The organism is Xanthobacter sp. AM11 (genome assembly GCF_047444035.1).
Taxonomy (GTDB): domain Bacteria; phylum Pseudomonadota; class Alphaproteobacteria; order Rhizobiales; family Xanthobacteraceae; genus Xanthobacter.
Genome location: NZ_JBLAOA010000001.1, coordinates 1 through 56,336 on the forward strand (window position 1 = coordinate 1; position 56,336 = coordinate 56,336).

Annotated in this window: 46 protein-coding genes, 1 tRNA gene and 3 pseudogenes (1 of these 50 running past the window's edge); 25 read left to right on the forward strand and 25 right to left on the reverse strand. The window is 68.9% G+C overall.

Translation table 11 applies throughout. The annotated features are described in order from the left end of the window. The 4 genes and pseudogenes from ACI7BZ_RS00005 to ACI7BZ_RS00020 all read left to right on the forward strand — a co-directional run. Nucleotides 1-753, forward strand: a pseudogene (locus tag ACI7BZ_RS00005) (DUF932 domain-containing protein); the annotation flags it as partial. Nucleotides 754-926: 173 nt separating this feature from the next. Further along, nucleotides 927-3,023, forward strand: a complete 2,097-nt coding sequence (locus tag ACI7BZ_RS00010) for a ParB N-terminal domain-containing protein (RefSeq protein WP_414115171.1) — start codon at nucleotides 927-929, stop codon at nucleotides 3,021-3,023. A gap of 62 nt (nucleotides 3,024-3,085) precedes the next feature. Then, complete coding sequence (locus ACI7BZ_RS00015; RefSeq protein WP_414115172.1) at nucleotides 3,086-4,132, forward strand: DUF7146 domain-containing protein; 1,047 nt, start codon at nucleotides 3,086-3,088, stop codon at nucleotides 4,130-4,132. A 256-nt stretch (nucleotides 4,133-4,388) separates the two neighbouring features. After that, nucleotides 4,389-5,348, forward strand: a complete 960-nt coding sequence (locus tag ACI7BZ_RS00020) for a DUF2493 domain-containing protein (RefSeq protein ID WP_414115173.1) — start codon at nucleotides 4,389-4,391, stop codon at nucleotides 5,346-5,348. Between the two features lie 64 nt (nucleotides 5,349-5,412). On the opposite strand, the gene ACI7BZ_RS00025 is transcribed toward ACI7BZ_RS00020, so the two are convergent. Further along, nucleotides 5,413-5,775 carry an MmcQ/YjbR family DNA-binding protein gene (locus ACI7BZ_RS00025; protein WP_229644806.1) on the reverse strand — a complete coding sequence of 121 codons (363 nt, stop codon included), beginning with the start codon at nucleotides 5,773-5,775 and terminating at the stop codon, nucleotides 5,413-5,415. Nucleotides 5,776-6,090: 315 nt separating this feature from the next. On the opposite strand from ACI7BZ_RS00025, the gene ACI7BZ_RS00030 reads away from it, so the two are divergent. The 3 genes from ACI7BZ_RS00030 (at nucleotide 6,091) to ACI7BZ_RS00040 (ending at nucleotide 7,826) form a co-directional block, all read left to right on the forward strand. Next, complete coding sequence (locus ACI7BZ_RS00030) at nucleotides 6,091-6,258, forward strand: hypothetical protein (RefSeq protein ID WP_282642730.1); 168 nt, start codon at nucleotides 6,091-6,093, stop codon at nucleotides 6,256-6,258. A gap of 139 nt (nucleotides 6,259-6,397) precedes the next feature. After that, entirely contained in the window at nucleotides 6,398-6,838 is a 441-nt protein-coding gene (locus ACI7BZ_RS00035; protein ID WP_414115174.1) for a hypothetical protein, read from the forward strand. Between the two features lie 658 nt (nucleotides 6,839-7,496). Further along, the gene (locus ACI7BZ_RS00040) at nucleotides 7,497-7,826 is read left to right on the forward strand and encodes a DUF736 domain-containing protein (protein ID WP_414115175.1); all 330 of its coding nucleotides are present in this window, start codon (nucleotides 7,497-7,499) and stop codon (nucleotides 7,824-7,826) included. Here the strand turns inward: ACI7BZ_RS00040 and ACI7BZ_RS00045 are convergent. Both ACI7BZ_RS00045 and ACI7BZ_RS00050 read right to left on the reverse strand, forming a co-directional pair. Then, complete coding sequence (locus ACI7BZ_RS00045) at nucleotides 7,786-8,274, reverse strand: DUF5615 family PIN-like protein (RefSeq protein ID WP_414115176.1); 489 nt, start codon at nucleotides 8,272-8,274, stop codon at nucleotides 7,786-7,788. The two genes, ACI7BZ_RS00040 and ACI7BZ_RS00045, sit on opposite strands and share 41 nt — an antisense overlap. A 13-nt stretch (nucleotides 8,275-8,287) precedes the next feature. Then, nucleotides 8,288-8,479: pseudogene (locus ACI7BZ_RS00050) on the reverse strand (DUF433 domain-containing protein); the annotation flags it as partial. A 269-nt stretch (nucleotides 8,480-8,748) separates the two neighbouring features. On the opposite strand from ACI7BZ_RS00050, the gene ACI7BZ_RS00055 reads away from it, so the two are divergent. After that, entirely contained in the window at nucleotides 8,749-8,988 is a 240-nt protein-coding gene (locus tag ACI7BZ_RS00055; RefSeq protein ID WP_414115177.1) for a helix-turn-helix domain-containing protein, read from the forward strand. 114 nt (nucleotides 8,989-9,102) lie between these two features. Continuing rightward, entirely contained in the window at nucleotides 9,103-9,378 is a 276-nt protein-coding gene (locus ACI7BZ_RS00060; RefSeq protein WP_414115178.1) for a DNA -binding domain-containing protein, read from the forward strand. Between the two features lie 163 nt (nucleotides 9,379-9,541). Here ACI7BZ_RS00060 and ACI7BZ_RS00065 read toward each other — a convergent pair. The 4 genes and pseudogenes from ACI7BZ_RS00065 to ACI7BZ_RS00080 form a co-directional block, all read right to left on the reverse strand. After that, nucleotides 9,542-9,667: pseudogene (locus ACI7BZ_RS00065) on the reverse strand (IS630 family transposase); the annotation flags it as partial. A gap of 339 nt (nucleotides 9,668-10,006) precedes the next feature. Continuing rightward, nucleotides 10,007-10,083: transfer RNA gene (locus tag ACI7BZ_RS00070), tRNA-Arg, on the reverse strand. A 279-nt stretch (nucleotides 10,084-10,362) separates the two neighbouring features. Then, nucleotides 10,363-11,988 carry a GMC family oxidoreductase gene (locus ACI7BZ_RS00075; RefSeq protein WP_414115179.1) on the reverse strand — a complete coding sequence of 542 codons (1,626 nt, stop codon included), beginning with the start codon at nucleotides 11,986-11,988 and terminating at the stop codon, nucleotides 10,363-10,365. A 119-nt stretch (nucleotides 11,989-12,107) separates the two neighbouring features. Beyond that, on the reverse strand, nucleotides 12,108-12,782 hold the full coding sequence (locus tag ACI7BZ_RS00080) for a GntR family transcriptional regulator (protein ID WP_414115180.1): 675 nt from the start codon (nucleotides 12,780-12,782) through the stop codon (nucleotides 12,108-12,110). Between the two features lie 318 nt (nucleotides 12,783-13,100). On the opposite strand from ACI7BZ_RS00080, the gene ACI7BZ_RS00085 reads away from it, so the two are divergent. The 5 genes from ACI7BZ_RS00085 (at nucleotide 13,101) to ACI7BZ_RS00105 (ending at nucleotide 19,115) form a co-directional block, all read left to right on the forward strand. Continuing rightward, nucleotides 13,101-14,468, forward strand: coding sequence for a malonyl-CoA decarboxylase (locus ACI7BZ_RS00085; RefSeq protein ID WP_414115181.1), 1,368 nt, complete (start codon nucleotides 13,101-13,103; stop codon nucleotides 14,466-14,468). Nucleotides 14,469-14,538: 70 nt separating this feature from the next. After that, a complete protein-coding gene (locus ACI7BZ_RS00090) occupies nucleotides 14,539-16,074 on the forward strand; it encodes a malonate--CoA ligase (RefSeq protein WP_414115182.1) in 1,536 nt (511 codons plus the stop codon). 118 nt (nucleotides 16,075-16,192) lie between these two features. Then, the gene (locus ACI7BZ_RS00095) at nucleotides 16,193-17,209 is read left to right on the forward strand and encodes a TRAP transporter substrate-binding protein (protein ID WP_414115183.1); all 1,017 of its coding nucleotides are present in this window, start codon (nucleotides 16,193-16,195) and stop codon (nucleotides 17,207-17,209) included. Between the two features lie 77 nt (nucleotides 17,210-17,286). Then, nucleotides 17,287-17,793 (forward strand): TRAP transporter small permease subunit, encoded by a 507-nt coding sequence (locus ACI7BZ_RS00100; RefSeq protein WP_414115184.1) that lies wholly within the window; start codon nucleotides 17,287-17,289, stop codon nucleotides 17,791-17,793. After that, nucleotides 17,793-19,115, forward strand: a complete 1,323-nt coding sequence (locus ACI7BZ_RS00105) for a TRAP transporter large permease (protein ID WP_414119050.1) — start codon at nucleotides 17,793-17,795, stop codon at nucleotides 19,113-19,115. The genes ACI7BZ_RS00100 and ACI7BZ_RS00105 overlap by 1 nt, the downstream gene beginning before the upstream one ends. A 10-nt stretch (nucleotides 19,116-19,125) precedes the next feature. Here ACI7BZ_RS00105 and ACI7BZ_RS00110 read toward each other — a convergent pair whose 3' ends face one another. The 5 genes from ACI7BZ_RS00110 to ACI7BZ_RS00130 all read right to left on the reverse strand — a co-directional run bounded on the left by ACI7BZ_RS00110 (nucleotide 19,126) and on the right by ACI7BZ_RS00130 (nucleotide 30,931). Beyond that, nucleotides 19,126-20,010 carry a transglutaminase family protein gene (locus ACI7BZ_RS00110; RefSeq protein ID WP_414115185.1) on the reverse strand — a complete coding sequence of 295 codons (885 nt, stop codon included), beginning with the start codon at nucleotides 20,008-20,010 and terminating at the stop codon, nucleotides 19,126-19,128. 31 nt (nucleotides 20,011-20,041) lie between these two features. Further along, nucleotides 20,042-22,453: a circularly permuted type 2 ATP-grasp protein gene (locus ACI7BZ_RS00115; RefSeq protein ID WP_414119051.1), complete on the reverse strand. Its 2,412-nt coding sequence runs from the start codon at nucleotides 22,451-22,453 to the stop codon at nucleotides 20,042-20,044. Between the two features lie 344 nt (nucleotides 22,454-22,797). Beyond that, a complete protein-coding gene (locus ACI7BZ_RS00120) occupies nucleotides 22,798-26,196 on the reverse strand; it encodes a transglutaminase family protein (RefSeq protein WP_414115186.1) in 3,399 nt (1,132 codons plus the stop codon). 162 nt (nucleotides 26,197-26,358) lie between these two features. Then, a complete protein-coding gene (locus ACI7BZ_RS00125; RefSeq protein WP_414115187.1) occupies nucleotides 26,359-29,586 on the reverse strand; it encodes an efflux RND transporter permease subunit in 3,228 nt (1,075 codons plus the stop codon). Nucleotides 29,587-29,614: 28 nt separating this feature from the next. Next, nucleotides 29,615-30,931, reverse strand: a complete 1,317-nt coding sequence (locus ACI7BZ_RS00130) for an efflux RND transporter periplasmic adaptor subunit (RefSeq protein WP_414115188.1) — start codon at nucleotides 30,929-30,931, stop codon at nucleotides 29,615-29,617. 435 nt (nucleotides 30,932-31,366) lie between these two features. Here ACI7BZ_RS00130 and secA point away from each other — a divergent pair, with 435 nt between their 5' ends. Beyond that, a complete protein-coding gene (gene secA, locus ACI7BZ_RS00135; RefSeq protein ID WP_414115189.1) occupies nucleotides 31,367-34,144 on the forward strand; it encodes a preprotein translocase subunit SecA in 2,778 nt (925 codons plus the stop codon). Nucleotides 34,145-34,449: 305 nt separating this feature from the next. Here the strand turns inward: secA and ACI7BZ_RS00140 are convergent, their stop codons facing one another. After that, a complete protein-coding gene (locus ACI7BZ_RS00140) occupies nucleotides 34,450-35,739 on the reverse strand; it encodes a hypothetical protein (RefSeq protein WP_414115190.1) in 1,290 nt (429 codons plus the stop codon). 183 nt (nucleotides 35,740-35,922) lie between these two features. Continuing rightward, nucleotides 35,923-36,876: an acetyl-CoA carboxylase carboxyltransferase subunit alpha gene (locus ACI7BZ_RS00145; RefSeq protein WP_414115191.1), complete on the reverse strand. Its 954-nt coding sequence runs from the start codon at nucleotides 36,874-36,876 to the stop codon at nucleotides 35,923-35,925. A 237-nt stretch (nucleotides 36,877-37,113) separates the two neighbouring features. Here ACI7BZ_RS00145 and ACI7BZ_RS00150 point away from each other — a divergent pair, with 237 nt between their 5' ends. The 3 genes from ACI7BZ_RS00150 to ACI7BZ_RS00160 all read left to right on the forward strand — a co-directional run bounded on the left by ACI7BZ_RS00150 (nucleotide 37,114) and on the right by ACI7BZ_RS00160 (nucleotide 38,078). Then, complete coding sequence (locus ACI7BZ_RS00150; RefSeq protein ID WP_414115192.1) at nucleotides 37,114-37,335, forward strand: hypothetical protein; 222 nt, start codon at nucleotides 37,114-37,116, stop codon at nucleotides 37,333-37,335. 111 nt (nucleotides 37,336-37,446) lie between these two features. Then, nucleotides 37,447-37,737, forward strand: coding sequence for a YggT family protein (locus ACI7BZ_RS00155; RefSeq protein WP_414115193.1), 291 nt, complete (start codon nucleotides 37,447-37,449; stop codon nucleotides 37,735-37,737). Nucleotides 37,738-37,757: 20 nt separating this feature from the next. Beyond that, entirely contained in the window at nucleotides 37,758-38,078 is a 321-nt protein-coding gene (locus ACI7BZ_RS00160; RefSeq protein WP_414115194.1) for a DUF167 family protein, read from the forward strand. Nucleotides 38,079-38,141: 63 nt separating this feature from the next. On the opposite strand, the gene ACI7BZ_RS00165 is transcribed toward ACI7BZ_RS00160, so the two are convergent. The 6 genes from ACI7BZ_RS00165 to ACI7BZ_RS00190 form a co-directional block, all read right to left on the reverse strand. Beyond that, nucleotides 38,142-38,504, reverse strand: coding sequence for a cupin domain-containing protein (locus ACI7BZ_RS00165; RefSeq protein WP_414115195.1), 363 nt, complete (start codon nucleotides 38,502-38,504; stop codon nucleotides 38,142-38,144). Nucleotides 38,505-38,554: 50 nt separating this feature from the next. Next, nucleotides 38,555-39,319, reverse strand: coding sequence for a 2-dehydro-3-deoxy-D-gluconate 5-dehydrogenase KduD (gene kduD, locus ACI7BZ_RS00170; RefSeq protein WP_414115196.1), 765 nt, complete (start codon nucleotides 39,317-39,319; stop codon nucleotides 38,555-38,557). A gap of 8 nt (nucleotides 39,320-39,327) precedes the next feature. Further along, nucleotides 39,328-40,185: a 5-dehydro-4-deoxy-D-glucuronate isomerase gene (kduI, locus tag ACI7BZ_RS00175; RefSeq protein WP_414115197.1), complete on the reverse strand. Its 858-nt coding sequence runs from the start codon at nucleotides 40,183-40,185 to the stop codon at nucleotides 39,328-39,330. A 62-nt stretch (nucleotides 40,186-40,247) separates the two neighbouring features. Continuing rightward, nucleotides 40,248-41,528, reverse strand: coding sequence for a TRAP transporter large permease (locus tag ACI7BZ_RS00180; RefSeq protein ID WP_414115198.1), 1,281 nt, complete (start codon nucleotides 41,526-41,528; stop codon nucleotides 40,248-40,250). 17 nt (nucleotides 41,529-41,545) lie between these two features. Further along, nucleotides 41,546-42,103 carry a TRAP transporter small permease gene (locus ACI7BZ_RS00185; protein ID WP_414115199.1) on the reverse strand — a complete coding sequence of 186 codons (558 nt, stop codon included), beginning with the start codon at nucleotides 42,101-42,103 and terminating at the stop codon, nucleotides 41,546-41,548. A 130-nt stretch (nucleotides 42,104-42,233) separates the two neighbouring features. After that, entirely contained in the window at nucleotides 42,234-43,220 is a 987-nt protein-coding gene (locus ACI7BZ_RS00190; RefSeq protein ID WP_414115200.1) for a TRAP transporter substrate-binding protein, read from the reverse strand. A gap of 202 nt (nucleotides 43,221-43,422) precedes the next feature. Here ACI7BZ_RS00190 and ACI7BZ_RS00195 point away from each other — a divergent pair, with 202 nt between their 5' ends. Beyond that, the gene (locus ACI7BZ_RS00195; RefSeq protein WP_414115201.1) at nucleotides 43,423-44,100 is read left to right on the forward strand and encodes a GntR family transcriptional regulator; all 678 of its coding nucleotides are present in this window, start codon (nucleotides 43,423-43,425) and stop codon (nucleotides 44,098-44,100) included. Between the two features lie 26 nt (nucleotides 44,101-44,126). Here the strand turns inward: ACI7BZ_RS00195 and ACI7BZ_RS00200 are convergent, their stop codons facing one another. Beyond that, the gene (locus ACI7BZ_RS00200; protein ID WP_414115202.1) at nucleotides 44,127-45,659 is read right to left on the reverse strand and encodes a D-arabinonate dehydratase; all 1,533 of its coding nucleotides are present in this window, start codon (nucleotides 45,657-45,659) and stop codon (nucleotides 44,127-44,129) included. 123 nt (nucleotides 45,660-45,782) lie between these two features. Here ACI7BZ_RS00200 and ACI7BZ_RS00205 point away from each other — a divergent pair, with 123 nt between their 5' ends. The 4 genes from ACI7BZ_RS00205 to ACI7BZ_RS00220 all read left to right on the forward strand — a co-directional run bounded on the left by ACI7BZ_RS00205 (nucleotide 45,783) and on the right by ACI7BZ_RS00220 (nucleotide 50,942). Further along, a complete protein-coding gene (locus ACI7BZ_RS00205; protein ID WP_414115203.1) occupies nucleotides 45,783-46,562 on the forward strand; it encodes a GntR family transcriptional regulator in 780 nt (259 codons plus the stop codon). A 9-nt stretch (nucleotides 46,563-46,571) separates the two neighbouring features. Then, on the forward strand, nucleotides 46,572-47,984 hold the full coding sequence (gene uxaC, locus ACI7BZ_RS00210; protein ID WP_414115204.1) for a glucuronate isomerase: 1,413 nt from the start codon (nucleotides 46,572-46,574) through the stop codon (nucleotides 47,982-47,984). Beyond that, entirely contained in the window at nucleotides 47,981-49,471 is a 1,491-nt protein-coding gene (locus ACI7BZ_RS00215) for a mannitol dehydrogenase family protein (protein WP_414115205.1), read from the forward strand. The genes uxaC and ACI7BZ_RS00215 overlap by 4 nt, the downstream gene beginning before the upstream one ends. A gap of 679 nt (nucleotides 49,472-50,150) precedes the next feature. Further along, the gene (locus tag ACI7BZ_RS00220; RefSeq protein ID WP_414115206.1) at nucleotides 50,151-50,942 is read left to right on the forward strand and encodes an SDR family NAD(P)-dependent oxidoreductase; all 792 of its coding nucleotides are present in this window, start codon (nucleotides 50,151-50,153) and stop codon (nucleotides 50,940-50,942) included. Nucleotides 50,943-50,991: 49 nt separating this feature from the next. Here ACI7BZ_RS00220 and ACI7BZ_RS00225 read toward each other — a convergent pair whose 3' ends face one another. After that, a complete protein-coding gene (locus ACI7BZ_RS00225) occupies nucleotides 50,992-51,411 on the reverse strand; it encodes a hypothetical protein (protein ID WP_414115207.1) in 420 nt (139 codons plus the stop codon). 279 nt (nucleotides 51,412-51,690) lie between these two features. Between ACI7BZ_RS00225 and ACI7BZ_RS00230 the strand changes: the two genes are divergently transcribed. Together ACI7BZ_RS00230 and alr are read left to right on the forward strand one after the other, a co-directional pair. Continuing rightward, nucleotides 51,691-53,172 (forward strand): replicative DNA helicase, encoded by a 1,482-nt coding sequence (locus tag ACI7BZ_RS00230; RefSeq protein WP_414115208.1) that lies wholly within the window; start codon nucleotides 51,691-51,693, stop codon nucleotides 53,170-53,172. A 131-nt stretch (nucleotides 53,173-53,303) separates the two neighbouring features. Then, the gene (alr, locus tag ACI7BZ_RS00235) at nucleotides 53,304-54,377 is read left to right on the forward strand and encodes an alanine racemase (RefSeq protein WP_414119052.1); all 1,074 of its coding nucleotides are present in this window, start codon (nucleotides 53,304-53,306) and stop codon (nucleotides 54,375-54,377) included. 109 nt (nucleotides 54,378-54,486) lie between these two features. Here alr and ACI7BZ_RS00240 read toward each other — a convergent pair whose 3' ends face one another. From ACI7BZ_RS00240 to ACI7BZ_RS00250, 3 genes are all read right to left on the reverse strand, one after another. Beyond that, nucleotides 54,487-55,143 carry a TetR/AcrR family transcriptional regulator gene (locus ACI7BZ_RS00240; RefSeq protein ID WP_414115209.1) on the reverse strand — a complete coding sequence of 219 codons (657 nt, stop codon included), beginning with the start codon at nucleotides 55,141-55,143 and terminating at the stop codon, nucleotides 54,487-54,489. Between the two features lie 152 nt (nucleotides 55,144-55,295). Then, entirely contained in the window at nucleotides 55,296-56,132 is an 837-nt protein-coding gene (gene proC, locus ACI7BZ_RS00245) for a pyrroline-5-carboxylate reductase (RefSeq protein ID WP_414115210.1), read from the reverse strand. A 198-nt stretch (nucleotides 56,133-56,330) separates the two neighbouring features. Then, nucleotides 56,331-56,336, reverse strand: partial view of a type III secretion system chaperone family protein gene (locus ACI7BZ_RS00250; protein ID WP_414115211.1) — the final stretch only. It continues 495 nt past the right edge of the window; the window shows 6 of its 501 coding nt (coding positions 496-501); its start codon lies off the right edge, out of view; the stop codon is at nucleotides 56,331-56,333.

Below are 56,336 nucleotides of genomic sequence, written 5' to 3' on the forward strand. Positions count from 1 at the left end.
GAACTGCGCGCCGTCACCGGTCCCGACTATGGCCGCATCTTTGACCACGAGTTGGTCGCCGCCGTGCAGCGGATCGCCGGCAATGGCACCGGCGACACCCGCTGGAAGGTACCGGGAGTGCTCGACTGGTCCACCGGCATCTACAATCCCCGGGTCGACATCACCAAGGATACGACGACCCTCTACGCCTCGGATCGGGATGTGTTCCTGTTCCTGGTGGACGACCTCAATCCCATCGAGGCCGGCCGTCTGCCCGACGGTTCGCCCGACCTCTATTTCCGCGGCTTCTACTGCTGGAACTCGGAGGTCGGGGCGAAGACGCTCGGCATGGCGAGCTTCTATCTGCGTGCCGTATGCCAGAACCGCAATCTCTTGGGCGTCGAGGATTTCGAGGAGATCACCATCCGTCACTCCAAATACGCCGCCTCGCGCTTCGCCCATGAGGCGGCGCCTGCTCTCACCCGCTTCGCCAACTCCTCCCCACTCCCTTTCGTCAACGGCATCAGGGCGGCGCGGGAGAAGATCGTGGCCCGCTCGGATGAGGACCGCAGCGCGTTCCTGCGCAAGCGCGGCTTCTCCAAGGCCGAGACGGCCAGGATCATCGAGACGGTGCTGATGGAGGAGGGCCGTCCACCCGAGAGCGTCTTCGACTTCGTGCAGGGCATCACCGCCGTCGCGCGGGACAAGCCCCACCAGGACGCCCGGCTCGATCTGGAGGCGCGGGCGAAGAAGCTGCTCGACCGGGCTGCCTGAGTTCCGGAAAGCCGGAGATGCGGATTGCCGTGTCTCCGGCTCCGTGTGGTCCCGGCTTTCCGGATCGCCGGTTTTGCGGCGCCGTCCTCAGAGGCAGAGGGCGGCGCTGCGCTTCGTGACGGACGCGATGCTGAGAGAGAGGCTTTCGGCCGCCCGTCGCGGAGACCATCCCGATGGCTATCGTCGCCAAGATCACCCTGTCGCCCTCGCGCGACATCCCCTTCAACAAGCTGATGCTCAGCCAGGCGAACGTCCGGCACGTGAAGGCCGGCGTCTCGATCGAGGAACTGGCCGAAGACATCGCCCGGCGCGGCCTCCTGCAGGGCCTCAGCGTCCGCGCCGTCGTCGATGCCGACGGCGTCGAGACCGGCATGTTCGAGATCCCAGCCGGCGGCCGGCGCTACCGGGCGCTGGAACTGCTGGTGAAGCGCAAGCGCCTCGCCAAGACCGCGCCGGTGCCCTGCGTCATCCGGGAGGGCGGTATCGCCGAGGAGGATTCGCTCGCCGAGAACGTCCAGCGCGCGCCGCTGCACCCCCTCGACCAGTTCCGCGCCTTTCTGGCACTCCGCGAGAAGGGCCAGTCCGAGGAGGAGATTGCCGCCGCCTTCTTCGTCTCCGTCGGCGTGGTGAAGCAGCGGCTGAAGCTCGCCTCGGTCTCACAGAGGCTGCTCGACACCTATGCCGAGGACGGCATGTCGCTGGACCAGCTCATGGCCTTCACCGTGTCGGGCGATCATGAGCGCCAGGAGCAGGTGTTCGATCGGCTGCAGCAGGCCTACGACAAGCAGCCCTATGTCATCCGGCGGATGCTTACCGAGGGCGCCGTGCGCGCCTGTGACAAGCGGGCGCGGTTCATAGGCGTCGACGCCTATGTCGAGGCCGGCGGCACGGTGCTGCGCGACCTGTTCCAGGGGGATGACGGCGGCTGGCTGCAGGATGTCACCCTCGTGGACCGGATGGTGGCCGACAAGTTGAAGGTGGAAGCTGGAGCGGTCGCCGCCGAGGGCTGGAAGTGGATCGAGGCTGCTCCCGACTTCGCCTACGGCCACACCTTCGGCCTGCGCCAGCTGCGCGGCGATCCGGTGCCCATGACCGCCGAGGAGCAGGTGGAGCGCATTGCGGTACAGGCGGAAGTCAACCGCCTGTCCGAGGCGTATCAGGACGCCGACGAGCTGCCCGACGAGGTCGACGCGCGCCTGGGCGAGCTTGAGGCGGCTCTGGAGGCGATGGACGCGCGGCCGCTGGCCTTTGATCCTGCCGGGGTCGCCCGTGCCGGCGCGTTCGTGAGCATCGGTCCTGAGGGCCGCCTGCGGATCGAGCGCGGCTACGTCCGGCCGGAGGACGAACTGCCGGTCGAGGCGGACCCCGACGCGGAGGACATCGGCGAGGTCTCCGCGGCGGCGGCGGCCCACGACATCGACGAGACGGTCTCCGCCCATGCCCTGGCGCCGGAACCCGAGGAGGATGACGGCCTGTCGTCGATCTCGGACCGGCTGCTGGCGGAGCTCACCGCCCATCACACCCTCGGCCTGCGCCAGGCGCTCGGCGAGCAGCCGGACGTGGCCTTCCTCGCGGCGCTCCACGCTTTGACCCTCAAGGCCTTCTATCCCTACGGCCTGGACAGCTGCCTGGAGCTGGATCTCAAGAGCGTCAGCTTCGGCACGCAGGCGCCGGGCCTGAACGACAGTGCGGCCGCCGAGGCGATCCGGGTGCGGCATGAAAGCTGGGCCAAGGCCTTGCCGAAGGAGTCCGCAGAGCTGTGGGACATCCTGGAAGGCTGGGACGCCGATAGTCGGTCCGCCCTCTTCGCGCATGTCGTGAGCCTTTCGGTCAATGCCGTGCAAGAGGCCTGGAACCGCCGGCCGCGCGCGCTCGCCCATGCCGACCGGCTGGCCCAGGCTGTCGGCCTCGACATGGCGGCGGCCGGCTGGCGACCGACCGTGGACACGTTTCTCGGCCGCGTCACCAAGGCCCGCATTCTTCAGGCGGTCACGGAGGCGAAGGGCCAGCACGCCGCCGAGCGGATCGCCCACCTCAAGAAGGGCGACATGGCCACCGAGGCGGAGACCCTGCTCGCGGACACCGGGTGGCTGCCCGAGCCGCTGCGCACGGCCGGCATGAAAAGCCCCGAAACCGGGGAGACGACGGCGCTGGACTCCGTCGTCGAGAAAACGGCGGAAAACGACGGCGAAACGGCCGTGGTCGAAGGCGAGGACTTCGACGACACTGACGAAGCCTCGGACGCTCCCGTCCCCTCTGCCGCGGAATAGCGCCTGCGACCTGCACGACTGGCCCACCGGCGACGGTGGGCCTTTTCTTATGGAGGGCCATCATGGCGCAATCGCCCCATGATCTGGCGCGCCGTCTCGCCGAGCGCGCGGAAGCGGTGTGCCGCCACTATCTCTCCAATGGCCGACGACATGGGAGCTATTGGCAGGTGGGCGATGTCCGCAATACGCCCGGCCGCTCCATGTTCGTGCGGTTGCGGGAAACTCCGAAAGGCCCGGCCGGCAAATGGACCGACGGCGCCACCGCTGAGCATGGCGACCTGCTCGATGTCATCCGCGAGGCGCTCGGCTTCGTCGACTTCAAGGACGTCGCCGAGGAGGCCCGGCGCTTCCTCGCCTTGCCGCATCCGGACGCAACCACACTGACACGGGGCGTCGCTCCCATACCAAGCAGATCACCCGAGGCATCGCGGCGTCTCTTCGCCATGGCGCAGCCGATTTCGGGCACGCTCGTAGAGACGTATCTACACAACCGCGGCATTACGCTTCTGCACGGAACCGGTTCCCTGCGGTTTCACCCGCGCTGCTACTACCGGCCCGACGACTCTTCGCCCACCGAGACCTGGCCAGCGATGATCGCCGCCGTCACCGACCTCGACGGCACCCTCACCGGCGTGCATCGGACCTGGCTCGATCCCCGCGGCTTCAGCGAGGCTACCCTCGGCAAGGCGCCGATCGACACCCCCCGACGTGCCATGGGCGACCTGCTCGGCAATACCGTGCGCTTCGGTGCGCCGGGCGAGGTGATGGCGGCCGGCGAAGGCATCGAGACCGTGCTCTCGCTGCGAACCGTCCTGCCCGACATGGCGATGGCGGCAGCACTCTCCGCGGCCCATCTCGTCACCATCCGGTTCCCCGACACCCTGCGACGGCTTTACATCGTGCGCGACAACGATCCGGCCGGCGACGCGGCACGGGACAGTCTCATTGAACGAGCGAATGCGGCCGGGATCGAGGCGATCGTGCTGTCACCTCGGCTCGGGGACTTCAACGAGGATCTCCGTATGCTCGGCATGGATGCGCTGCGGGCAGAAACGCGGGTCCAGCTCGCCCCACAGGATGTCGGTCGCTTCCTGGCTCTCGCGGCATAGCCGGAACAGGAACGCGGGAGGCGGCCCGCCGTCACCGGCATCGCTCGGATGCGGCCACCGCCGGAGAGGACCGCGCCTCGGCCTTCCAGAGGGCGATCGAGCCCACAAACGGGCCGGCCCGGCAATGGCGGCGGCCAACGATTTTCCGTTGGCACTGCGTGCCGTTCCATCGCGAAACAAAATCGCCGGCCTTGGCCATCAAGGCCCTCGCTTCGCTCGGACTGCCAGTCCGTCCCGCCCGTGGGCTTCCGGCGCCATGAAGGCCGCGACGGGCGCGGTCCAACCGATGGAACCTCCCATGAGCGAGCACGACGAACCGCACCACGCCTCCTGCCCGACCGACCAAGTCCTGACCGAGCTCCAGCTCTACGGCTACCGGCCCTCTATGGACGAGCCCGACCCCCGGCCCCTGCCCGAAGACAACCATCTCGCCGGCGCCGTCGCCGACATCTTCGACGCCCTGATCGCCACGTTCAGTGACACCCGCCTCGAGCCCGACCTCGACGACCTCCTCTGGTCGACGGTCAACCTCTTCCACCGCGCCACCGGCCGGATCGAACGCGCCCTCGACGACAATGAGCAGGCCCAGCGCCGCTCGCAGCAGGAACAGGACGGCAGCGAGGTCCGATCCGTCGAGCTGGAACACCTCACCGCCGAAGGGCAGACGCTGATCGAGCGCCGCGACGCCTTCGAACTGATGCGCGATCAGGCCGCCGAGCATTACGAGCAGCACAGCGGCGCACCGTGGCGTCCGCGCACCGGGTCGATGGTCAATCACAAGGCCATGACGGCGGCGATGATCGACAGCCGCGACTTCATGATGGCGAGGAAGCGCGCCGAGCAAGAGGTGCTCCTGCCGCGGGGGCCGAAGGTTGCGTTCACCGGCGGGCTGGACTTCAACGACCATCAGCTGATCTGGGACGCCCTCGACAAGGTCCACTCCAAGCACCCGGACATGGTGCTGATGCACGGCAAGTCGCCGAAGGGCGCCGAGAAGATCGCCGCTCGCTGGGCCGACCATCGCAAGGTGCCGCAGATCGGCTTCGCGCCCGATTGGACCAGGCACGGCCGCGCCGCGCCCTTCAAGCGCAATGACCAGATGCTCGCGGTGCTGCCCATCGGCGTCATGGTGTTCCCAGGCACCGGCATCCAGCAGAACCTCGCCGACAAGGCAAAGACGCTCGGCATCCCGCTCTGGCGGTTCGGTGGCGCGTGAGCGCCACCGTTCTCCAACCTTCCGCCAATGTCTGCGCACGCCGCTGCGCGCTGCGACGTCACCTCTATGCCGATGGAAGCCCCAGCTCGGCGCGCATCTTCTTCGAGAGGCCCTGCGAGACGATGGCGTGCGACTGCCGGATGTAGTCGCATAGCTCCGCATCCGTCAGGCCTGGCTTCGCGTGGTGCTGGATCCACTTCAGGCCACGTGAGGCGAGATAGGGGGCCGGGCGCAGGCCCGGCTGCGCCTTGAGCACTTCATAGGAGATGTCGCTGACCTTGAAGGTGAAGCTCGCCTCGTCGTCCTGCCATCCGCCGATGGCGAAGACCTTGCCGCCGACCTTCCAGACGTGTGATCCGCCCCACTGCACCACATGGGTCGTGGCCGGCAACCTCGCGCAGAAGGCGTTGAACTCTTCGTAGGTCATGCCTCTCGTCACCATGTGGTCGGCCGAGGGCCCCTTCGCCGCATCGGCCCCGAGCCCCCTCTTGTAGCGAGCAAAGCCCAGGCTTTGAACCGCGTCGTCCGGATACGCCTCGCTGTCCGCGCAGGTCCACCCCGCATTTCGGGCGCTGATCCTTGGTCGGACCGATCGCCTCGGGCCATCAACCCACAAGGGGTCGGCAACGCGATGCGTGCCGCCGCATCGGCTGACGCCTTCGCGGTGACTGCGGCTCTCGGCCCGACACGTCGGGCGCCTGTCAGCGGGGGATGGCCCTCCGCTCGGAACAGGAGCCGGACCATGTCCCTCAAAGACGCTCACGCCTTCGCCTTCAGCCTCGCCACCACGCTCATGGTCGCCATCGTCATCTTCGAAGCCGGCGACGGCAGCCTCTCGGTCACGCCGGCCAACGAGTTCGATGGCGATGCCACCGCGATCCTGTGCGAGATCGATCCCTTCGCCCCTTGATCGGGGCGGCCACTTCGATGAGCGGGAATCGCGACGATCTCCGCTCCCGGAACGGTGCGATTTCGGCTATCATTCTGGCTGCGAGGCGGTGGTGGTGGAAGGCGCAACCGTCAGCTTTTTTGCACGGGAGACCACCACCATGATCGTCCTCTCCATCCTCGGGTCGCTCGCGGCCATCGGCGTTCTGTGCTGGCTGCTGTTCACGCTCGCCGTCTTTGCCCTGCCGTTCTTCTTAGGGCTGACCGCCGGCACCTTGGCCTACGGCTCCGGCGCAGGCTGGCTCGGCGCCGTCATCGTCGGCCTGGTCGCCGCCGGTGCGACATTCACTACCGGTCAGTTGCTGCTCGCCCTCGTGCGACCACTCTGGCTGAAGCTCGTCGTCTTGCTGGCGTTCGTCGCCCCTGCTGTCGTCGCCGGCTACGCCGCCACCCATGGCATCGTGAAGCACACCACGCCGTCGGAGACCTGGCAGTTGGTCTTCTCAGGTGTCGGCGCGGTCGCCGTGGGCATCGTGGCATTCGTGCGGTTGACGGCATTGATCCCGTCCGAACCGCCCGGGCGGGGCATCACCGGGGCCTGACCCTCTTTCTCGGCTGGATCGGCGGGCATAAGGCAGCTTCGACTCTGCGGTCATCGCCACGGTGTCAGGCAACGACGAGGTGTTCAAGCTCAGCTCGAAGCCGGCTCCGCCCCGAAACCGGCCCGTCGATGCGTTGCCCGGAAGCCGTTCCGTCCCACCGTCCGGTGACCTCGGGAGGGGTCGAACCCCCTGAGCAGCCGGGGACATCGAGGACGATGCAAACCGTGCCCGGACCTGGGTGAGCAGCCGATCCCATGAGCATCACGCCGATCTTGGGGCGGTGGAGTAAGCCTCGCCACGTCTCCTTGATTGGTCCCCGTCGGTCTGAGCGCACCGAAGTGGCCTCTGCGATGGGTGGATCTGGCGAGACGACGGCTGCGCCTCGATCGCCTGTGCCGCAATGGCGCCGATCGACTTTCTTCCCCTGGGCGACCACCCCACACGGCACGCCGTGCGGGGACCCCGGATCCCCCATTCCTCGCGCGAACCAAGAAAGTCGCCTGGCTGCCATCCTTCGCTGGCGCTGCGGCCCCAGAGCCACCCCGTTGCGCAAGCGCAGCGGGGACCCCGGCGGGGTGCGGCGTCGATCGCCTCCGGCCCTTTGATCCCCATCGAGGCCGCATGGTGCGGGCTCGGGACAGACATCAGGAGACGTAACATGGCGACCATCGGCACCTTCAAGAAGACCGGCGCGAACGAGTTCAGCGGCGAGATCGTCACCCTTTCGGTCCAGGCGCGGGGCGTGCGCATCGTCCCCGAGGTCCGCGGCACCGGCGAGAACGCCCCCAGCCACCGGGTCTTCGTCGGCCGCGCCGAGATCGGCGCGGCCTGGAGCAAGCGCTCCAACGAGGGCCGGGACTATCTGGGCCTCAAGCTCGACGACCCGAGCTTCAACGCCCCCATCTACGCCAACCTCTTCGAGGACGAGGATGCCGAGGGCTACAGCCTCATCTGGTCCCGCCCCAACGGCCGGCGCAGCGCGGACTGAGGCTCCCGCGACATGCCCCGCCCGGACGGTCCGGGCGGGGCTTCCACCACCCGGCGCCGTGGCACCTGGGGATGTCAGCCCGGAAGCGCAATCGTCTGAGGATCACCGCGCCAGCCTCCTCTAGGATCTCCAGGACCTCGTTGACGAGCTCCTCCTCGGCCGCGAACGCCTCCAGCAGCGCGTCGAACAGCTCGCGCTGGCGGGCCGGCACCGCCTGGGGGACGATGATAACGAGACCCGCATGCAGCTCCTGCTTCGCATAGAGCTTGCGGAAGTCGCGGGCATTGTTGGTCACGAAGGTAAAGTCCTCGGCGACGATCCGAGGCATGAGGTTCCAGTCGGTCTCGCCGCCAAGGCCCAGCCAGGTCACATGGGTGGCGTCATGTCCTCGCGTCTGCGCAACAGCCGCGAGGGACGTGTGCAGGTACTCGTCGATCAGAAACTTCACGCAGCCGTGCCGGACCGACGCCGTGCCAGAGCTTGAGGCGCAGCAGTCCCTCCTGGGTCAGCGTGCGTCGGGCCGCGCCGCTCGGCCGCGGATCGGCCTTCGTCTCGACGATCTTCTTGTCGATGGCATTGTGCACCGCCTTCACCGCGATGCCGCTCACGGCAGCGGCTTCAGTCGGAGTGTAGATGCGGTCGGTAGCCATAATCATTCTTCTCTAAGAGAATATATAAGTCTGCGCCGACGCGGTAAAGGATGCCCATCGCGAGTGCCGCTCGTGCGACTGACGGCGCTGATCCCGCCTGGAAAATCCGGCCGTGACTTCCTCCCCAAATGCAGTCGCCGACCGAATCAGTCTTACCCGGAGCGGGTCAAATCCCCACCAATCCAGCTCACTGGGCTGGCCCTGCACATCAAGAGCGAATAAAATAATCGTAATTCTGGCGCGCGCATCGGCCCGAATGGGAGGTGATCTTCATGATCACCGCCCGACAATCGCGGGCCGCGCGTGCGTTGCTAGGCTGGACACAGGAAACGCTCGCGGAGAAGGCCCGGGTCTCGCTGACTGCGTTGAAGCACCTCGAATCCGAGAGCGGACTCGACGTGTACGAGACGACGCGTGATCAGGTTCGGTGGGCGTTCGAGCGAGAAGGGATCGTTCTCCTGAACTCCGACCAGGGAGTGGGGGTGCTCCTGGTCCATGACGGGACAGGGTGACTGCTGATCCGAACCGGGATCGGCGCGTATCTTGCTTTTCAACTTGCTTGACCAAACCAGCACACTGCGGATGGCGGTCCCTCGCAAGGCTGGAGATAAGAATTGGGGGGCGAGATGAGCGACGCAACCTTCCTCGACGAGCCACCAGAGAGCTCGACGCTCACGGACTACGACCGCACGCACATGACGCTCTATCTGCGCCTCCTGGACGCCACGACAGACGGGGCGGACTGGCGCGAGGTGGTCCCGGTGTTATTCGGCCTAGACCCGGATCGTGAGCCCGAACGGGCACGGCATGTCCATGACAGCCATCTCGCCCGCGCCCGCTGGATGACCACGGACGGTTACCGCCTGCTCGTTCGCGAAGGCCATCGCGACCCGCCCTCGTGATGCGCTGACGGCAACACCTGTTGCATAATTTGGATCTTCCGCAGCGTCGCACACGCGAGAATTGCATTCGGCTGAGTCTGCCTAGACTGACGGTCGGAGAATGCCATGTTCCTGGACACGTCCCGCTGGCGATCACAGTCCACCTACGACTATGTCGACACGCTGACCGCCCCCGGCATCGGATGGCTGCGCTCACCGCGAACCGCTCGCCGGCCTGACGATGTGTCAGACCAGATGCAAGCGCCGCCAGCACCCGAACGCGAAGATCGACCGACAGAGCCTTCGACATGTCCGCCGGCCTCCGACCCGGCAGACAGTCTGAATGAGCTTTCAGCCGATTCGGGAATCCCCCGCCGATGCAATCAGATCGAAATTCGCTCTCGTGTTTGCAAATGACGATTTGAGCACGACGGGGGAGGCATCGGACGTCTGCCGACTTCCGTGCTCTAGATGCCCACCGTAGAAGCGGGTCCAGCTAACCGAGCGTCTCATACATTGTCGAATTTTGGAGAGACCTGGGTGCAGGCGCGAGCCGCGCCCGGTCACACCAGGTCGGCCAAATGAGCTTCCGCCGCCAGAATGGGAAGACGCGGCCTTCCTCGAAACGCGAAGCAACCTTTAGTTGCAATGGCGCACCCGACACGATTCGAACGTGTGGCCTCCGCCTTCGGAGGGCGGCGCTCTATCCAGCTGAGCTACGGGTGCCTGCTGCTTACGCAGTGCTTACTCGGATTTCCTGCGAAAGTTAAGCCCTGCGGCCAGGCTCTCACAAGCCATTGAACTCGAAACATTTTCCATTCCATCTACCGCACCGTCTGGTGCACAGCCGCCCATTTCAGGCAGCGCTCGTTCAGCCGGGCAACGGATGCAGGGCATGGCATGCCCGTTTGGTCTTCATAACGGATGCCGCAGCGGGCGGCAACAGGGTGGGCGGCGCTGCGCACAGGTGGCGCAGCGGACGCCCGCCGGCGCCGGCGCGGGGCCTCAGCGGGCGTCCTCGCGGATCATCCCCGCGCCCTTGTCGGCGATCATGATGGTGGGCGAGTTGGTGTTGCCCGAGACGATGGCGGGCATCACCGACGCATCCGCCACCCGCAGGCCCTTGATGCCCCGCACCCGCAGCCGCTCGTCCACCACCGCCATCGGATCGGAGGCAAGGCCCATCTTCGCCGTGCCCACCGGGTGGAAGATGGTGGTGCCCACGTCCCCCGCCGCGCGGCGCAGGCTCGCCTCGTCGGCATCGGCCAGCGCGGGGCCGGGCACCAGCTCTTCGGGGCGGAAGCCCGCCAGCGCCGGGCGCGCCACGATGCGCCGGGCGATGCGGATGGACTGGGCCGCCACCCTCAGGTCCTCCTCGGTGGAGAGGTAATTGGGCCGGATCTGCGGCGCCGCGTCCGGCTCCGGCCCCTTGAGGCGGATGGTGCCGCGCGAGGTGGGCCGCAGGTTGCACACGCTCATGGTGAAGGCAGGAAAGCGGTGCAGCGGCTCGCCGAACTTGTCCAGCGAAAGCGGCTGCACGTGGAATTCCAGGTCCGCCCGCTCCTTGTCGGGAAACGAGCGGGTGAAGAGGCCGAGCTGGGACGGGGCCATGGTGAGCGGGCCGCGCCGGCGCAGCAGGAAATCCAGCCCCATGCCCATCTTGCCGAAGAGGGAATGGTAGCGCTCGTTCAGGGTGCCGATGCCGCTCACCTTGAACACGGTGCGCAATTGCAGGTGATCCTGCAGGTTGGAGCCCACCCCCGGCAGGTCGCGCACCACCTCGATGCCCTGGCCGTGAAGATGCTCCGCCGGGCCGAGGCCGGAGAGCATGAGCAGCTGCGGCGTTCCCACCGCCCCGGCGCACAGCACCACCTCGCGCCGCGCCTTCAGCTGCACCTGCCCGGCCGCGGTGCGCACCAGCACGCCGGTGGCCCGGCCATCCTCCAGCGTCACCTTTTCCACATGGCCGGCGGTGACGAGATCGAGGTTGGGGCGCGACAAAGCGGGCTTGAGGAAGCCGCGGGCCGCGCTCCAGCGCAGGCCGGTCTTCTGGTTCACGTGGAAATAGCAGGAGCCTTCGTTGTTGCCGGCGTTGAAATCCTCGATGGGAGCGATGCCGTCCTGCGCGGCGGCGCGGCGCACCGCATCCAGAAGCGGCCAAGTGAGGCGGGGAAACTCCACGTGCCATTCCCCGCCGGCGCCGTGGGCGGCATTGGGGCCGAGGAAATGGTCCTCGTGGCCCTTGAACACCTCCAGCACATCCGCCCAGCCCCAGCCGGAAAGCCCCAGCTGGCGCCAGTGGTCATAGTCCCCCGCCTGTCCGCGCATGTAGATCATGGCGTTGATGGCGGAAGAGCCGCCGATGACCTTGCCGCGGGGATAGGAGAGCGCCCGGCCGTTGAGGCCCGGCTCCGGCTCGGTCTTGAAGCACCAGTCGGCGCGCGGATTGCCGATGGCGAAGAGATAGCCCACGGGGATGTGGAACCAGATCCAGTCGTCCTTGCCGCCCGCCTCGATCACGGCGACGCGCACGTTCGGGTCCTGCGAAAGCCGGTTGGCCAGCACGCATCCGGCCGAGCCCGCGCCCACGATTACATAGTCATAAGGCTGCGAGACATCGGCCCGGCCCATGGCGTCCTCCCATTTTTGCCGCGGAGAGTGGGCAGCGGCGCCCCGAAAGGCAAGCCGACCTTGGCAGGGGGACGCGCCCTGCCGTCGCCGCCTGTCGCCAGCCTGTGCACAAATGGCGCTTACCCCGCCGCCGCCACCGCGCCGGTCTCCGCCTGGAGGGCGGCCAGCAGCGTCATGAAGCGCTCGCCCTGCACCAGCACGTGCGCCCGCAGCCGGTCGGCGGCGCGCAGTCCCGCCCCCGCGAACAGGGCTTCGAGGATGGCCTCGTGCTCGGCGAAGGAAGCGTCCATGCGCCGCGGCACCTTCAGCTGCAGCCGGCGGTAGGGCTGCAGCGCGCGCTGCAGGCGCAGCGCTTCGGCCACCAGCACGCGATTGCCGGTGGCGGCGTAGATGGCCGCGTGGAAGCGGGCGTTGGCGGGATAATAGGCCGCCTCGTCCCCCTCCGCGGCGGCCGCGCGGCAGGCCTCGTGGGCATCGGCGATGGCGGCGCGGTCGGCCGGACCCATGCGCTGGGCGGCAAGGCGCGCGCAGGCGGCCTCGATCTCCGCCATCAGCTCGAAGGATTCGATGAGCTCCCGCGGCCCCAGCAGCATCACGAAGGCGCCGCGCCGCGGGCGGATCTCCACCAGGCCGGACGCGGACAGCTGGATGAGGGCCTCGCGGATGGGCGTGCGCGACACGCCGAACCGCTCGGCGAGGCCCACCTCGTCGAGCCGCTGGCCCGGGCGCAGCCGGCCGGAGACGATATCATCCTCCAGGGCTTCCCTCAGTCTCGGGGTCTGGTCGCCGCGCAATCGTTTCTCCCTTTCGCCCGAGGAAGCCGCGTCCCGCAGGAAGATGCAAGTGGGAAATTCTTGCATACATGATTGTTGACATAAAATGCAGCTTGTCGTTCACTCCATGCACGTTCACGGAGTTCCCCTGCCGATGCTCCGCCGCCTCATTCCGCCCCGCGCCCCCGCGCCCCGCCGCCGCGCCGGCCAGCCTGCGGGCGGGCCTTCGCCGAAAGACATGTGCCGGCGCGGCATCTGCGGCCTTGCCATCGCCCGCATCCCGCCGTCCCATGTGCGTTCCGGCAGCGTGCTTTGCGGACCAGCGGCGAGGGCGATGCGATGAGTTCCAACACTTCCTTTTTCGGCGACCTCCTGACCACCATTGCGGATCGCGGGCGCGCCCTGCTCGACCGCAACTCCCGCGTGAGCGGCGCCACCCGCGCCGCAACCCTCATCGAGCGGTGCGAGTCGCTGCTGTCCGGCCGTGGCGAGGCGTCCGGCGTCGCACTCGCCACCGACATCCTCGACCGCTATGCGCGGATGAAGACCGGCGAGCGGATCGCTTTGTTCGAGGCCCTGGCCGAGACCTTCGGACCGGACCGCGAGCGCCTGGAGCGTGCCATCGCCAGCTATGGCCGCACCGGGTCGGATGCGGCGGCGGCCGAGCTGCACCTCGCCAGCGAGCCGCGGCGGCAGGAGCTGTTCCGGCGCTTCAACCTCGCTCCCGGCGCCACCCTCTCCCTGGTGCGCATGCGCGAGCACCTGATGGATGCCATGGTGCACCGGCGCGACCTGGCCGCCGTGGACCGCGACTTCGGCCACCTGTTCTCGTCCTGGTTCAACCGGGGGTTCCTCGTGCTCCGCCGCATCGACTGGTCCACGCCCGCCAACGTGCTGGAGAAGATCATCCGCTACGAGGCGGTGCACGCCATCCGCGACTGGAACGACCTGCGCGCCCGCGTGGACAGCCCGGACCGGCGTTGCTACGCCTTCTTCCATCCCGCGCTGGTGGACGAGCCGCTGATCTTCGTGGAAGTGGCGCTCACCAAGGACATTCCCGGCGCCATCGCCCCCGTTCTCGACCAGACCCGCGCGCCGCTGGAGCCGGAGAAGGCCACCACGGCCGTGTTCTACTCCATCTCCAACTGCCAGCGCGGGCTGGGCGGCGTCTCCTTCGGCAACTTCCTGATCAAGCAGGTGGTGGAGGAGATTTCCCGCGAGATGCCGGCGCTTACCACCTTCGTCACCCTGTCCCCGGTGCCCGGCTTCCGGGCCTGGCTGGATGGCGAGCGCAAGGCGGAAGCCTCGCCGGCCATCACGGCGGCGGACCGGGAAGCCCTTGCGCTGCTCGACACGCCGGACTGGGCCGAGAAGGCCGAGGTGCGCGACGCCCTCGCCCCGGTGCTGGGGGCCGCCGCGGCCTATTATTTCCTGGTGGCCCGCACCAGCAAGGGCAAGCCGGTGGACCCGGTGGCGCGCTTCCACCTGGGCAACGGCGCCCGGCTGGAGCGCATCAACCCCATGGGCGACCTCTCGGCCAAGGGCATCGCCCAGGCGGCGGGCCTGATGGTGAACTACCGCTACGTGCTGGCGGACATCGAGAAGAACCACGAAGCCTTCGCCGGAAAGGGCGAGGTGGTGACAAGCCCGGCGGTGAAGAAGCTGCTCAAGGCCGACACCTCCCGCGCCCTCGTTCCCGTGCCCTGAGCCGGCCCGCAAGACTGATGAAACCCGAGCGGCACCGGCGCAGCGCCGGACCGCAGGCGTGAGAGACAAGATGAGCGAGAACCACCTTTTCGGCGCCATCCGCGCCGCCATCCCCGCCCCCGGCAAGGCCCTGGCCCTGCTGGCCGACGGGCGGACGCAGACCTATGGCGACGCCCTCGCCCTGTCCGCCCGCCTCGCCGGCCTGCTGGTGGCGCGGGGCGTGAAGCCGGGCGACCGGGTGGCGGTGCAGGTGGAGAAGTCCTGGCCGGCCCTCGCCCTCTATCTGGCCGCGGTGCGCGCGGGGGCGGTCTACCTGCCCCTCAACACCGCCTACACCCTCAACGAGGTGGAATATTTCCTCACCGACGCCGAACCCGCCGTGTTCGTCTGCCGCCCGCAGATCGCGCAGGAGGCGCGGGCGCTGGCCGCGCGGGTGGGGGTGGCCTGCGTGGAAACCCTGGGCGCGGACGGGGAAGGCTCCCTCGTGGATGCCGCCGCCGCCTTCCCCGCCGATTTCGCCGACGTGCCGCGCGGCCCGCAGGACCTGGGCGGCATCCTCTACACTTCCGGCACCACCGGCCGCGCCAAGGGCGCCATGCTCAGCCATGGCAACCTCTTGTCCAATGCCCTCACGCTCAAGGACGCCTGGCGCTTCACCGCCGACGACGTGCTGATCCACGCCCTGCCCCTGTTCCACACCCACGGCCTGTTCGTCGCCTCCAACATCATCCTCCTCTCCGGCGCCTCCATGATCTTCCGGGCCAAGTTCGATCCGCGCGAGGCGCTGGCGCTGATGGCGGATGCGGGCAGCGGCGCCACCTGCCTCATGGGCGTGCCCACCTTCTACACCCGCCTCCTCGACCAGCCGGAGCTGACGCGGGAGGCGACGGCGCGGATGCGCCTGTTCGTGTCCGGCTCGGCGCCGCTGCTGGCCGAGACCCACCGCGCCTTCTTCGAGCGCACCGGCCACGCCATCCTCGAACGCTACGGCATGACCGAGACCGGCATGAACACCTCCAACCCCTATGAGGGGGAGCGCATCGCCGGCACCGTGGGCTTTCCTTTGCCGGGGGTGGAGGTGCGCGTCACCGACCCGGAGACCGGCCACCCGCTCCCCGACGGGGAGATCGGCATGATCGAGGTGAAGGGTCCCAACGTGTTCCAGGGCTATTGGCGGATGCCGGAGAAGACCCGCTCCGAATTCCGCGACGGCTTCTTCATCACCGGCGACCTCGGCAAGATCGACGAGAAGGGCTATGTGCATATCGTCGGCCGCGGCAAGGACCTCGTGATCACCGGCGGCTTCAACGTCTACCCGAAGGAAGTGGAAGGCGAGATCGACGCCATCGCCGGCGTGGTGGAGAGCGCCGTCATCGGCGTGGCGCACCCCGATTTCGGCGAGGGCGTCACCGCCATCGTGGTGCCGGTGCCCGGCGCCGGGCTGACCGAGGAGCAGATACACCGCGCGCTGGAGAGCCGGCTCGCCAAGTTCAAGCAGCCGAAGCGCATCTTCTTCGTGCCGGAACTGCCCCGCAACACCATGGGCAAGGTGCAGAAGAATATCCTGCGCGACACCTACAAGGACATCTATCGTAACGTTGCGTAAGCGCATCGGCCGCCGCGCTGGCGGACGGACGGCCGATGGCGGATCAACCGCCGCGGCCGATGAAGACGGGAAACGCCAACGACCCGCCGCCTTGCGCGGGTTGAAAGGGAGGAAGGTCATGATCAAAAAGCGTTCCATCGCGCGCGCCTGCGCGCTTGCCGCCGGGCTCGCCTGTGCGGTCTCCGTCGCCGCCCCAGCCCTGGCGCAGGACATCACCCTGCGGGCCTCGCACCAGTTTCCCGGGGGCAAGGGCGACCCGCGGGACGAAATGGTGCAGATGATCGCCCGCGACGTGACGGCGGCCAATGTGGGAATCAAGATCCAGGTCTTCCCCGGCGCCTCGCTCTACAAGGCCAACGAGCAATGGGGCGCGCTGACCAAGGGCCAGCTCGACATCTCCTCCTTCCCCCTCGACTACGCCTCCGGCCGCGTGCCGCAATTCTCCGCCACGCTGATGCCCGGCCTGGTGCGCAATTTCGACCGCGCCGAGCGGTTGAACACCTCGCCCTTCATGCAGGAGATCAAGAAGATCGTGGAGGCCCAGGGCGCCATCGTCATCGCCGACGCCTGGCTCTCCGGCGCCTTCGCCTCCAAGAAGGGCTGCATCACCGGGCCGGACAGCATCAAGGGGCAGGTCACCCGCGCTGCCGGCCCGGCCTTCGAGCAGATGCTGGCCGCAGCCGGCGCCTCCATCGCCTCCATGCCGTCGTCGGAAATCTATTCCGGCATGCAGACGGGCGTGCTGGACGCCACCAACACCTCGTCCGAGAGCTTCGTGTCCTATCGCCTGTTCGAGCAGGTGAAGTGCCTCACCGCGCCGGGCGCCAACGCCCTGTGGTTCATGTATGAGCCCGTGCTCATGTCCAAGCAGGTGTTCGACCGGCTCAAGCCCGACCAGCAGAAGGCCATCCTCGACGCCGGCAAGAAGGCGGAGGCGTGGTTCGCGCAGGAGGTGCGCAAGGGCGACCAGAAGCTCATGGACACCTTCAGAAAAGCCGGCGTCGAGGTGGTGGAGATGTCCGCCGCCGATTACGACGCCTGGCTGAAGGTGGCCCAGGCCAGCGCCTACAAGAACTTCGCCGACAAGGTGAAGGGTGGCGACGAGCTGATCCGCAAGGCCCTTTCCGTGCAGTGACGGCGGGTTCCCGCCGACCGACACCGCCCGCGCGGGGCCACGGCCCCGTGCCTGGACGATCTTGCGAAAGCCCGAAGATGACCCGCCTCTTCCTGAAGTCCGTGGACACGCTCTCCAAAGCCAGCGCCATCCTTGCCGGCCTGCTGCTGCTGGCGGCCATGCTGGTGATCTGCGAGATGATCTTCCTGCGCTACGTGTTCCGCTCGCCCACCATCTGGCAGACCGACTTCGTGGTGTTCTCCGCCACCGCCGCGGTCTTCCTGGGGGCGCCCTATGTGCTGCTCACCCGCGGCCATGTGGGGGTGGACGTGATCGAGCTCATGTTCACCCCGCCGGTGCGGCGCATCCTCGGCATCGCCGGGGCGCTGCTGGGCCTCGCCTTTGCCCTCGCCATGACGGTGGCGAGCAGCATGTTCTTCCATGAAGCCTATGTGAACGATTGGCGGACCTCCACCGTGGCGGCGATCACCTTATGGATTCCGCTGCTGCCGCTGCCCGTCTCCTTCGCCCTCCTGACCCTCCAGTATGTCGCCGAGCTGGTGCGCCGCGTCACCGGCACCGACGGCTTCGGAGTCCACCCGTGATGGCCCTCTCCCCCACTTCAGCCGGCTTCCTCGTTGTCGGGCTTCTTCTCGTGCTGCTGGCCACGGGCATGCCCATTGCCTTTGCCCTCGGCCTCACCGCCATCACCGGGCTGGTGATGGCCAGCGGCTGGGGCGTCTTCGACGTGCTCGCGGAAACCATGTTCGCCGGCATCGCCAACCTCGCCTATGTCTCCATCCCCATGTTCGTGCTGATGGGCGCGGCGGTGGCGGCGACGCCGGCGGGCAAGGACCTCTACGAGGCGCTGGACCGCTGGCTGAACCGGGTGCCGGGCGGCCTCGTGCTCTCCAACATCGGCGCCTGCGCCATCTTCGCCGGCATGACGGGATCGAGCCCCGCCACCTGCGCCGCCATCGGCAAGATGGGCATCCCGGAGATGCTGAAGCGCGGCTACCCCGCCTCGGTGGCCACCGGCTCCATCTGCGCCGGGGGCACGCTGGGCATCCTCATTCCACCCTCCGTCACCATGATCGTCTATGGCATCGCCACCGAGACCTCCATCGGCCGGCTGTTCCTGGCCGGGGTGATGCCGGGGCTGATGCTGACTGCCCTGTTCATGGCCTGGTCGCTCTACGACTGCCGCCGCAAGGGCTTCCGCTTCGACGACCAGGGCCGCAGCTTCAGCTTCGGCGAGAAGCTGGCCGCCCTGCCGCGGGTCACGCCCTTCCTCATCATCATCCTGGGTACGCTCTACGTGCTCTACGGCGGGGTGGCGACGCCCTCGGAGGCGGCGGGCGCCGGGGCGTTCCTGACGCTGGGCGTGGTCATCATCATGTACCGGCTGTTCCGGCCCAAGCCCGTGCTGGACATCTTCTCCTCCACCATGCGCGAGAGCGTCATGATCATGATGATCATGGCCTCGGCGGAGCTGTTCGCCTTCGCCCTGTCCTCGCTGTTCATCACCCAGACCGTGGCGGCGGCCATCGCCGGGCTGGAGGTGAACCGCTGGGTGCTGATGGGGCTCATCAACCTGTTCCTGCTGGTGGCCGGCATGTTCCTGCCGCCGGTGGCCATCATCGTCATGTCGGCGCCGCTGCTCTACCCGATCATCGTCTCGTCCGGGTTCGACCCCTATTGGTTCGCGGTGATCCTCACCATCAACATGGAAATCGGGCTCATCACCCCGCCGGTGGGGCTCAACCTGTTCGTGGTGAACGCCATCGCCCCGCAGGTGCCCACCGCGCAGGTGCTGAAGGGCGCCCTGCCCTACGTGCTGCTGATGATGGCGGGCATCCTCATCATGTGCGTGTTCCCGGGCATCGCCACCTGGCTGCCGGACCAGGTGATGGGGCCGGTGAAGTGAGGCCGGCGGCTCAGCGCGTCACCGGCACCACGTCCACCCCCACCGCCAGCAGGTGGTCGCCCGAGGAGACGATGACGCCATCCACCGGCGACACGTCCGCATAGTCCCGCCCCACGGCGAGGATGATGTGATCGTCGCCGACGGGGATGGCGTTGGTGGGGTCGAGGCCGATCCAGCCCGCCTCGGGGCCGCACCAGATCTCCACCCAGGCATGGGTGGCGTCCGCCCCCTCCAGCCGCGGCTGGCCCTCGGGCGGGATGGTGCGCAGATAGCCCGAAACGTAGCGCGCCGGCAGGCCGAGGCCGCGCAGGCCGGCGATCATCACCTGGGCGAAGTCCTGGCACACGCCGGTGCGCGCCGCGAACGCCTCGTGCGGCGCCGTGGTGACGATGGTGGCGCCGGGCTGGTAGACGAACTCGTCCTTGATGCGGTGCATCAGCTCCAGCCCGGCCTCCAGCACCGGCCGGTCACCGCGGAAGCTGGTGGCGCTCCAGTCGGTGATATCGGAATCGATGGGCACCCCCCGGCTGGGGAACAGCCCGTGCACCGCCGCATCCGGCCCCAGGTCGGGCTGGTCCAGGCAGGCGGTGCGCACCTCGTCCACATTGGGGGTGGCGATCGGATCGGGCAGCGGCGTGGACGTGACCTCCACCCGGCTGCGGGTGGTGATCTGCAGGTGGTCGTGGGGATGGTCGATGGTGAGCCAGGTGATGCCGTTGCCGAAGAAATCGAGGCCGCGCTCCAGCTCCGCCGCCTCCGGCTCGATGTCGAGCATGTTGGCGATCACGTGCTGGTGGCCGGCGCGGTCCACCGGCGTCATCCGCAGCACCTGGCGGACCACCCGGACGGGCACCTGGTAGGAATAGCTGGTGGTCTGGCGGATATCGTAGAGCATTGCGGCCTTCCGGCTCCCGTTCGCGCTGGCGCTACATGGCGAGGGTCAGCGTCATCTCCGGGGAATGGCCCTGGAGGAAATAATGCGAGGCCACCTCGTCGGAGAGCTGCATGAGCATCTTCTCCATGGCGTCGAACCAGGCGGCATCGAAGCTCTCCGCGGTGGAGGCGGCCAGCTCCGCCTGCATGCGGGCCACGAGGCGCTCCCAGCGGGGCGGGGGCGCATCCTGGTCGCGCCCCGGCAGCACCTTGAGGTGCTGGGCCATGCGCTCCACCTGGAACGCCACCGAGCGCGGATTGTCCGGGTCCAGCAGCACGAGGTCCAGCACCGGGCCGCGCGCCTCCATCATCACATAGCGCGAGCGATAGGTGATGAGGCTGTCGGCCACCTGCAGCAGGGCATCGAGGGAGCCGAGGGGAGAGCCGGCCTCGCCGAAAGTGCGGGCGAAGCGCAGGGTGCCGATGGCCCGCTCGGTGCGCCGGCCCAGTTCCAGGAAGCGCCAGCCGGTGAGGCGGTTCATGTTCTCGCTGGCGAGGCCCGAGAAGGCGGCGATGATGCGCAGCGCCGCGTCCGCCCGCTCGGCGGCGTCGGCCTCGGAGGGGGCGGACGGCACCGGCAGGCCGACGCAGGCCTCAAGGTCCACCAGCGCGCGCCACGCATCGGGCGAGAAGCGATCGCGGATGACCGAGGCGGCGGCACGGGCCGCCTGCACCAGCTGGGGTAGCGCCCCCGGCACGTCGCGCCGGGTCAGCACCGCCACCGCATAGCGCGCCGGCGTGGCGCGGGCGAGATCGCGCGGCATGGCACCCCAGGCGCCCAGCAGGCCGAGCAGGCGCGAAACCAGGGGGCTGGTGCCGCTGTCGCCGCTCTCGGCAAGGCGCCCCACCAGCACCCGTGACAGCCGCAGCGTGGCTTCCGCCCGCTCCACATAGCGCCCGAGCCAGAACAGATTGTCCGCCGCCCGGCTCGGCAGGGTGCCGGAAGAGCGGCGGACCTTCACATTGGCCGGGCTCGGCAGCAGGGTGGCGTCGGAGACCTCGCCGTCGGCCAGCACCCAGACATCGGCCGAGCGGTCGCCTTTCTGCATGGAGACGGCGCGCGCATCGGGGGCGGAGGAGATGCGGCAGAAGCCGCCCGGCATCACCGCCCAGCCCTTGTCGGTGGCAGCGAGGAACACCCGCAGCATGAAGGGCCGTGGGGTCAGCTTCTCGCCGGTCCATACCGGGGTGGTGCTGAGGCGGGCGATATCCTGGCCCACCACATCCGCCCCGCGCCGGGCGAGCAGGGTGGACAGGCGCCGGCGCTCCGCGGGGGAAAGATCCGCGCCCAGCACCGATTCCCCCATGGGCAGGCCCGGCAGCGGGCGGCCGAAGGCGGAGGTGATGACCAATTCGTCCAGATGCTCCATCACCTGCGCGCGTTCCGCCGGCTGGCCGCACCACCAGGTGGCCACATGGGGCAGGCTGAGGGGCCGGCCGTTGATGCGCGCGGCGATGCGCGGCAGGAAGGCGAGCAGGGCCGGCGCCTCCACCAGGCCGGTGCCCAGCGCATTGGCCAGCGACACGCCGCCCATGCGCACCGCCTGCACCAGCCCGGGAATGCCGAGGCGCGAGGAGGCGTTCAGCTCCAGCGGATCGGCGAAGTCCGAATCGAGCCGCCGCAGCAGCACGTCCATGCGCCGCAGCCCGGCCACGGTGCGCACGTGCAGGGTGTCGCCGCGCACGGTGAGGTCCTCGCCCTCCACCAGCAGGAAGCCGAGATAGCGGGCGAGCAGGGCATGCTCGAAATAGGTTTCGTTGAGCGGGCCGGGGGTGAGCAGGCCGATGCGCCCTTCCGTGGTGCGGTCCTGCTTCAGAAGCGAGGTGCGCATCGCCTGGAAGAAGGCGGCCACCCGCTGCATGTGCAGCGCCCGGGAGACATCGGGCAGGGCCCGGGTGGAGGCAAGGCGGTTCTCCAGCGCGTAGCCGGCGCCGGAGGGGGCCTGGGTGCGATCGGCGATGACCCACCAGCGGCCGTCCGGGCCGCGCCCCACATCGGCGGCATAGACCTGCAGGTAGCGGCCGCCCACCGGCCGCACCCCCACCAGCGGGCGCAGGAATTCCGGGCTGCCGGCCACGGTGGCGGCGGGCAGGTCGCCATCGGACACCAGGTGGGCGGGGCCGTAGAGATCCTGGAGCACCTCCTCCAGCAGCTCGGCGCGCTCGATGAGGCCGTTGGCCAGCACCTCCCAGTCGGCATGCTCGATGAGCAGCGGCATGTGGCTGAGGGACCAGGGCCGCTCGCCGCCGCCCGCATCGTCATAGACCCGGTAGAACACGCCGGAATCGCGCAGGTAGCGGTCGGCGGCGGAAAAGCGGCGGCGCAGTTCCTCCGGGCCCAGCTCGGCCAAGGCGGCAAGGAAGCGCTGCCAGTGGGGGCGCGGCTGGCCGTCCGCATCCATCATCTCGTCGCGGACGCCGGGCAGTGTGCGGTAGCTGCCGATCAGGCTTTCCGCCGCGGCCTTCTCGAACGCCTCGCTCCGCTGTTCCGCCCCCGACACGATGTTCCTTTCCACGCCCGCTTTCCGGGCTGACCATTATGCCTGGCCGGGCGCGAGATGCATCTTTCTTGGAGGAGGTCCAATCCGCGCGGGCGGGCGCCTCCTCAGGCCTGCAGGTCCAGCGGTGCAGGCGGCGGCGTCCCGAACGGCCGGGACGCCCGCACTCATGATGCCCTCCCCCGCCCCGCCGCGGGCCGGGTGGCGCCGCCCCCCCCCCCGGGAGGGCTGGGGCGGCGCCCGACGGCGTGTCAGCCGGGCCGGCGCAGGTCGAGGGTGGTGGGGAACTCGCCCGGTGCGGTTTCCGCCGGAACCTCGATGAGGCCGGGGGTGTGCCCCAGGCCCTGGAAGCGGGCGAGGCGACGCGCCTCGGCCTCATAGGAGTTCACCGGGAAGGTGTCGTAGCTGCGCCCGCCGGGATGGGAGACGTAGTACATGCAGCCGCCGCGCGAACGCTCGCTCCAGGTGTCCACCACGTCGAAGGTGAGCGGCGAATGCACCGGGATGGTGGGGTGCAGGCCGGACCAGGGCTGCCACGCCTTGTAGCGCACCCCCGCCACGAAGGTGCCGTTACGGCCGGTGGGGGCCAGCGGCATCCGGCGGCCGTTGCAGGTGAGCACGTGGCGGGAGGGGTTGAAGCCTTCCACCAGCACCTGCAGCCGCTCCACGGAGGAGTCGACATAGCGGGCGGTGCCGCCGGTGACCCCCTCCTCGCCGAGTACATGCCAGCATTCCAGCGCCTGGCGGATCTCCACGTCCACCCCGCCCTTCTGCACCTTGCCGAAGGCCGGGAAGCGGAACTCGTACTGGGCGCGGAACCATTCCGGGTCGAAGCTGTAGCCGGCGTCGGAGAGGTCCTCCAGCACGTCGAGGAAGTCCGCCCACACATAATGCGGCAGCATGAAGCGGTCGGTGAGGATGGTGCCCCAGCGGGTGCAATTGCCGGTGACGGGCTTCTTCCACAGCCGGGCGATGAGCGCGCGCAGCAGCAGCTGCTGGGCCAGGCTCATGCGCCAGTCCGGCGGCATCTCGAAGCAGCGGAACTCCACCAGCCCGAGGCGGCCGGAGGAGCTGTCCGGCGAATAGAGCTTGTCGATGGAAATTTCGGTGCGGTGGGTGTTGCCGGTCACGTCCACCAGAAGGTTGCGCAGCAGGCGGTCCACCAGCCAGGGGGCCGGCGCCGGCTCGCTGCCCGGCAGGGGGATCTTGGAGAAGGCGATCTCCAGTTCGTACAGGCTGTCGTGGCGCGCCTCGTCCACCCGCGGATGCTGCGAGGTGGGGCCGATGAACAGGCCGGAGAACATGTAGGACAAGGAGGGGTGGCGCTGCCAGAAGAGCAGCAGGCTCTTCAAAAGATCCGGCCGGCGCAGGAACGGGCTGTCGGCCGGGGTGGCGCCGCCCACCACCACATGGTTGCCGCCGCCGGTGCCGGTGTGGCGCCCGTCCACCATGAACTTCTCGGTGCCGAGGCGGGCAAGCCGTGCTTCCTCATAGAGGATGCGGGTGATCTCGACGCAGCCGGCCCAGTCGTTGGAGGGGTGGACATTCACCTCCAGCACGCCGGGGTCGGGCGACAGGCGGATGAGGTTGAGCCGGTAGTCGAACGGCGGCGGGTAGCCCTCCAGGTGGATGGGCGTGTTCAGCTCGATGGCCACCTGCTCGACGGCGGCGATGAGGTCCACATAGTCTTCCAGGATCTCGACCGGCGGCAGGAACACGCACAGGCGCCCGTTGCGGGGCTCCACGCACAGCGCGGTGCGGGTGTCGGCGGTGAAGATCTGGGTGTCGTTCTTGGCGAGATACTGGCGCACCAGCTCCTGCGCGCGCTCGCCGGTGCCGTAGGCCTCGGTGCGCGGGGCGACGGAGTAGCGCGGGCGGCCCTCCGGGCTGGCGGCGGCGGCCGCCGCGTCACCCGCCGGGGCACCGGCACGGTAGCGCGCCGACAGGGCCTCGGCGTCGGGCAGCGGACCGCGCGGCTCGAAGGGGTCTTCCTCCACGATGTAGGGATAGCGCGTGGGCGCCAGATACATCATGGATTCCAGCGGGAGCCGGTAGCCGATGGGGCTTTCGCCGGGGATGAGGAACAGGAATTCGCGCCGGAAGGTCCAGGTTTCCGAGCGCCAGGCCGGGCCATCGGCGGTCCACACCCGGCGCAGCGGCAGCACCGAGCCGGTGGGGGTGCCAAGGCCCTGGTTGAAGGTGCGGGCCAGCATGCGGCGCTGCACCTCGTCGGCCATGCGCTCGTCGCCGGGGGCGATGTTCTCGGGAAGGCACTGCTCCTTCCACATGAAATAGATGTTGTCCTCGAATGCCGGCTTAACGAAGCCCGCGCCCACCGCGAGCTTCTCGGCCACCGCCTTGCAGAAGCGGTCCGCATCCTCGGCGGTGGCGCCGTAATTGACCTTCTCGTCCGCGATCAGGTCCTCGCGCCGCCACATGGGCTGGCCGTCCTTGCGCCAGAACAGGTCGAAGGACCAGCGCGGCAGCGTCTCGCCGGGATACCACTTGCCCTGGCCGTAATGCAGCACGCCCTCGGTGGAGAAGCGCCGGCGCAGGCGGCGGATCAGGTCGTCCGCGCGCACCCGCTTCTGCGGGCCGAGGGCCTCGGTGTTCCATTCGGGGGACTGGTAGTCGTCGATGGAGACGAAGGTGGGCTCGCCGCCCATGGTCAGGCGCACGTCGCCGGCGGTCAGGTCCTCGTCCACTTTGTGGCCGAGAGCGTCCAGCGCCGCCCAGGTCTCGTCGGAGAACGGCAGCGTCACCCGCGGCGCCTCGGCCACGCGGGCGACGCTCATCTCGAAGCCGAACTCGGTTTCCGCTTTCTCCAGCATGCCGGCGATGGGGGCGGCGGACTGGTAATGGGGCGTCGCCGCCAGCGGGATGTGGCCTTCGCCGCACAGCAGGCCGGAGGTGGGGTCAAGGCCGATCCAGCCGGCGCCGGGAACAAAGACCTCGCACCAGGCGTGCAGGTCGGTGAAGTCCACGTCGGTTCCCGAGGGGCCGTCGAGGGCCGCCACGTCGGGCTTCAGCTGGATCAGGTAGCCGGAGACGAAACGGGCGGCAAGGCCCAGGTGGCGCAGCACCTGCACCAGCAGCCAGCCGGTGTCGCGGCACGAGCCGAGCTTCTTTTCCAGCGTCTCGTCCGGCGTCTGGACGCCGGGCTCCATGCGGATGACATAGCCGATCTCGCCCTGGAGCCGCTGGTTGATCTCCACCAGGAAATCGACGATGCGCCGCGGCTCGCGGGAGACCGAGGCCACGAAGGCGTCGAACAGCGCGCCCTCGCTCTCCAGCTCCAGATAGGGGGCCAGCTCCGCCTTCAGCTCGGCGGCGTAGGTGAAGGGGAAGTTCTCGGCATAGTCCTCGACGAAGAAGTCGAACGGGTTGAGCACGTCGAGCTTGGCGAGGAGGTCCACCTCCACCTTGAATTCGCTGGTCTTCTCGGGGAAGACGATGCGGGCCAGCCAGTTGCCGAACGGGTCCTGCTGCCAGTTGATGAAATGCTCGGCTGGCGAAATCTTGAGCGCATAGGCCGGTATCTCGGTCCGGCTATGCGGCGCCGGCCGCAGCCGGATCGTCTGCGGCCCGAGCGTGATGGGGCGCTCGTAGCTGTAGCTCGTGACGTGATGCAGGCTCGCGAGGATCGACATGAATGGCACCTGGTCCTGCGGGCGGAGGCCCAAGGGTGGAAGAGGCAGCGGGTCAGCTCAGGTTAGACAAGGCGCTGGTGGGGCGGAAGCGCGACTTTGCGGCGGCATCCGCCTCGAAATCAGGCAGATGCCGCGCAACGTCGCAGAGCCGGAGCATCGCCTTCAGGCAGATGCGGGCGCCGGGGGCGCCGGGGGCACCGGGGCACCGGGCGCATCCGGCGACGGGGCCTCGGGCGGGTGAGGCGCGGGGCCGCCAGTCTTCTTCTTCTTGCCCTTCAGCTTCTCCTCGAAGCGCTGGAGCACCGTGTAGAAGGACGGCACGAACAGCACGGCAAGGCAGGTGGAAGCCAGCATGCCCGAAACCACGGCGATGCCGATGGACTTGCGGGAATTGGCGCCGGCGCCGGTGGCGAACACCAGGGGCAGCACGCCCAGGATGAAGGCGAAGGAGGTCATGAGGATGGGGCGGAACCTGAGGCGCGAGGCCTCCACCGCCGCATCCATGATGTCCATGCCCTCGGCCCGTTTCTCGCGGGCATATTCCACGATGAGAATCGCATTCTTCGAGGCGAGGGCGATGAGCAGCACGAGGCCGATCTGGGTGTAGAGGTTGTTGGAGACACCGAGCCCCATGAGCGCGCCCACCGTGCCCAAGAGCGCCAGCGGCACGGCGAGGATGACGGACATGGGCTGGATCCAGCTTTCATACTGGCCGGCCAGCACGAAATAGACCAGGAGGATGGCCAGGGCGAACACGTAGTAGATCTGATTGCCTACCGCCTTCTCCTGGTAGGACATGGCGGTCCACTCGAAGCCGGTGCCGGGCGGCAGGGTGGCGGCGGCGATCTGCTCCATCAGCGAGAGCGCCTGGCCGGACGAGAAGCCGGCGGCCTCCCCACCGACGATGGTGGAGCTGGGATACAGATTGTAGAGCGAGATCAGCGGCGGCCCCTGCACCATCTTCACGGTGACCAGGGTGCCAAGGGGCACCATGTCGCCGTTGGGCACGCGGATCTTCAGGTTCATGAGGTCCGAGGGCGTCACGCGGAAGCCCGCCTCCGCCTGCACATAGACCTGGAACACATTGCCGAAGCGGTTGATCTGGTTGACGTAGGTGGAGCCCAGATAGGACGAGATGGTGGTGAACACCTGCCCCACCGTCACCCCCAGGGTTTCCGCCTTGATGCGGTTGATCTCCACCTCGATCTGCGGCGCGCCGGCCCGGAACGAGGACGAGACGTGGGCGAGCGCCGACTGGGCGCGGGCCTTGTCCACCATGGAGGTGGTGATCTGCTCCAGCAGGCGGTAGTCGAAATTGCCGTTTCGCAACTGCGGCTGCATGGTGAAACCGGCGGCGTTGCCGATGCCCTGGATCGCCGGCGGCACGAGGATGAGGATCTCCGCCTCCTCCACGCTCCCCACCGCCGCGTTCAGGTTCTGGTACATGGAGAGCAGGTCCTGGCCGGTGGTGGCATAGCGCTCCGACCACGGCTTCAGGGGAATGTAGACGGCGCCCGCATTGGCGAGGGTGGACGAGTTGTCGAGCACCGAGATGCCGGAGATGGCGAGCGCGGTGGCCACCCCAGGCACCTTGAGGATCCGGTCGGTGACGTCCGACATCACCCGCTGGGTGCGGTTCATGTTCGCCCCGTCGGGCAGTTGCACATGCGCGAGGAAATAGCCCTGGTCCTCGATGGGCAGGAACGAGGTGGGCACCCGGGTCAGGCCCCAGCCGGCAAGGCCCATGAGCGACAGGGCGATCAGCACCATGATCTTGGAATGGTGCACCATGCGGCCGATGAGGCCGGCATAGGCGTGCTCGGCCCTGGCATAGATGGCGTTGAAGCCGCGATAGATGAAGTTGCGCTGCTCCGGCGGCACCGGCTGGCGCAGCCACAGTGCGCACTGGGTGGGCTTCAGGGTCGCCGCATTGATGGCCGAGATGAAGGCCGTGGCGGCGATGACCAGCGCGAATTGCTTGAACATCTGCCCTGTCAGGCCCGGAATGAACGAGGCCGGCAGGAACACGCTCATCAGCACCAGGGTGATGCCCACCACCGGCCCGAACAGTTCGTCCATGGCCTTTTCGGCCGCCGGCTGGCCCTCCATCCCCTCCTCGATATGCCGCGCCACGCCTTCCACGATCACGATGGCGTCGTCCACCACGATGCCGATGGCGAGGATGATGGCGAACAGGGTGGAGAGGTTGATGGTGAAGCCCATGGCGTCCATGGCGGCGAAGGCGCCGATGATGGTCACCGGAACGGTCGTCGCCGGCACAAGGGTGGCCCGCCAGTCCTGCAGGAACAGCAGGATCACCACCAGCACCAGCAGCGCCGCTTCGAACAGGGTCTTCCACACTTCGTCGATGGAGGCGGTGACGAACAAGGTGGTGTTGAAGGGAATGTTGTATTCGAGCCCTTCGGGGAAGGTCTTCTTCAGTTCCTCCATCTTGGCGGCGACGAGCTCGGACACGCTGAGGGCGTTGGCGGAGGGGAGCTGGAAGATGCCGATGCCGGCCGCAGGCTTGTTGTCCTGGGTGAAGTTCTTGGAATAGCTCTGCGCACCCAGCTCCACCCGGCCGATGTCGCGGATGCGGACGATCCGCCCGCCGTCCGTATTGTCCACCTTGACGATGATGTTCTCGTAGTCCGAGGCGTCGTCGAGCCGGCCCTTGATGTTGACCGTATATTGGAAGCCGGCGTTCGACGGCGCCGGCGGCATGCCGAGCTGGCCGGGCGTGACTTCCTGGCTCTGCTTCTGGATGGCATTGGAGATGTCGGTGGGGGTGAGCCCGAACGCCTGCATGCGGTCCGGGTCCATCCAGATGCGCAGGGCGTAGGTGCCGGCGCCGAACACCGCCACGTTGGCCACGCCATCCAGGCGCTCCAGCTCGTTCTGGATGTTGATGATGGCGTAATTGTTCAGGAACAGCCCGTCATAGCGCCCGTCCGGCGAGATCAGGGTCACGAACTCGAGGATCGAGGTGCCCTTCTGCAGAATGGTCACGCCCTGCGCCTGCACCGCCGTGGGCAGCGAGGCGAGGGCGATGTTGACGCGGTTCTGCACCAGCACCTGCGCCATGTTCGGATCGGTGCCGATGGCGAAGGTCACGATCAGCGTGTAGGTGCCGTCCGATGCCGACCACGACTGCATGTAGAGCATGCCCTCGACGCCGTTCACCTGCTGCTCGATGGGCAGGGCGACCGTGTCGATGAGGGTCTTGGCCGAGGCGCCGGGATAGGTGGTGGACACCGATACGGTGGGCGGCACGATGTTGGGATACTGCGACACCGGCAGGCGCATGAGCGAGACAAGCCCGATCAGCACGAAGACGAGCGCGAGCACGTTCGAAAGGACCGGCCGCTCGATGAAAAAGCGCGAGATCATGGGCGCTGCCTGACGTTCGAGGGCGGGGTCAGTTCTTCGGCGCCGCGGGCGCCGGGGCGCTGCTGGCGTTATTCGGCAGCGTGGGCGCCACCGACGGGGCCGCCACCGCCGGCGCATTGGCCGGGGCGATGCCCGCCGGCTTCGCCAGAGGCTGGCCCGCAACCGGCGTAGGCGGTGCCAGGCCGGCGATCTTGCCCACCTCCACGTCCACCTTCGAGCCCGGCACCGCGCGCTGAATGCCATTGATGATGATGCGGTCGGTGGCCTTGAGCCCGCCTTCGATGGCGCGCAGCCCGTCGGCCTGGAGCTGGCCGAGGGTGACGAGGGCCTGGGACACCACGTTCTCGGCGTTGACCGTCAGCACATAGGAGCCCTGCTGGCTGGTGCTGATGGCCGAATCAGGCACCAGAACCGTGGTGCTCGCCTGGCCCAGCGGCACGCGCACCCGGGTGAACAGGCCGGGCAGCAGGGCGAAGTCGTCGTTGGTGAAGATGCCGCGCACGGTGAGCGTGCCCAGGCTGGGGTCCACCTGCGGCGCCACATAGTCGATGCGGCCGCGGTGGGGATAGCCCGTCTCGGTCTGCAGGCCGATCTCGATCGGGATATCGTCGAGGTCGCGGGTGAGCGCCATCAGCGATTTGCCCTGCCTGGCCAGGTGCTCCTTGATGCGCAGAACCTGCTGCTCGCTCAGGGTGAACCAGACCCAGATGGGATTGAGCTGGACGATGCTCGCGAGCTTGGTGGGCCCGCTGTAACCCACCAGGGCGCCCACATCCTGAAGATGGGCGGTCACCGCCCCGTCGAACGGCGCGCTGACCTGTGTATAACCCAGATTGATCTGGGCGAGCACCAGGGAGGCCTGCGCATTGGCCACGTTGGCCACGGCCGAATCGCGCTTGGCGCGGGCCTGGTCGAGGGTGGCCTGCGAGGCGAAGTCCTGCTTGGCCAGCTGCGCCTGGCGGTTATACTCGGCTTCCGCCTGCACCTGCGACGCCTCGTTGGCGGCGAGGGTGGCCTTGGCCTGGTCCACCTGGGCCTTGTACTGGTCCTGCTCGATCACGAACAGCACGGAGCCCTTACGGGCAAACTGGCCGTCCTTGTAGTTGATGGCGGTCAGGAAGCCCTGCACGCGGGCATTCAGGTCCACCGAATTGATGGCCGCGGTATTGCCGGTGAGTTCCAGGAAGCGGGTAACCGGCTGCTCCAGCACCGGGGCGACCGTAACCTTGGGCGGCGGTGGTGCGACGTAGGTGTTTTTCTCCTCGCAGGCGGCGAGCAGAAAGGTCGCGCAAAGCGCCACGGTACCCCGGCGCAGCCCGCTCGACACCCCGTTACCCCCCACCATGCCACGATCCCCCATTGTGCAGTTGCGGCGGATACTAAGCACGGGGTCATGACGTGTCCATGAGAGGATTGGGGGCGACCACCATCTTGCGGCCCAGAATACCGCAGCCTGGCGGGAAAATTTGGGCCCTTTCATCCGCTCCGCGGGCGACCCACCGGCCCCATCGCCCCCCTCCGGCCGGTTCCTGCCCTAGCGCCAGCCGGCCCTCTCGCATTGACATTGCCCCGACCGGTTCATAAGTGTCCGCTCGGTGTGCTGCCTGCGAAAGGGATGTTCAGGTTCTGGCCGCGCGCCGTCCCGGCTGCGCCCGCGTCCTGCGCCCGTTCGACTTGCTGGTGCCGTATTGCGGTCGTCCATAGGCACACCATTCCCCGGAGGGTCCGGCGGCCCGTCTCCGCCCTCCTTGTGACCTGACGGATCGGAACAGAGAATACCATGTTAGGTGGACTTGCCCGCAAGCTCTTCGGCTCCGCGAATGATCGCAGGGTCAAGGGATACCGTCCCCGCGTCCAGGCCATCAATGCGCTCGAAAAAGAGCTGGAAGCCCTCTCGGATGAGGCGCTGCGCGCGCGCACGCAGGATTTTCGCCGGCAGATCGCCGAGGGCGCATCGCTGGACGACCTGCTGGTGCCCGCCTTCGCCACCGTGCGCGAGGGCGCCAGGCGCGCGCTGGGCATGCGGCCGTTCGACGTGCAGCTGATCGGCGGCATGGTGCTGCACGAGGGCGGCATCGCCGAGATGAAGACCGGCGAAGGCAAGACCCTGGTCGCCACCCTGCCGGTCTACCTCAATGCCCTGGCCGGCAAGGGCGTGCACGTGGTGACGGTGAACGACTACCTTGCCCGGCGCGACGCCGAATGGATGGGGCGGCTCTACCGCTTCCTTGGCCTTTCCACCGGCATCATCGTCCACGGCCTCGACGACGACGAGCGTCGCGCCGCCTATGAGGCGGACGTGACCTATGCCACCAACAACGAGCTGGGCTTCGACTATTTGCGCGACAACATGAAATACGAGCGCGCCCAGATGGTGCAGCGCCCGCATTTCTACGCCATCGTGGACGAGGTGGACTCCATCCTGGTGGACGAGGCACGCACGCCCCTCATCATTTCCGGCCCGCTCGACGACCGCTCCGACTTCTACAACACCATCGACACCTACATCCCCCGCCTCGGCAAGGAAGACTACGAGGTGGACGAGAAGCAGCGCGCGGTCACCATGACCGAGGCCGGCATGGAGAAGATGGAGCAGATGCTCCAGGCGGCCGGCCTCCTGAAGTCCGATTCGCTCTACGACATCGAGAACGTCTCGGTGGTGCACCACGTGAACCAGGGCCTGCGCGCCCATACCCTGTTCCAGCGGGACAAGGACTATATCGTCCGCAACGGCGAAGTGGTGATCATCGACGAGTTCACCGGCCGCATGATGCCCGGCCGGCGCTATTCGGAAGGCCTGCACCAGGCTCTGGAGGCCAAGGAGCACGTCCAGGTCCAGCCCGAGAACCAGACGCTCGCCTCCATCACCTTCCAGAATTACTTCCGCCTCTACCAGAAGCTCGCCGGCATGACCGGCACCGCCAACACCGAGGCGGCGGAATTTGCCGACATCTACAAGCTGGAAGTGGTGGAAGTGCCCACCAACGTCCAGATCTCGCGCATCGATGACGATGACGAGGTTTACCGTACAGCAGGCGAGAAGTACGCCGCCATCATCGAGCTCATCAAGGAGTGCTCGGAGCGCGGTCAGCCCGTGCTGGTGGGCACCACCTCCATCGAGAAGTCCGAGCTGCTCGCCGAGCTGCTGAAGCAGGCCGGCTTCCAGCAGAAGGACTATTCCGACCCCGACGCCTTCACCGGCAAGGGCGCCAACGGCAAGGCGTTCGCCGTGCTGAACGCGCGCTATCACGAGCAGGAGGCCTACATCGTCTCCCAGGCGGGCGTGCCGGGGGCGATCACCATCGCCACCAACATGGCCGGCCGCGGCACCGACATCAAGCTCGGCGGCTCGGCGGAGATGCGCATCGCCAACGAGCTCAAGGACATGCCCGAGGGCGAGGAACGCGCCGCCGCGGAAGCGCAGATCCGCGCCGAGGTGGAGGCCCTGAAGCAGAAGGCCCTGGCCGCCGGTGGCCTTTACGTGCTCGGCACCGAGCGCCACGAGAGCCGGCGCATCGACAACCAGCTGCGCGGCCGCTCCGGCCGCCAGGGCGACCCCGGCCATTCCAAGTTCTTCCTGTCGCTGGAAGACGACCTGATGCGCATCTTCGGGTCCGACCGGCTCGACGGCATGCTGCAGCGTCTCGGCCTGAAGGAAGGCGAGGCCATCATCCACCCCTGGATCAACAAGGCGCTGGAAAAGGCGCAGCAGAAGGTGGAGGCGCGGAACTACGACATCCGCAAGAACCTCCTGAAGTATGACGACGTGCTCAACGACCAGCGCAAGGTGGTGTTCGAACAGCGCCTGGAACTGATGAACGACGACGACGTGGCCGAGACCGTGGAGGACATGCGCCACGCCCTCATCACCGAGATCGTCGCCAAGCACATTCCTGAAAACGCCTATCCCGAGCAGTGGGACGTGGAGGGGCTCGACACCGCCCTCAAGGACATGCTGGCGCTCGACCTGCCGGTGAAGGCGTGGGCCCAGGAAGAGGGCATCGCCGGCCCCGAGGTGACCGAGCGCATCCTGCGCCGCGCCGACGAGATCATGGCCGCCAAGGCCGCCCAGTACGGGCCGGACATCATGCGCTATGTGGAGAAGTCCATCCTTCTCCAGACGCTGGACCACCTGTGGCGCGAGCATATCGGCATGCTGGACCACCTGCGCCAGGTGGTGGGCCTGCGCGGCTATGCCCAGCGCGACCCCCTGAACGAATACAAGTCCGAGGCCTTCAACCTCTTCTCCGCCCTGCTGAACCGCCTGCGCGAGATCGTCACCGCCCAGCTCATGCGGGTGGAGATCGTGGCCCAGCCGCCCATGGAGGAGCTCCCCCCCATGGAGGCCCACCACGCCGACCCCTTCACCGGCGAGGACGAATTGGCGGACGCCGCGGCCGCTCTCGGCAGCCGCCCCCTGCCGCTGCTTTCCGGCGACCTGGCAGTGGCCGAGCGCGACCCCAACGACCCCAGCACCTGGGGCAAGGTGGGCCGCAACGAGGTCTGCCCCTGCGGCTCCGGCAAGAAATACAAGCACTGCCACGGCCGCTTCGGCTGAGGCGCGGGGGACACGGACGGGAACAGAATCTGTTCCCGTCCCAGCACAGTGCCCTTCGAAATTCAAGGGAAGGCCCGGAGCCGCCATCAGCCCCGGCACCCGGCCATCCGCTGGGGCGCCGGGCCGGCTTGCGAGATTGAGCGTACCGCCACCGCGGCTGGCGATGTTTGCGCATCATTTCCCCTGCGCGGGCCAGACAGGGCCACGCGCATGGGCGCCGGGAGCCGCAAGGCAGCTCCAACGGCATGGTCCATCGCCCACGGCTTACTGAAAACTCTCGGATCAACGCCGAAGCGGCGCCGGCCCTATTGCGGCAGGCTGCCGGTGGTGGTCACCGCGCCGGGCGGCGTAAGGGTGCCGGCGCTGGCCACCGTCGCGGGCCGGGCAGCCGAAGAGACGGGCTTTCCGGGTGCGGCGGTTCCCGCCGCCGCCGTGGCAGGCCTGGCCGGCGGCACCGGCGCGGTGCCTGCAGTCGCCGCCGTCGTGGCGGCAGGCGCAGCCGGGGCCACGGGAGCCACCGCCTCGCCGGTCGGCACCGGCGACCCGTTCACCGCCGCCGTCGCGGCCGCGGCGGCGAGGGCTTCCGCGGTGAGCTTGGGCGGCCGCACATCCTCGGGAATGGTGCCCGGCGCCTCGGCGAAGGACAGCTGGCCGCTCTCGCGCTCCTTGATCTTGGCGAGGAACACCGGGTGCATGCCGCCGTCGCTGCCGGTCTTCACGGGAGCCGTGGGGGCAACCGGCACCAGCGAGGCGATCTGCGCCTCGTCGCTCCGCTGCTTCTGGGCCACGGCGGATGCCACCTGCGGCGCCACCTGATAGGGCGGGCAGAATTGGGCGGCGTCGAAGCTGCGCCCGGGCGCCGGCTCGGCGTCGAACACATAGCCGCGGTTGCACACATTCACCTTCGGCTCCTGCCGGGTGACCTCGAAATGGTCGTAGCCCTGCTTCAGGTTGCGCCAGAAAGCCATGTTGGGGTTGTTGCGGTGCTTGGCCAGGTTCTTCGGCGTCATGCGGAAGGGATAGGCCTGCACCTGGAACGAGCGCTGCCCGCCGGCGAAGCTCTCGCGCGCCAGGGAGAAGATCTCCGAAATCTGCTCGTCGGTCATGGCGTAGCAGCCGGCGGAGGAACAATCGCCGTGCACCATGAGGAATTCGCCGGTGCGCCCGTATGCCTTGTCGTAGGCATTGGGGAAGCCGAGGTTGAAGGAGAGATAATAAGACGAGTTGGGGTTCATCTGTCCCGGCGTGATGGCATAGAAGCCCTCGGGCGCCTGCCGGTCGCCCATGCGCACCTTGGGGCCGAGCTCGCCGGACCAGCGGCAGATGGGATAGGTCTTCAGAAGCGCGAACGAGCCGTCGGACGCGACCTTCCACACCTCAAGCTCGGATTCTTCCTTGAAGATGCGCACCAGCATCGGGCTCGACGGCGCCATCTCCTTCTGGCCGAGCAGGGAAACCATCTGCGGCGACAACGGCTTGTTGGCCTTGCGCGCCACCTCGTCGGTCTGGTTGCAGGCCGCAAGCGCAAGCGCGGTGGTGGCGGCAAGGGCCACCATGCGGGCGCGGGTCGCGAATGTCGTCGCCGGACGGTTCAACGCAGAACTCCTCGGTCCGTACAGGGTGCGGTGCGCCCCAAGGTCGGCACCCCGCCCCTCATGGCCCGGTGCGGAGCGACCTGCGCCGCTCCGGCCTCCCGGCCGACCCCATGGAGACAATAAGGCAAATGCGGCCAAGATGAGGAGCAGGCCCGCGAGCGCCCCCCTGCCCCGCGCACATGGTTAAAGATTGCGGCCGATGGCCAGAAACTTGTCGCGCCGCGCCTTGCGCACCGCGGCGCCGTCCAGGCCGGACAGCGAGGAGAGCGCATCGGCGATGGCCTCCCCCGCCGCCGCGATGGCCGCCTCGGGGTCGCGATGGGCGCCGCCGGCAGGCTCCTTGACGATGGTGTCGATGACGCCGAAGCGCAGCAGGTCCTGGGCGGTGATCTTCATGTTGGTGGCCGCATCCTGCGCCTTGGCGGTATCGCGCCACAGGATGGAGGCCGCCCCTTCCGGTGAGATGACGCTGTAGATGGCATGCTCCATCATCAGCACCCGGTTGGCGGTGGCGAGCGCGATGGCGCCGCCCGAGCCGCCCTCGCCCATGACGAGCGCGACATTGGGAACGCACAGGGCCAGGCACGCATCGGTGGAGCGGGCGATGGCCTCCGCCTGCCCGCGCTCCTCGGCGCCGATGCCGGGATAGGCGCCCGCCGTGTCCACCAGCGCGATCACCGGCACCGCGAAGCGGTCTGCCAGCTCCATGATGCGCGCGGCCTTGCGGTAGCCCTCCGGGCGGGCCATGCCGAAATTGTGCCGGATGCGGGTTTCGGTGGTGGAGCCCTTCTCGTGGCCCAGCACGCACACGCTCTCCCCGCGGAAGCGGGCGAAGCCGCCGATGATGGCTTCATCCTCGCCATATTTGCGGTCGCCGGCCAGCGGCGTGAAATCCTCGAACAGGGTCCGGGCGAAATCGGCGAAATGGGGCCGCTGCGGATGGCGGGCCACCAGGGTCTTCTGCCAGGGGGTGAGGTTGGCGTAGAGGGCGAGGAGCGCCTCGCGCGCCTTCGCCTCCAGCCGCTGCACCTCATCGGTGATGGCCACGCCTTCACCCGAGGAAGCGAGCGTGCGCAACTCCTCAACCTTGGCCTCGAGTTCGGCGACCGGCTTCTCGAAGTCCAGATAGCTGCGCATGAGGGTCCATGGGGTTGGAGGGGGTCGAATGCGGCGCCCCCCCGACGCGGGCGGAAGCTGCCTCTGCGGGCGCGCCAAGTCAAGCGGGCAAGTCAAGCAGCCAAGTCAAGCGGCCAAGTCAAGCGGGCGGATCAACCGGCATGTCCCCCCGGCGGGTGCGGCAGAGTGCGCCGGAGCGCCGCAGCCTGCAACCCGGGCGGGCCGCGCGGCGTTGTTCACGCAGGACAGGAGGCTTCCATGCCCGCACACAAGCATAAGCACAAGACTGAGCACAAACAGGGGCGTGATTGCGCCCCGGCAAAGGCACGGCCGGCGGTGCCCGACCCGCACGGCGGCGTTGCGGACTACCCCGCCGCCGGCCCCCATGCCCGCCCGGAGTTGATGGACCCGGACCGCACCCCCGGCGCTGGCGCCCTTGCCGATCCGCGCCGGCCGCAGGATGCGGACTCCACCGGCTGAGGGCGACGCTTCGGCGCGGCCCTGCGCCCGTCGCGACGCACGGGCGGCCTTGTTCAATGCCCCCCCGGAGGGCTATTGCTGTGCAGCAACTCCCCGGGGACCCTTTCTGCGATGCGCGCGCTGCTCGACGTCATCCTTGTCGTTCTGCAACTTTATGTGTGGCTGCTGATTGCGGCCGCGGTGCTGTCCTGGCTGGTCGCCTTCAATGTGGTGAACCGCTACAACTCGTTCGTGCGGAGCGTGGGCGAGTTCCTCTTCCGCGTGACCGAGCCGGCCCTGGCCCCCATCCGCCGGGTCATGCCCGATCTCGGCGGCATCGACCTGTCGCCGATGATCCTCATCCTGCTGATCTTCTTCCTCCAGCAGGTGATCGCCTACTACATCTACCCCAACGTGTTCTGAGCACCGCCGGGGCGCTGGTGGTGTCATTCCTGAAGCTGCTGCCGGACGGGCTGGAAGTGACCGTCCGCGCCACGCCCCGCGGCGGGCGCGACGGGCTGGACGGGCGCGCCAGCCTGTCCGACGGGCGGGAGATCCTGAAGGTGCGGGTGCGCGCCGTGCCGGAGGACGGCGCCGCCACGGCGGCGGTGGCCCGTGTGCTGGCGGACGCGGCCGGCGTGGCGCCGTCGCAGGTGAAGCTCACCTCGGGCGCCACGGCGCGGGTGAAGACCTTCCGCATTTCCGGCGACGGGCCGGCCCTGGCCATGGCGCTCACCGCAAAGGCGGATGCCGGCGGGCGCTGAATGTCCCGCCCCCCGGGGTGGGGGACGGCCGGAATCCGGCCCTTCGCCGTAACGGGGCGGGCCTCAGGCCGGCGTCACGAAATCCGCGCGCATGGGCGTGAACACGTCCACCAGCACGCCGGGTTCGATGCAGACCGCGCCATGGTGGACGCCGGAGGGCACATAGAAGCTGTCCCCCGCCTTCAGCCGCTCGGTGCGCCCGTCGATGGTGAGGTCGAACACGCCGCTCTCCACGCTGGTGATCTGCACATGGGGGTGGCTGTGTGGCACGCCGCCCGGGCCGGGCTGCTTGAAGATCACCCGCACCATCATGATTTCGTCGTTGAAGGTGAGGATCTGCCGGCTCACCACCTCGTCCAGCACCTCCACCGGCGCGGTGGCGGCGAAGGCGAAGACATCGCCCTTGGTGCTGTGCGTGCTGCTCATGGGTCTCTCCTGAATTGATGTGGCCCTGCGCCTGTCCAGATGCGTCCGGCTCAGCGGGCCAGCCAGCCGCCATCCACCGGCAGCACGATGCCATGCACATAATCGGCCGCGCGCGATGCCAGGAACACCGCCGCTCCGCCGAGATCGGAGGGATCGCCCCATTTCCCCGCCGGGATGCGGGCGAGAATGGCGGCGGTGCGCGCCTCGTCCTCGCGCAGCGCCTGGGTGTTGTTGGTGACGAAATAGCCGGGGGCAATGGCATTCACATTGATGCCGCGCCCGGCCCATTCGCAGGCCAGAAGGCGCGTGAGGCCGGCGAGCCCGCTCTTGCTGGCGGTGTAGGAGGGAATGCGGATGCCGCCCTGGAAGGAGAGCAGCGAGGCGATGTTGATCACCTTGCCCCCCTGCCCGTCCGCCAGCATCCCGCGCGCCACCGCCTGGGTGAGGAAGAAAGCGGACTTGAGGTTGACGTTCATCACGTCGTCCCAGTCCGCTTCGGAAAAGTCGATGGCGTCGGCGCGGCGGATGATGCCGGCATTGTTGACGAGGATGTCGATGCGCCCGCCGGCCCCCGCCTCTTCGACAATGCGGCCGATGGGCTCCAGCGTGGCAAGGTCGGCGGCGATGGGGGTGAAGCCGGCGCCGGCGGCACGCACGAGGTCCGCCGTCTCGTCCATGGCGGAGCGGCCGACGCCCACCACCTGCGCCCCGGCGGCGCCGAGCGCCACCGCGACGGCCTGGCCGAGGCCGGTATTGGCGCCGGTAACCACGGCGCGCTTGCCGGAAAGGTCGAAGGAGGCGGCCGGGCGGGTCATGCCGGCGCTCACTTCAGCTGGTCCATGGCCACCATGTCCATGTCCGTATAGTCGATATTGTCGCCGCCCATGCCCCAGATGAAGGTGTAGGCGCGGGTGCCGCAGCCCGAATGGATGGACCAGGGCGGGGAGATCACCGCCTGCCCGTCCGCCACCACCAGATGGCGGGTCTCGTCCGGCTCGCCCATCAGGTGGATGATGCGGGCATCGGGCGCCACGTCGAAATAGAGATAGACCTCGGAGCGCCGGTCATGGACGTGGCAGGGCATGGTGTTCCACACGCTGCCCTCCTCCAGCCGGGTCATGCCCATGACCAGCTGGCAGGATTTCACCACATCCGGGTGGATCATCTGGAAGATGGTGCGCTTGTTGGCGGTGGCGGTGTCGCCCAGCGGCATCTGCCTGGCCTCGGCCACCTTCACCACCTTGGTTTCGTAGCGGGCATGGGCCGGGGTGGAGAGCAGGTAGAAGCGGGCGGGGGCCGCCGGATCGTCGGAGGCGAAGGTCACGTCCTTCGTTCCCATGGCCACATAGAGCGCATCGCGATGGCCCAGCGGGTAGGCCACCCCGTCCGCCGTCACGGTGCCGGCGCCGCCGATGTTGAACACGCCCAGTTCCCGCCGGTCGAGGAAGCCCGGCGAGCCGATGGTGGCCTTGTCGCTCTCCAGCGTCAGCGGCGTGGCGGCGGGCGTGGCCCCGCCGATGATGAAGCGCTCCACGTGGCTGTAGGTGAGCAGCACCTCGCCCGGCGCGAACAGGCGCTCCACCAGGAAGGCACCGCGCAGGGCGGCGGTGTCGAAGTTCTTCACCGCGCTCTGGTGGTGCACGTGGCGCACGTCGATGATCTGGCGCACGGGGGTCGTCATGTCTCAACCTCACATGGAAAGGCCGGCGCGCGAGGCGCCCGCAATGGCGCAGAAGAAAGCGGTCAGCGGAACAGGGAAGGCAGCCAGAGGGAAACCGCCGGCACGTAGGTCACCACCAGCAGCACCGCCACCGAGGCGCCGAAGAAGGGCCAGATGGTCTTCATGGCGTCGCCGATGGAGATCTTGCCCACCGCGCAGCCCACGAACAGCACCGAGCCCACCGGCGGCGTGTTCAGCCCGATGCCGGCGTTCAGGATGAGGATGACGCCGAAATGCACCGGGTCGATGCCGAAGGCCTTCACCAGCGGCAGGAAGATGGGGGTGCAGATGATGATCATCGGCGCCATGTCCATGAAGGTACCGAGGACCAGGAGCACGATGTTGATGAGCAGGAGGATCACATAGGGATTGGAGGAGATGGCCTGCATCGCCTCGGTGGCGGCCTTCGGCACCTGCAGGAAGGCCATGAGCCAGCCGAAGGATGCGGCCGTGCCGATCACCAGCAGCACCATGGCGGTGGTGCGCACCGCCCCCAGCGTCGCCTCCAGGAAGGCGTTCCAGTCCATCTCCCGGTAGACCAGCGTCGTCACCAGGAGGGCATAGATGACGGCGATGCAGGAGCTTTCCGTGGCCGTGAAGATGCCCGAGCGCACCCCGCCGAAGATGATGCCGATGAGCAGGATGCCCGGCACCGCCGCCACCACCGCCCGCAGCACCGCGTGCCAGCCGGGAAAGACCCCGGCCGGATAGCCGCGCTGGCGCGCCACCACATAGGCCGTGACCATCAGCGCCGCCGCCAGCAGGATGCCCGGCAGGATGCCGGCGGTGAACAGATCGGCGATGGAGATGGTGCCCCCCGCCGCCAGGGAATAGGTGATCATGTTGTGGGACGGCGGGATCATCAGGGCGATGATGGCGGCGCTCACCGTCACGTTCACCGCATAGTCGCGGCCATAGCCGTGGCGCGCCATCTGCGGAATCATGATGCCGCCGATGGCCGAAGCGTCGGCCACCGCCGAGCCGGAGATGCCGCCGAACAGGGTGGAGGCCACCACATTCACCTGGCCGAGGCCGCCGCGCAGGTGCCCCACCAGGGACGCCGCCATGCCGATGAGCCGGTCGGCGATGCCGCCGCGCATCATCAGGTCGCCGGCGAAGATGAAGAAGGGGATCGCCAGCATGGAGAAGGCGTTCATGCCCGAATTCACCTGCTGGAACACCACCACCGGCGGCAAATCCAGGTAGATCACGGTCGCCAGCGAGGCGAGGCCGAGGCAGAACGCCACCGGCGTGCCGATGAGCAGCAGCACGGCGAACACGCCGAACAGGATCGTCATGGCCATGGGGTGTCCCTCCGGTCCTATTCGGTGGTGTGCAGCGTGCCGAGCGGCACTTCGGCGACCCGCCTGCTGGTGAGGTCGTTCAGCAGCCGCTCGAACGAGAACAGGCAGATGAGGGCGCCGCCGCCCACCAGCGGCAGGTAGTCCACCCCCTGCGGCAGGTCGATGCCGGCCATCTTGGCGCTCCAGGTGCCCATGGCGAGGTCCCAGCCGTACCAAGCCATGGCCCCGCCGAAGAACATCACCAGCAGGTGGGTCGCGATCTCCATGGCGCGGCGGATCGGCGGCGGCGCGAAATGCAGGCCGATCTCGAAGCCCAGGTGCATGCCCTCGCGCACGCCCACCGCAGCGCCCAGCAGGATGAACCAGCTCATGAGCAGCAGCGACAGCGGCTCGGTCCAGCTGGGGGAGGCATTGAGGACATAGCGGCCAATCACCTGCCAGAACACCGCCAGCGTCATGGCCAGCAGGCCGGCGCCGGAGATCATGAGGGCGACCTGCGAGAGCAGGCGCACGGCGTGCCGCAGCGCCAGGAGCGGGGAGGCGGAGGCCGGGTCGCGCGCGGCTTTGCGCTCCATGCCCTTGCTCCCTTTCAGGCTGTGCTCGATCATGATGACGATGGTCCGGCTGGGGTCAGGGTGGCGGCGGCCCATGGCGGGTCCGCCGTGCCGTCCCCGCCCTTGCGGCCGGGGACGGCACGGGCAAGGTTCACTCCACCGCGCGGATGCGGTTGACGAGATCCTTCATCTTCTCGGAGGTGACGAACTTGTCGTAGACCGGCTTCATCGCCTCGATGAAGGGCTTCTTGTCCACCGCATTGATGACGGCGCCACCCTTCACCACATGCTCCTTGGCCTCGGCGTCACGCTTGGCCCAGAGCTCGCGCATCTTCTTCGTGGCTTCGAGGCCTGCCTCGCGGAACACCTGCTGGTCCGCAGGGCTGAGCTTGTCCCAGGAGCGCTTGGACATCACGAACACTTCCGGCGCCAGGGAATGCTCGGTGAGCGAATAATATTTCGCCACCTCGTAATGCTTCACCGAATCGTAGGACGGATAGTTGTTCTCCGCACCATCCACGAGGCCGGTCTGCAACGCGGAATATAGCTCGCCGAAGGGCATGGGCGTGGCGTTGGCGCCCAGCGCATTGATCATGCCGATGAAAAGATCCGACTGCTGGACGCGGATCTTCATCCCCTTCATGTCGGCGAGGGTGTTGATGGGCTTCTTGGAATTGTACATGGAGCGGGCGCCGGAATCGAAGAAGCCGAGCACCACCAGGCCATGAGGCTCGAAGGCCTTGGCGATCTCCGCCCCGATGGGCCCGTCAACCACCTTGTACATGTGGTCCACCGAGCGGAACAGGAACGGCATGCCGAGAACCGCCGTCTCGGGGATCAGATTGTTGAACGGCGCTGTATTGATGCGGTTCATGTCGATGACGCCGAACCGCGTCTGCTCGATGGTGTCCTTCTCGCCGCCGAGCTGGCCGGAGGAAAACACCTGAACCTTGTACTTGCCGTTGGTCTTCTTCTCGATCAGCTCACCGAAATACTTCACCGAATCGACGGTGGGGTAGCCATCGGGGTGGATATCGGCCGAGCGCAGGGTGGTCTGGGCGCCGGCGGGCGCCGCCGACATGGCGCAGAGCGCTGCGGCAACAAGGGCATAGCGGGACAGACGGCGACGTGACAGCATGGCGTTCTCCCTGGAATTCAAACGCTTGGCTTGGCCTTCATGGCCAGGTCGTGTTGGGATCGAAGGACGATCCGATGGCGGTTGCGGCGGATGGCCCGCCACAGCCGGCCATCCGGCCCGGAGGGCGGAACAGAGCATCGCAGCTTTCCACCGCCATCTTGTATGGTAGTATTTTTGACGACGCAACCGGGGACGTTAGGGCATGGATGCCATTACAGTCGGGCCCACGGGCTCTGCCGCGCACCGCCTGGAGGCGGCGCTGAGGCAGGCCATCATCTCGCTGCAGCTGGCGCCCGGCACACGCCTGTCGGAGCAGGAGATTGCGGCCCGCTACGGGGTGTCGCGCCAGCCGGTGCGCGAGGCGCTCATCGGCCTTGCGCGCACCCGCCTGGTGGAGATCCAGCCGCAGCGCGGCACGGTGGTGGTGAAGATTTCCGTGCGCAAGATGATGCAGGCGCGCTTCGTGCGCGAAGCCATCGAATGCGCCGTGGCGCGCCGCGCCGCCGCCAGCTTCGATCCCGCCGCGCGACTGCGCATCGCCGACCTGCTCGATCTGCAGGAGAAGGTCGCCCTGCGCGGCGACCATGCCGCCTTCCAGCACTATGACGAACTGTTCCATGTGGCCCTGTGCGAGGGCGCCGGCTGCCCCATGGCGTGGGAGGCCATCAGCGACATCAAGGCCCACATGGACCGCGCCTGCCATCTCACCCTGTTCGGCGCCGACACCATGGCCGCCCTCGTGGACCAGCACCGCGCCATCATCGCCGCCGTGGACGCCGCCGACGGGGAGGTCGCCGCCGAAGCCATGCGCCGGCACCTGAGCGAGATCCTGCGGGCCCTGCCCACGGTGGAGGCCGAGCACCCCGACCTGTTCGAATAGGCGCGCGGGAGCAGCGGCGGCATCCATCACATCACCGCGCCGATCTGCCAAGGCACGAACTCGGCATCGCCATAGCCGAGGGCTTCGGACTTGGTGCGGGTACCGGAGGCCACGTCCAGCACCGCCGCGAAGATCTGGCGGCCCTTTTCCTCCAGCGGCACGCCGTCGAGCACGTCGCCGCAATTGATGTCCATGTCCTCCTCCATCCGGCGATAGATGTCGGAGTTGGTGGCGAGCTTGAGGGACGGTGCCGGCTTGCAGCCGAAGGCCGAGCCGCGGCCGGTGGTGAAGCAGATGACATTGGCCCCGCCCGCCACCTGCCCGGTGGCCGCCACCGGGTCGTAGCCGGGCGTATCCATGAACACGAAGCCGCGCTCGGTGACCGGCTCGGCATATTCATAGACGGCGCGAAGGGTGGAGGTGCCGCCCTTGGCCGCCGCGCCCAGGGACTTCTCCAAAATGGTGGTGAGGCCGCCCGCCTTGTTGCCCGGCGAGGGATTGTTGTTCATCTCGCCGGCATTGCGCGCGGTGTAGTCCTCCCACCACTTGATGCGCGAGACCAGCTTCTCGCCCACCGCACGGGTGGCGGCACGGCGGGTGAGCAGATGCTCCGCGCCATAGATCTCCGGCGTTTCGGACAGGATGGAGGTGCCGCCATGGGCCACCAGTAGGTCCGAGGCGACCCCCAGCGCCGGATTGGCGGTGAGCGCCGAATAGCCGTCCGATCCGCCGCACTGCAGCGCCAGCACCAGCTCGGCGGCCGGGCGCGTCTCCCGCCGGGCGGCCGCCGCGGCCGGGATCATCTCCCGCAGGGCGCCGAGAATATGCTCCACCGTGCGGCGCGTGCCGCCCTCGTCCTGGATGGTCAGGGTGCGGAAGCCCGCCGCCTCCTCCACCCCGTACTCGCTCTTGAAGCGGGCGATCTGGAACATCTCGCAGCCGAGGCCCACCATCACCACCCCGGCGAAATTGGGATGGGTGGCATAGCCCCACAAGGTGCGGGAGAGAACGTCGTACCCCTCCCCTTTGGCGGCCATGCCGCAGCCGGTGCCGTGGATGATGGGCACGATGCCGTCGATGCCGGGAAAATCCGCCAGCAGACCCGCGTGCTCGGCCGCCTGGGCGGCGAAGCGGGCCACCGAGGCGGAGCAGTTCACGCTGGTAAGGATGCCGAGATAGTTGCGCGTGCCGGTGCGCCCGTTGGAACGCCGGAAGCCCTGGAAGGTGGCGCGCTCCGCCGCCGGCACCAGCACGTCGGCCGTGGCATCGGCGGCAAAGGCATAATCACGGGCGAAATCGTGCAGCACCACATTATGGGTGTGGATGTGGGCGCCGGGCGCGATGGGCTGCGCCGCAAAGCCGATGACCTGGCCGAACTTGAGCACCGGAGCGCCTTCGGCGATCGCCTCGAAGGCGAACTTGTGCCCCTTGGGGATGCGCGCGCCGGCAACGACCCCTGCCACCGGAGCACCCCGCGGCACCTCGTCGAGCGCGACGGCCACATTGTCCTTCGCCGACAGCTTCAGGACACGCGGCGCGGTGCCGGCTTCCATCTCCATGGCAGGGCTCCTCCCCTCGCAAGCAGCGCCTTCGTTGACGCGTTTGATATGCTAATATATTAGTATTCCGGTCACCGCAAGAGTGACGCCGCATCGGCGGTTGCAGACGGGGAGGCAGTGGGCGTGGCGGATCACATGCGCAAGGGTGCGACCCGCAGCGAGACCGTACGCGCCGTTCCGGCCTCCGCCCGCATCCATGCCGACCTGCGCGACGCGATCATCACCATGGCCCTCGCCCCCGGCATGGCGTTGCAGGAAAAGCAGATTGCCCTCGCCTACGGGGTCAGCCGCACGCCGGTGCGCGAGGCCATCCTGAAGCTGGCGGATGAGCGGCTGGTGGACATCTTCCCCCAGTACGGCACCTTCGTGTCGCGCATCAGCGTGCCCGAGGTGCGCGATGCCATGGTCATCCGCAACGCGCTGGAACGCACCGCCGTGCGCGAGGCCGCCGCGCGGGTTGCCGCAACGGCAGACAAGGACCGCCGGGGCCTGGTGGAGCCACTCAACGCCTTGATCCGCCAGCAGCGCGCCGCCCACCGCGCCAGCGCCCTCGCCGATTTCCACGCCGCCGACGAAGCCTTCCACCAGACCATTTCCGACCTTGCCGGCCACCCCAACATCTGGCGCGTCATCCGCCAGGAGAAGGCGCATGTGGACCGCTGCCGCCTCCTCACCCTGCCCTCCCACGCCCGCCGCACCAGCGTCATCGCCGAGCATGCGGCGGTGGCGGAAGCCATTGCGGCGGGGGATGCGGACCGGGCGGAGGCGGCCATGGCGGCGCATCTGGGCCGGGTCATCCCCGGGGTGGCGGAGCTGGTGGCGTCCCATCCCGACTATTTCGAAGGGGCGCCCGCCGCCCTGCCCGCCGGGGCCACAGCGCACCACGGCACTGCCCGAGAATGAGGTAACCCCTTGTCACCCCTCATCCATCCCGACCGCCTCCTCCCCGCCGACCCGTCCGTGCGCGCCGTGGCGCGGCGGCTTTACGAGACGGTGGCGGGCCTGCCCATCATCTCCCCCCACGGCCATACGGACCCGCGCTGGTATGCCGGGAACGCGCATTTTCCCGACCCCGCCCAATTGTTCGTGGTGCCGGACCATTATGTGTTCCGAATGCTCTACAGCCAGGGCATCCCCTTGGAAAAGCTAGGTGTTCCGCGCCGGGACGGGGGCGAGACGCAGACCGACGGGCGCAAGATCTGGCGCCTGTTCGCCGCCCATTACCACCTGTTCCGTGGCACCCCCACCCGGATGTGGCTGGACCATGCCTTCGCCACGCTTTTCGGCCTGGATCAACGGCTTGGCCCTGACAATGCCGATGCCGTCTACGACCTCATCGCCGACCGGCTGGCCACCGACGCCTTCCGCCCCCGCGCCCTGTTCGAGCGTTTCAATATCGAGACCATCGCCACCACCGAGAGTCCGCTGGACGATCTTGCCGCCCATGGCGAAATCCGCAGCAGCGGCTGGGGCGGACGGGTGATCACCGCCTACCGGCCCGACCCGGTGGTGGACCCGGAGTTCGAGAACTTCCACGCCAACCTCCACAGGTTCGGCGAACTCACCGGCGAGGACACCTTCTCCTGGTCCGGCTACCTTGAGGCCCACCGCAAGCGGCGCGCCTTCTTCAAGACCTTCGGCGCCACCTCCACCGATCACGGCCACCCCACCGCCGCCACCCTGGACCTGCCCCCGGCCCAGGCGCAGGGCCTGTTCCATCGCGTCACCGGCAACAGCCCCCCCAGCGCGCAGGATGCGGAGGCGTTCCGCGCGCTCATGCTCACGCAGATGGCGGGCATGAGTCTGGAGGACGGGCTGGTGATGCAGATCCACCCCGGCGCGGTGCGCAACCACAACGGCCAGGTGTTCGAGCGCTACGGCCGGGACAAGGGGGCGGACATTCCCTCCGCCACCGAATATGTGCGCGCCCTGAAGCCGCTTCTGGACCGCTACGGCAATGCGCCCGGCCTCTCCATCATCCTCTTCACCCTGGACGAGACCACCTATGCCCGGGAGCTGGCGCCGCTGGCGGGGCATTATCCCGCCCTGCGGCTGGGCCCGGCCTGGTGGTTCCACGACAGCCCGGAGGGCATGAAGCGGTTCCGCGCCATGACCACGGAGACGGCCGGCTTCTACAATACGGTGGGCTTCAACGACGACACCCGCGCCTTCCCCTCCATTCCCGCCCGGCATGACGTGGCGCGGCGCATCGATTGCGGCTTCCTGGCCGAGCTGGTGTGCGAGCACCGGCTGGACGAGGACGAGGCGGTGGAGGTGGCGCACGACCTTGCCTACGGGCTGGCCCGAAAGGCCTACCGCCTGTGACCGGCCGCCTCAGCCTCTCCGCCCTTGCCGGGCTGCCCGCCGCCGTGCGCCGCCCGGCCTATGACGTTGCCGCCGCGCAGGTGGGGGTGGTGCACCTGGGGGTCGGCGCCTTCCACCGGGCCCATCAGGCGGTCTATCTCGACGACATCCTGGGCCGCGGCCATGCGGGCTGGGCGGTGGCGGGGGCAAGCCTGCGCTCGCCCGCCACCTCCGATGCGCTCGATCCGCAGGATGGCCTCTACACCCTGGCCGTCCGCTCCGGCGCGGGCGAGGAATTGCGCGTCATCGGCGCCCTGCGCCGCCGGCTGGTGGCGCCGCGGGAGCCCGAGGCGCTGCTGGCCACCATGGCCGATCCGCGGGTGCGCATCGTCACCCTCACGGTCACCGAGAAGGGCTATTGCCACGACCCGGCCACCGGCACCCTGGACGAGGCGCACCCGGACATCCGCGCCGACCTCGCCGATCCCGGCCGGCCGTGCAGCGCGCCGGGCTACCTGGTGGAGGCCCTGGCCCGCCGCCGCGCCGCCGGCATCGCCCCCTTCACGGTGCTGTGCTGCGACAACCTGCCGGCCAACGGCCGCACGGTGGCGCGCGTGGTGGCCCGCCTGGCCGCCCTGCGCGATGGCGATCTCGGCCGCTTCGTGGCCGGCGAGGTGGCCTTCCCCTCCACCATGGTGGATCGCATCGTCCCCGCCACCACCGATGCCGATCGCGCGCAGGTGGCGCAGGCGCTGGGCTGCGACGATGCGTGGCCGGTGGCCGCAGAGCCGTTCAGCCAGTGGGTGGTGGAGGACCATTTCCCCCTGGGCCGCCCCCCGCTGGAGGAGGTGGGGGTGGAACTGGTGGCCGACGTGGCGCCGTTCGAGCACATGAAGCTGCGCCTGCTCAACGGCGCCCATTCCACCATGGCCTATCTGGGCTATCTGGCCGGCCATGCGCACATTTCCGACGTGATGGCCCAGCCCGCCTTCGCCCGGCTGGTGGAGCGGCTGCAGGACGAGGAGCTGACCCCCACCCTGCACCTGCCGCCGGGGGTGGATGTGGCCGCCTACAAGAGCGCGCTGCGGGAGCGCTTCCGCAACCCGGCGCTGCAGCACCGCACCTGGCAGATCGCCATGGACGGCTCGCAGAAGCTGCCCCAGCGCCTCGTCGCCCCGGCCCGCGAGCGGCTGGCGGCGGGCGCGCCCATCGCCCTCATCGCCTTCGCCATTGCCGGCTGGATGCGCTACGTGGCCGGCCGCGACGAGGCCGGCGGCGCCATCGACGTGCGCGACCCGCTGGCCGCCCGGCTGAAGGCGCTGGCCGATGAAGCCGGCCCCGACGCCGCCCGCCTCGCCCCGGCTCTGCTGGGGGTGCGCGAGGTATTCGGCGCCGACCTGCCCGCCGACCCGCGCTTCGCCGGGGCGGTGACGGCGGCGCTGGACCTCATCCTGCGCGAGGGCGCCGCTGCCGCCGTGGCCCGCACCGCCCAGGCGCCAGCCGCCTGAAGCCGGCCGCCCCCTCTGTCGTGGGAACGGCGTTCCCGGAAGACCGGCCGCCCCCGCTCCCGGCCACCACAATATCCCCGGCAGAACCGGCATGCCCCCTTTCCCGCCCGAACGCCGCGGAAGCGGCGTTCGGATCGAGCAACCGAAGCCGGATGTTTCCGGCTTCGGGCAGGGGAGGCACCGAAGCCGGAAACATCCGGCTTCGGACGAAAGGGTTGGGGAGGAGGCATGCCGCTCCACCTTGCTCCGGCGGATGGAGACAAGCACCGCTTTCCCCGCCCGCCAGCCGGCAGATCCGGGCGGCGACACCCGGCCCCCTCCCTGCCCTCCCCCGCAAGCGGGAGAGGGTCCACCGCTCCAGTGGGCATGGCGTTCCCGGAAGACCGACCGCCCCGCTCCCGGCCACCACAATTTCCCCCGGCGAACCACCCCGCCCCCTCTCCCGGTGCTGGGGAGGGGGCAAGCCCACCCCGCCTTGCTCCGGCGGATGGAGACAAGCACCGCTTTCCCCGCCCGCCAGCCGGCAGATCCGGGCGGCGCAGAGCCGCCCCACCTTGCCCCATCCCGTCTGGACCCGGTGCGGCGGTTGCGCTATCCCTTACCGTTAAAACGATTAGTACGGTGCCGGCGCGGCCTCAGACCCCGCGCACGTCCGCCGCAGGCCCCAAGGAGACTGCCCATGTCGCTCCCCGCCGACCTCCCCGTCTTTCCCGACCTGTCCGGCAAGGCCGTGCTCATCACCGGCGCCTCCACCGGCATCGGCGCGGCGGCGGCCGAGGCCTTCGCCCATTCCGGCGCGCGGGTGGCCGTCCATTACAATTCCAGCCACGACAAGGCCGAAGCGGTGGCCCAGGCCATTCGCGCCCGGGGCGGCACCGCGGTGCTGGTGGCCGGCGACGTGACCCAGGAGGGCGCGCCCGCCCGCATCACCGCCGAGGCGGTGGCCGCCCTCGGTGGGCTCGACGTGCTGATCAACAATGCCGGCGGCCTGGTGAAGCGGGTGCCCATCGCCGATTATGCGGACCCCTTCATCAACGAGGTCATCGACCTCAACGTGCGCCAGGTGGTGCATTTCATGCGCGAGGGCGCCGCGGCCATGACCGCGCAGGGGCGCGGCGGCGCCATCATCAATGTGTCGTCGGTGGCGGCGCGCAACGGCGGCGGCGGCGGGGCGGTGCTCTATGCGGCGGCCAAGGGCTTCATCACCACCGCCACCCGCGGCTGGGCCAAGGAGCTGGCGCCGGCCGGCATCCGCGTCAACGCCGTGTCCCCGGGCGTCATCGAGACCCCGTTCCACGAGCGCTATTCCACCCCAGAGATGCTCGCCGCCATGAAGGCCGGCATTCCCATGAACCGCCTCGGCCTCGCGGCGGACTGCGCCGGGGCCTTCCTCTATCTCGCCTCGGCGGCGGCCAGCGGCTACGTCACCGGCCAGATGCTGGAGGTGAACGGCGGCCAATATATGCCGTAAGGGCGGCTTCAGCCCCTCCGGCCGGCCGCCGTCGCCGGGGCCGGGAGGCTCAGTTCCCGCCGTCGTTGTCGGCTTCGCCGCAGGTGTAGCCCACGAAGCAGCGGGGATTGTCGGCGGTGGGCAGCCAGGCCGGCGTGGTCACCTGGTCCCCGGCGCAGGAGCGCTCGTCGCGCACATAGCGCTGGGCATTGCCGCCGCCGGTGGGAATGAGGATGAAGCCCTGCGCGCGCACCACCGCGGCGATGCCGCTGCAGGTGGAGGGCGGCACGGGAATCGCCATGTAGCCCTCGGGGGGCGGCGTGTTCTGGCCGTAGATGGCGGTTCCGTCCAGCGGCACCGGAACGCCGCCGGCGCCGAGATCGGGCGGCGGGGCGAGGGCATCGCCACCCTGGGCGTCAGCCGCGCCCGTCAAGGCGAGGGACAGCGCCATGGCGGCGATGGAAACGGACCGGACCCGACGCGAAGCCATGAAACCCCCCTGGCACATTGCCGCCGGGGAAAGGCTCTAGCGCACCTGCCGCCGGGAGCAAAGGGCCGGCAGGCGAAAGGCATGGATGTGGGGCGGTGGCCTGCGGTGGCGGCCCGGGGGACGCGATGCTCCGGTTACGCCCACAATCCCCGTAGCTCACAGCTGTGGAAATCGCCGAAACGGTCAACGCGCACCTTTCCCCCTGCCCGGCGCGAAGTGGCTGGGACAGCGCCGGGGAAATTGCTACATGATGGGCCCCTTCAGCGCTTCGTGGGTGCCATGCTCGACCTTCCAGCCAAGGGCGATCTCGACGCCGCATTCCGGCAAGCCCCCCACAATGTGGAGGCGGAACAGGCCCTGCTGGGCGCCATCCTGGTGAACAACGAGGCGTTCTACCGGGTCTCCGACTTCCTGGAGCCGCGCCACTTCTACGAGCCCATCCACGCCCGCATCTTCGAGCTGGCGGGCGCCCTGGTGCGCGCCGGCAAGCTCGCCACCCCGGTGACGCTGAAGACCTTCCTGCCGGCGGACCTGGACGTGGCCGGCCTCTCCGGCCCGCAATACCTCGCCCGCCTCGCGGCGGAGGCGACCACCATCATCAATTCCGAGGATTACGGCCGCACCATCTACGACCTCTCGGTGCGCCGCGACCTCATCCGCATCGGCGAGGAGATCGTCAACGAGGCCTATGACGCCCCGGTGGACGCCACCCCCCAGGACCAGATCGAGCAGGCGGAAAAGCGCCTGTACGAGATTGCCGAGACCGGGCGCTACGACGGCGGCTTCCTGCGCTTCGGCGAGGCGCTGCGCGAGGCGGTGGACATGGCCTCCAAGGCCTTCCAGCGCGACGGCCACCTCTCCGGCATCGCCACCGCCCTCGACGACCTCGACCACCAGATGGGCGGGCTGCAGCCCTCGGACCTCGTGATCCTCGCCGGCCGCCCGGCCATGGGCAAGACCGCCCTTGCCACCAACATCGCCTTCAACATCGCCGCCGCCTACCGCGGCGAGACCCGGCCGGACGGCTCCATCGAAACCGTGTCCGGCGGCATCGTCGGCTTCTTCTCGCTGGAAATGAGCGCCGAGCAGCTCGCCACCCGTATCCTGGCCGAGCAGGCGGAAATCGCCTCCTACAAGATCCGCCGCGGCGACATCTCCGAGAGCGAATTCTCCAAGCTCGCCGCCGCCTCCCAGACCATGCAGACCATCCCGCTCTATATCGACGACACCGGCGGCCTCTCCATCGCCCAGCTGGTGGCCCGGGCGCGGCGGCTGAAGCGCCAGCGCGGGCTGGACTTCATGGTTGTGGACTACCTTCAGCTCCTCTCCGGCTCCTCGAAAAGCTCGTCCCAGGGGCGGGTGCAGGAAATTACCGAGATCACCACCGGCCTGAAGGCCTTGGCGAAGGAACTGCAAGTGCCCATCATGGCCCTGTCCCAGCTCTCGCGTCAGGTGGAGGCGCGGGATGACAAGAGGCCGCAACTGTCGGACCTGCGCGAATCCGGCTCCATCGAGCAGGATGCCGACGTGGTCATGTTCGTTTTCCGGGAGGAGTATTACCTTAAGAACAAGGAGCCCAAGCCGGGCACAGAGGAGTGGTTCAAGTGGGAGATCGAGATGAAGGCGGTCGAGAACACGGCCGAGGTCATCATCGGAAAGCAGCGCCACGGCCCCACGGGGACGGTGAAGGTGCATTTCGAACCCCAGTTCACCCGCTTCTCCAACCTGGCGCAGGAGGAGCGCCTGCCGAACCGCCACTAGGGGCCGGCCCGCCGGACCCCGCCGCCGAAGCCCTCGCCGCCCAGCGCGCGGCAGGGCAGGAGGCGGAGCGCGCGGCGGACGAGCGCGCGGCGGCCGAGGCGGGGGCCATCCTCACCATCGACCTTGCCGCCATCGCCGACAATTGGCGCACCCTGAGCGCCCTCGCCGCCCCGGCCGAATGCGCCGCGGTGGTGAAGGCGGACGCCTACGGCCTCGGCATCCAGCGGGTGGGTCCGGCCCTGTGGCGGGCCGGCGCCCGCACCTTCTTCGTCGCCCATTTCCGGGAAGCGGTGACCCTGCGCGCCCTGCTGCCGGACGCGGTGATCTATGTGCTGAACGGGCTCCTGCCCGATCTCGGCGCCGAATATGCCGCCCTGCGGCTGCGCCCGGTGCTGGGCTCCACCCCTGAAATCTCCGAATGGAGCGCCCTCTGCCGCGACAGCGGGGCGGGGCACCCGGCGGCCATTCATGTGGATACCGGCATGCACCGCCTCGGGCTCTCCCTGGAAGAGGCGGTGCAGCTCTCCGGCACCTGGCGGATGCTCGGCTTCCCGCCGAGCCTCATCATGACCCACCTGGCCTGCGCCGACATGCCGGGCCACGTGCTCACCGCCCGCCAGCGGCTGGTGTTCGCCGATGTGGCGCGGCGCTTTCCCGGCATTCCCGCCTCGCTGGCCAATTCCGCCGGCACCCTGCTGGGCCGCGACTTCCGCTTCGATCTCGTGCGGCCGGGCATCTTCCTTTATGGCGGCGTCGCCATTGCCGGGGTGCCGCCGCTGCGGCCGGTGGTGCGGCTGGAGGTGAAGGTGATCCAGGTGTCCACCGCGCCGGCGGGGGAAACGGTGGGCTATGGCGCCGCCCAGCGCCTGAAGCGGCCGAGCCGGCTCGCCACCGTCTCCATCGGCTATGCCGACGGGCTGTTCCGCGCCGCCGGCTCCTCCGATGCCGCCAAGGGGGTGGAGGCGGTGGTGGCCGGCCGGCGCTGCCATCTGGTGGGCCGGGTTTCCATGGATCTGGCCACCCTCGACATCACCGACCTGCCGGAGCATGCGGTGGAGCGCGGCGACACCGCCGTGTTCCTCGGCGACGGCATCAGCGTGGACGACGTGGCGGCCCGCGCCGGCACCATCGGCTACGAGGTGCTCACCTCCCTGGGCCGGCGCTACGCCCGCCGCTATGTGGGCGACGGATATGTGGGCGACTGAACCGGCCCCTGCCGCAGGGCCGGCGGCAGGAATGGGTGCCGTGACGGCGTGACGGCGCTGCCGGATGCGGCGGCGGCCGCATCCGCACCTCTCGCGCCCCGACGGCGCCCTATCCCTGCGCGGTCCCGGCGGCCGGCTGCGGCCCGGCGCCCCGGCGGCGGGGGCGCCACGGCATGGCGAGGAAGGCGAGGTCGTCCAGCATGCCCAGCATCTTCTCGCCGGTGGCCAGTTCCCGGTCGAGGGCAGCCATGGTGCGGGCGAGGCCGGGGTCGTCGTCCTCCAGCCACACATTGACGATGCGCGCGAACAGCAGCGCCAGCCCCTTCGCCCGCACCGCGCCGGAAAGGCCGGTGCAGTCGATGCCCGCCGCCGCCAGCATCCAGCGCTGGGAGGCCTGCGACAGCCGCAGCAGATTTAGCGCCAGCACCGGATCGGTCCGGGCCGAGCGCAGCAGGCCGCGCACGGAATCCTTGTGGGGCTCCAGCGCATCCAGCCGGCGCATGAGCACCTCGAACAGGCGCTCCTTTGCCCCCTCCCCGGCGAAATCCTCCGCCTCCGGCCCGCTCTCGGCCAGCACGTGCCGATCGGTGGCGCGGAAGAAGGCGGCGAGAAGATCGATGGTGGAGGCGAACGAGGCCCGCATCTCGCCCAGGGAGACGCCGCAGCGCTCGGCCACGTCGCCCAAAGCGATGCGGGAGAAGGGCCGCTCGGCGAGCAGGGACAGGAAGCTGCGCAGGCAGGCGTCGCGGCTGGTTTCCGACGTCATGGCATCCCCCGCGGCGCGCGCCCGGCCGGGTGCAGAGACCCGGCGGGCGAGCCGCTCTCGTCAGTGCCGGGCCGGACTTGCCGGCCCGGTTGGCGCAACCGGACCGGACCCGGCCCCCGGGCCGCAGCGCCACACCGGGCGGGCGCGGCGCATCAGCCCGCCAATTCTTTGCCCCGTTTGGTGGCGGCGGCAACCGCCTCGATCATCAGCGGCGCGAATCCCCGCCCCTCGTCCATCAGCACCGCCAGGGCCGCGGCCGTGGTGCCGCCGGGCGAGGTGACGTTCTGGCGCAGGGTGGCGGCGGGAAGGTCCGACTGGTCCATGAGCGCGCCGGCCCCCGCCACCGTGGCGCGGGCGATGCGGGCGGCCAGATCCGGCGGCAGGCCGGCGGCGGCGCCGGCCTGGGCCATCACCTCGGCCAGCAGGAAGGCATAGGCCGGCCCGGAACCGGAGACGGCGGTGGCCGCGTCCATCAATTCTTCGTCATCCACCCAGTCCACCATGCCGATGGCGCCGAGCAATGCGCGCGCAAGCGCGCGCTGGGCCAGGGAGACGCGGGGGCCGGCCACCGCCACGCTGACGCCCCGGCCGATGGCGGCGGGCGTGTTGGGAATGGCGCGCACGATGGCGGCCCCGGTGCCGAAGATATCGGCCATGAAGCCCAGGGTGCGCCCGGCCATGATGGAAACCACCAGCGTTTCCGGCGCCATCACCGCCGCCACCGCAGGCAGCGCCTGCGGCGCCACCTGGGGCTTGACCGCCAGCAGGATCACGGCAGGGGGGGGCACGCCATCGAGGGGCGGGTTCACCGCCACGCCCCGGGCGGCGAGCGCCGCCGCGGCCTCGGCCGGCAGGTTGGGGTCCAGCACCACGGCGCCGGCCGGCGGCAGGCCGAGCCGGAGCCAGCCTTCCAGCATGGCGCCGCCCATCTTGCCGGCGCCCAGCAGCACCACAGGGCCGGACAGGGTTTTCAGAACGCTTTCACTCATCGCCGCCTCGCCGGACCGGATCTGTGGATGGGGCGATCCCGGGCGCAGCGGCGCCCCCGCCCGTGTCCTCAATACCCGAGGCGGGCGCAAAGGGGGAGCCGTGCGGCCTGCGTCCCCGGCTTCTGGAAAACCGCAAGCCGCCGCGACCGGAGCCGGGGCCCGCGGGCCGCGCCGCCGGTCAGGCCCGCCGATGGCAGATCAGGC

Excerpts from the sequence above, each read along its gene's own strand:
- ACI7BZ_RS00010 (WP_414115171.1), top strand. The coding sequence starts at position 927 with ATGGCTATCGTCGCCAAGATCACCCTGTCGCCCTCGCGCGACATCCCC.
- ACI7BZ_RS00015 (WP_414115172.1), top strand. The coding sequence starts at position 3,086 with ATGGCGCAATCGCCCCATGATCTGGCGCGCCGTCTCGCCGAGCGCGCG.
- ACI7BZ_RS00020 (WP_414115173.1), top strand. The coding sequence starts at position 4,389 with ATGAAGGCCGCGACGGGCGCGGTCCAACCGATGGAACCTCCCATGAGC.
- ACI7BZ_RS00025 (WP_229644806.1), bottom strand. The coding sequence starts at position 5,775 with ATGACCTACGAAGAGTTCAACGCCTTCTGCGCGAGGTTGCCGGCCACG.
- ACI7BZ_RS00030 (WP_282642730.1), top strand. The coding sequence starts at position 6,091 with ATGTCCCTCAAAGACGCTCACGCCTTCGCCTTCAGCCTCGCCACCACG.
- ACI7BZ_RS00035 (WP_414115174.1), top strand. The coding sequence starts at position 6,398 with ATGATCGTCCTCTCCATCCTCGGGTCGCTCGCGGCCATCGGCGTTCTG.
- ACI7BZ_RS00040 (WP_414115175.1), top strand. The coding sequence starts at position 7,497 with ATGGCGACCATCGGCACCTTCAAGAAGACCGGCGCGAACGAGTTCAGC.
- ACI7BZ_RS00055 (WP_414115177.1), top strand. The coding sequence starts at position 8,749 with ATGATCACCGCCCGACAATCGCGGGCCGCGCGTGCGTTGCTAGGCTGG.
- ACI7BZ_RS00060 (WP_414115178.1), top strand. The coding sequence starts at position 9,103 with ATGAGCGACGCAACCTTCCTCGACGAGCCACCAGAGAGCTCGACGCTC.
- ACI7BZ_RS00075 (WP_414115179.1), bottom strand. The coding sequence starts at position 11,988 with ATGGGCCGGGCCGATGTCTCGCAGCCTTATGACTATGTAATCGTGGGC.
- ACI7BZ_RS00085 (WP_414115181.1), top strand. The coding sequence starts at position 13,101 with ATGAGTTCCAACACTTCCTTTTTCGGCGACCTCCTGACCACCATTGCG.
- ACI7BZ_RS00090 (WP_414115182.1), top strand. The coding sequence starts at position 14,539 with ATGAGCGAGAACCACCTTTTCGGCGCCATCCGCGCCGCCATCCCCGCC.
- ACI7BZ_RS00095 (WP_414115183.1), top strand. The coding sequence starts at position 16,193 with ATGATCAAAAAGCGTTCCATCGCGCGCGCCTGCGCGCTTGCCGCCGGG.
- ACI7BZ_RS00100 (WP_414115184.1), top strand. The coding sequence starts at position 17,287 with ATGACCCGCCTCTTCCTGAAGTCCGTGGACACGCTCTCCAAAGCCAGC.
- ACI7BZ_RS00105 (WP_414119050.1), top strand. The coding sequence starts at position 17,793 with ATGGCCCTCTCCCCCACTTCAGCCGGCTTCCTCGTTGTCGGGCTTCTT.
- ACI7BZ_RS00110 (WP_414115185.1), bottom strand. The coding sequence starts at position 20,010 with ATGCTCTACGATATCCGCCAGACCACCAGCTATTCCTACCAGGTGCCC.
- ACI7BZ_RS00115 (WP_414119051.1), bottom strand. The coding sequence starts at position 22,453 with ATGATGGATGCGGACGGCCAGCCGCGCCCCCACTGGCAGCGCTTCCTT.
- ACI7BZ_RS00120 (WP_414115186.1), bottom strand. The coding sequence starts at position 26,196 with ATGTCGATCCTCGCGAGCCTGCATCACGTCACGAGCTACAGCTACGAG.
- ACI7BZ_RS00125 (WP_414115187.1), bottom strand. The coding sequence starts at position 29,586 with ATGATCTCGCGCTTTTTCATCGAGCGGCCGGTCCTTTCGAACGTGCTC.
- ACI7BZ_RS00130 (WP_414115188.1), bottom strand. The coding sequence starts at position 30,931 with ATGGTGGGGGGTAACGGGGTGTCGAGCGGGCTGCGCCGGGGTACCGTG.
- secA (WP_414115189.1), top strand. The coding sequence starts at position 31,367 with ATGTTAGGTGGACTTGCCCGCAAGCTCTTCGGCTCCGCGAATGATCGC.
- ACI7BZ_RS00145 (WP_414115191.1), bottom strand. The coding sequence starts at position 36,876 with ATGCGCAGCTATCTGGACTTCGAGAAGCCGGTCGCCGAACTCGAGGCC.
- ACI7BZ_RS00150 (WP_414115192.1), top strand. The coding sequence starts at position 37,114 with ATGCCCGCACACAAGCATAAGCACAAGACTGAGCACAAACAGGGGCGT.
- ACI7BZ_RS00155 (WP_414115193.1), top strand. The coding sequence starts at position 37,447 with ATGCGCGCGCTGCTCGACGTCATCCTTGTCGTTCTGCAACTTTATGTG.
- ACI7BZ_RS00165 (WP_414115195.1), bottom strand. The coding sequence starts at position 38,504 with ATGAGCAGCACGCACAGCACCAAGGGCGATGTCTTCGCCTTCGCCGCC.
- kduD (WP_414115196.1), bottom strand. The coding sequence starts at position 39,319 with ATGACCCGCCCGGCCGCCTCCTTCGACCTTTCCGGCAAGCGCGCCGTG.
- kduI (WP_414115197.1), bottom strand. The coding sequence starts at position 40,185 with ATGACGACCCCCGTGCGCCAGATCATCGACGTGCGCCACGTGCACCAC.
- ACI7BZ_RS00180 (WP_414115198.1), bottom strand. The coding sequence starts at position 41,528 with ATGGCCATGACGATCCTGTTCGGCGTGTTCGCCGTGCTGCTGCTCATC.
- ACI7BZ_RS00185 (WP_414115199.1), bottom strand. The coding sequence starts at position 42,103 with ATGGAGCGCAAAGCCGCGCGCGACCCGGCCTCCGCCTCCCCGCTCCTG.
- ACI7BZ_RS00190 (WP_414115200.1), bottom strand. The coding sequence starts at position 43,220 with ATGCTGTCACGTCGCCGTCTGTCCCGCTATGCCCTTGTTGCCGCAGCG.
- ACI7BZ_RS00195 (WP_414115201.1), top strand. The coding sequence starts at position 43,423 with ATGGATGCCATTACAGTCGGGCCCACGGGCTCTGCCGCGCACCGCCTG.
- ACI7BZ_RS00200 (WP_414115202.1), bottom strand. The coding sequence starts at position 45,659 with ATGGAGATGGAAGCCGGCACCGCGCCGCGTGTCCTGAAGCTGTCGGCG.
- ACI7BZ_RS00220 (WP_414115206.1), top strand. The coding sequence starts at position 50,151 with ATGTCGCTCCCCGCCGACCTCCCCGTCTTTCCCGACCTGTCCGGCAAG.
- ACI7BZ_RS00225 (WP_414115207.1), bottom strand. The coding sequence starts at position 51,411 with ATGGCTTCGCGTCGGGTCCGGTCCGTTTCCATCGCCGCCATGGCGCTG.
- ACI7BZ_RS00230 (WP_414115208.1), top strand. The coding sequence starts at position 51,691 with ATGCTCGACCTTCCAGCCAAGGGCGATCTCGACGCCGCATTCCGGCAA.
- ACI7BZ_RS00240 (WP_414115209.1), bottom strand. The coding sequence starts at position 55,143 with ATGACGTCGGAAACCAGCCGCGACGCCTGCCTGCGCAGCTTCCTGTCC.
- proC (WP_414115210.1), bottom strand. The coding sequence starts at position 56,132 with ATGAGTGAAAGCGTTCTGAAAACCCTGTCCGGCCCTGTGGTGCTGCTG.